Raw genomic sequence first — 48,614 nt, 5'->3', positions numbered from 1 at the left:
CGGAAGGTTATAAGGCCAACTATCAAAACCTGCCGGACAAAGAACCGGAAGTGGTGGGCTATAAGGGCTGGACCCGGATGTACTGCGATATGGATGCAGGGAAATAATATGAAAGGTGTAATCAGGCTAAACGATCCGCTGGAAAATGGCGGATATGTCAATAAAGCTTCTGGTAGCAAGTTTATGGGAATTCCTGTCGCTTTACAGGGGGATACTGTGGTTTGTATTCTGCACAAAGGTACCTTCCCAATACTTGATTTTGAGCCAACCTGGACAATGGACGGCAAAGGCGTCGTTGTGGATGGCTGTAGGGCCGCATGTGGTTGTGCAATTAAAACCACGCTACCAACGGCGGGGACAAGCAAATGAGGAAATGGAAGATACCAAACAAGAATCCCTATGAAGAACCAGAAAAATTCCCGCTTAATATTATGCTGATCATTAGCTGTGCTATCTTTCTGTTTTTTATAACGTACAATATATTCAGCTGGTTGCAGGACAAGAAAGTTCCTGATGATCTGATATGGAATGCAATAGGTATCCCGTCGCTAATAGTGTTAGCAATCTGGTGTGTGGTGGTAATCACTTACGGTGTTATATCTTTTCCATGTTACTATGCGGGTTATCTTGAGCAGTATGGTATGAACCAGTGGAAAAACTGGGCAATACGGGCATTGCCTCTTTTAGACTATTCATCCATTCTCCCGGTGCCTGAACTGGCATTAAAAATTCAGAAATTAGAGGGTGAAGCGCCAGCAGGTTCTGCAACGCCGTTACGCATTGATATTGAAGTTGACTCAATGGATGACACCAGAGTTGATAAAGTACTAAGGCAGTTGATAGAGCCCCTCAAATGTTCTCTTGTCAGGGATTATCGGCCTTTTACTACCTGGCTATACGTTAAGGGAGCGGATGACACTATCGGCAATAGTTTCAAGGCGGTGCTGGCAAGTCTGAGCATCCCCAAAGATAAGGTCGGAAAAATTAATATTCTTCACAAATGTCCTGATTATTTTTTAATAAATGAGTGGGTTGATTTAAATATTTCTGAAAATAACCTGGTTATTACCGTTGAATTGCATGATGAAAATAATGCTGATTTTTTTGAAAGTGCTAATGCCTTTATTTTTACCAATACACAACTGCTTAAAGATAAAGACACACCTTTATATTTATTACGCATGATGGACAGTACCCCTTACTATCTTGATGAAATCGTAAGTACATATCTTTCTGCACAGCAAGTTGATGTTAGTAAAATTAAAAAACTATGGTTCAACTCACTGGATAAGCAGTCAAAATTCGTATTGTTTAGTGGGATAGAAAACGCAAAAACGAGCATTTTGGCCGATAGTCGATATGAACTGGAGGCCGTCACTGGGCAAAGCACAGAGGTTCAGCGCTGGGTTGTATTAGCGTTGGCTGCGGATGCTGCAAAATATGGTCAAGGCCATCAGTTATTCGCCAGTACATCCGCAGATACTATTCAATCCGGCATAATAGCTGCTAAATATCCAGGATGCTGGCCTGCACTTGATAAGCTGGATTTCCATGATTATTGGAGAGTCATAAAATTGTGCGCAATTATTTTATGGTGTATGGGATTTGTAAGTCTCGTACCACTAGAACTGTTCCAAAGTCACCCCTGGTATACGTTTGCACCTTTGGTTATTGGTATTCTGGTTATTTACACGGCGGTTATGATTTTTTCTTTTATACTGAGTCATAATATAGAAGAGGAAATGGATATTTATTACTCTCAGTTTTTATGAGGTAAGCGCCCTGACGGGCGCTCTTGCTTCTTTGACTCTCTTTGTGGCAGGAGCCTTAGTCGGTTCAGGATTTATTTCACCGTCCAACCCTTATAACTGCCGACGTTGTTTTTATCGATCATCGTCACCGGGATCAGCACGGGTTCTTTCGGGGCGGGTTTCCCCTGCAATATGTCATAGCCGATTTCGACCGCTTTGGCAGCCATCACCTGCGGATCTTGTGCCGGAGTCGCCACAAATAGTGAGTTTTCGCGCTTCAGCGCTTCTTCACCGTCTGGGGATCCATCTACGCCGACAATAAAGAATTCGCTACGCTGCGCCTGTTTTGCCGCCAGATCGGCACCGATCGCCGTCGGATCGTTAATGGCGAATACGCCGTCGATCTTCGGATTCGCCGCCAGCAGCGCGGTCATGATCTCCAGCCCGCCTTCGCGACTGCCTTTGGCGTTTTGGTTATGCGACAGCACCTTGATGTCAGGGTGGCGTTTAAACTCAGTCTGGCAGCCTTCCACGCGGTTCTGGACGGCGGAAACCGGCGGCCCGTTGATGATGACGACGTTGCCTTTGCCTTTCAGGCGGTCGGTAATGTATTTACAGGCCATTTCACCTGCCTGGGTGTTATCGGAGGTAATGGTCGCGTCTGCGCCTTCCGCTGCCACGTCAACGGCAACCACCACGATCCCGGCGTCTTTCGCGCGTTTTACCGCCGGGCCGATGCCCTTGGAGTCGGCGGCGTTAAGGATAATCATGTCGACTTTGGCGGCAATAAAGTTGTCGATCTGCGACACCTGTTGCCCCAAATCGTAACCGCTGGAAACCAGCGTTACTTTAACGCTATCACCTGCCAGCTTGCGTGCTTCCAGCTCCGCGCCTTTGGTGATCTGCACGAAGAACGGGTTGGCCAGATCGCCCACCGTAACGCCAATCGATTTCAGTTCTTTTGCCTGCACAAACGGAGCTGCAGCAAGCAGGGCGCCAGCACAGAGCGCGGTCACTAATGGCTTCAAACGCATACTCGTTTCCTCACGTAGGGTATTGTTGTTATACGCCTGATGGCGCTGCGCTTATCAGGCCTACGAATGAGCAGGCCAGTAAGCTTGTCTATGCACTTTGATGGTGTCGGGTACGGTATTTGTCGATTAGCACCGCTATGATGATCACCGCCCCTTTGATCACCAGTTGCCAGAAATAGGAGACGCCCATTAGCGTCATGCCGTTATTGAGCGTGGCGATTATCAACGCCCCCACCAGCGTGCCGGTGATGGTGCCGATCCCGCCAACAAAGCTGGTGCCGCCGAGGATCACCGCCGCGATGGCGTCCAGCTCGTAACCCATACCTAAGTTGCCGTTGGCGCTATACAGCCGCGAGGCGCTCATCACCCCGCCAAGACCTGAGAGCAAACCGCTCATGCCGTAGACGAACAGCAGCACCAGCCACACTTTGATCCCGGTTAAACGTGCGGCCTGCATATTGCCGCCGACCGCGTAGATATGAACGCCGAGCGTGGTGCGGCGCAGAATGAACCAGCACACCACCACCACCGCCAGCGCAATGACCACCAGCCACGGAACCGGGCCGAGATAGTTGTTACCGATCCACTCAAAGCTGATATTGGAGTTAATCACCGTTGTACCGTCGGCCAGCAGATAGGCCGCGCCGCGCAGCGCCGTATAGGTTCCAAGCGTGACGATAAACGGCGGTAGTCCGGCAAAAGCGACCAGCGCGCCGTTAAATAATCCCAGCACCAGGCCGAGCATCAGCGCCGCCGGAATTGACAGCATGGCAAGCTCAGGAATAAGAGAAACGACCATGGCTGCGACGGCGGTGGTGCCGAGAATCGAGCCAACCGAGAGGTCGATCCCGCCGGTCAAAATAATGAAGGTCATGCCAGCCGCCAGCACGATGTTGATCGACGCCTGACGGGTTATATTCAGCAGGTTGCTTTCGGTAAAAAAGTTAGGCGCGATAAAGCCAAATACCGCCACAATCAGGATGAGAATCGGTAAGATGCCGACCGTTTGCATCAGATCGCTCATCAGCATTTTTTTTGCGGAGGCGGATTTCACCACCTGCTGGGGAGGGGTTGGATTATTCATGGGGCACCGCCTGATGGTGGGAGTCGTTCACGCCGGTAGCCAGCGTCATAATATTTTCCTGGGTAATACTTTGTCCGTTCAGCTCGCCGGCAATGCTTCCTTCCCGCATGACGTACACGCGATCGCTCATGCCGACGACTTCCGGCAGTTCGCTGGAGATCATCAGGATCGCTACGCCTTTGCGCGCCATATCGTTCATGATCCGGTAGATCTCGCTTTTGGCGCCAACATCCACGCCGCGCGTGGGTTCATCGAGGATCAAAATACGTGGGCCGATCGCGACCCAGCGTGAAATCAGCAGTTTTTGCTGATTTCCGCCAGACAGCCCGCCCGCGCGTACCTGTGCGTGCGGCACGCGGATGTTGAGCAGCTTGATGGCGTCATCGGAAATAGCCTGCGCCTTTTTGCGATCGAGCATGCCCCAGTTGGCGTCACGCTCCAGCGTTGCCATGGTGATGTTTTCTGCCGCTGCCAGCTCTAAAAATAATCCCTGCTCTTTGCGGTTTTCCGTCAGAAAGCCAATGCCGTGGTCAATCGCCTCGCGCGGGGAGTGGATCACTACCGGTTCACCGTCTACTTCAATCATGCCGCCGATGGCTTTACGAACGCCAAAAATCAACTGAGCCAGCTCAGAACGCCCGGCACCGACTAACCCGGCCAGGCCGACGATCTCCCCGGAGCGTACCAGCAAGCTGCACGGCTGGACTTTATGGCCGTCGGTCAGGTGATGAACATTGAGGCGTGCTTTACCTAAGGGAATGTCGCGCTCTTTGTTGAACAGATCGCTTAACGGACGACCCACCATCATGCGCACCAGCTCCGAGGCGTTGAGCTTGTCGCGGGTCAGGCTGCCAACATATTGTCCGTCGCGCAGGACGCTGACGCGGTCCGAGAGTTCGTACACTTCCGCCATGCGGTGGCTGATGTAGATAATCGCCATCCCCTCATCGCGCAGGCGCATGATCAGTTCAAACAGGCGGTGGGTTTCACGTGAGGAGAGGGCGGCGGTGGGTTCATCCATTACCAGAATGCGGCTTTTACGGTGCAGGGCACGGGCAATTTCCACCTGCTGCTGTTCGGCGATGGTCAACGTCATCACGCGGTCGCTGGCCTTAAACTGGGCGCCGAGTCGGTCGATAACTTTCTGCGACTGCATGACCATCTCTTTACGCTGGACCAGACCGCCGCGCGACAGCTCGCTGCCAAGAAAGATATTTTCTGCCACTGTCAGGTTTGGCGCGAGCTGCATCTCCTGATAAATCAGCGTGATGCCTGCGCTAAGCGCGTCTTTTGGCCCGCGAATGTGGAACGGCTGACCGTCAATCAGGATCTCACCGCTGGTGGCGGTATAGGCCCCTGCGAGGATCTTCATCAGGGTACTCTTCCCCGCGCCATTCTCGCCCATCAGGGCATGAATCTCGCCCGGCCAGACCGTTAAATCGACCCCTTTCAGCGCGTAAAATTTGCCAAACGCTTTAGCAATGTTGCGCATCTCCAGAACCGGTGTCCTGCTCATGGCGGATCTCCTGTGGGGTGGCCGATATCAGCAGTCCATCACAGGAATGTAAATGCAAAATGTCAGAAGCCGTTCATATTTGTCATATTGCGATTTTTCTTCACGGAGCGTGATATGCCGCAACCGGGACGTCACTTTTTCGCCAGTGCGCGCGGACGATTGCTGTTCTTCAATCTGCTGGTGGTGGCGGTCACGCTGATGGTGAGCGGCGTGGCGGTGCTGGGTTTTCAGCACGCAAGCCAGATTCAGGAGCAGGTGCAGCAGCAAACCGTTGACGACATGACCGGCAGCATGAACCTGGCGCGCGATACGGCGAACGTGGCGACGGCGGCAGTGCGGCTGTCGCAGGTGGTCGGGGCGCTGGAATACAAAGGGGAAGCGGAGCGGCTGCAGGAGACGCAAAAGGCGCTGAAGCAGTCGCTGGAACAACTGGCTACCGCGCCGCTGGCGCAGCAAGAGCCGGTGCTGGTCGAGCGTATTATCCAGCGCAGTAATGAACTACAAAGCAGCGTAGAAGGGATGTTGCAGCGCGGGCAGCGGCGACACCTGGAGCGTAACGCGTTGCTCAGTTCGCTGTATCAAAATCAAAGCTATTTACGTCATCTGCAAAAGTTGACCGGCGCGCAGGATGATGCGCTGCTGGGGCAGATGGACCGCTTAATTGTTGCCGCCATCGACACGCCCACGCCGCGTTCGGTGGTGAAACAACTGGATGCGGTGATGCCTGCGCTTCCCTTGCGCCATGCTAGTCCGCTGATTAGCGGTATCCTCAACGACTTCAACCAGGAGCTGCATAAGCTGGAGCCGCTCTCTTCCGCGCTGGAGCAGAGCGATTTGGCCATCAACTGGTATATGTTTCATATCAAAGCGCTGGTGGCGATCCTCAACAGCGATATCAATCAGTATGCCTCGCAGGTGGCGCTGATCTCAGAGCAGCGGGTGGCGCAAAGCCATCAGGAACTGCAATCCGGCGCGTTGTTTATTTTAGTGTTTGCGCTGCTGGCGGTGGTGATCACCGGTTTTGCCGGGTGGTATATCTACCGTAATCTCGGCTCCAACCTGACGGCCATTTCACGGGCGATGACCCGGCTGGCGCACGGTGAATCAGACGTCAGCGTCCCGGCCCTGCAGCGGCGTGATGAGTTAGGCGAGCTGGCCCGCGCCTTTAGCGTCTTTGCCCGGAATACGGCGTCGCTGGAGCACACCACCCGACTGCTAAAAGAAAAAACCAGTCAGATGGAAATCGATCGCACCGAGCGTCAGGGGCTGGAAGAAGCGCTGTTGCACAGCCAAAAGCTGAAGGCGGTGGGGCAACTGACGGGTGGATTAGCACATGATTTCAATAACCTGCTGGCGGTTATTATTGGCAGTCTGGATCTGGTGAATCCGGAGTCGCCCGATGCGCCACGGGTCAATCGGGCGCTAAAAGCCGCCGAGCGCGGGGCGCTGCTTACCCAGCGACTGCTGGCCTTTTCGCGCAAACAGTCGTTGCACCCTCATGCGGTGGAGCTGAAAACGCTGCTGGAAAATCTGGGCGAACTGATGCGCCACTCTCTTCCGGCCACGTTGACGCTGGAGATTGAAGCCCAGTCTCCCGCCTGGCCCGCGTGGATTGACGTCAGCCAACTGGAAAACGCCATTATCAATCTGGTGATGAACGCCCGTGACGCCATGGACGGGCAGGCGGGCACGATTAAAATCCGTACCTGGAATCAGCGGGTCACGCGCAGCGATGGGCGCAAGCAGGATATGGTGATGCTGGAGGTTGCCGACCAGGGAAGCGGGATGTCACAGGAGGTGAAAGCCCAGGTCTTCGAGCCGTTTTTCACCACCAAACAGACCGGTAGCGGCAGCGGACTGGGGCTGTCGATGGTCTACGGTTTTGTGCGCCAGTCCGGTGGCCGGGTGGAGATTGAAAGCGCTCCCGGGCAGGGAACGACGGTCAGGCTGCAACTGCCTCGTGCCGTTGTGCCGGTGCAGGCTCAAGTGGAAGCGGTAGCGGTACATGCGGCGAACAGCGGTGAAAAACTGGTGTTGGTGCTCGAGGATGAGGACGATGTACGCCAGACGTTGTGCGAGCAATTACACCTGCTGGGCTACCTGACGTTAGAGGCCGCAAACGGGGAACAGGCGATGCATATGCTGGCGGCTTCATCCGAGATTGATATTTTTATTAGCGACTTAATGCTGCCAGGTGGTTTAAGCGGCGTGGATGTGGTTAACCATGCCCAGGCACATTATCCGCAGTTGTCCATCCTGCTGATAAGCGGTCAGGATTTACGTCCGGCGCATAACCCGGCGTTGCCGGATGTGGCGCTATTGCGTAAGCCTTTTACTCGGGGAGAGCTGGCGCAGGCGCTGTGGAAAAGTGAACAGTCATACCGCTAAGACATTGTCCTCTTCGCATACTATTTTGCGAGCTTCCTTCGGAAAACTAAACCTGCCAAAGAGATTAGGAATTCATCAAGACCAGGGAGCAAACGGGTGATGCTAATCTGAGCAAACACAGCCCGATTAGGATATAAAAGGAATTATGCCAGTACTAACAAGAGGTGATTCGCAGATGATTGTGATGCCGACAACGTATAGCCCGATGGCCGTCGCCCGCTCGTTTAAGGTGGTGGATACGTTTGAGCTTTCCGGGCGTATTCTGCTGGTTATTTATGACAGGCAAACTCCACGCGCAGCAATCATTGAAGCTGATATTGAGATTTTTAATGGCGTGCCTCGCCATCGGGTTCTTGCTGCACTGGATTTGCAGCGTAAACCCTACCTGGACAACGATATTTTAACGGTGGAACGATGTTGGGAAGAGGCGTCTGTGTTTCAGATAGAAGGGATATGTGTTAATCCGTCCGAACGAGATAAAGGGTTGGCGACGCGCCTGTATGAAGCACTGATTTTGCGCTGTGGTGTAACGCTGATTAGCGATTTTGAGCAATATGATGGCGGGAAAATGCTCTGGCAGAAAATTGCGCGTGAGTCTGAATACATCTCAGTTTTTATCCTGGACACGGAGCAAAACGCATTCTGGCCGTATGATGGTTCGAAAGTTATATATGATGGGGGATGTATCCCAGAAGAGCGGATATGGAGCATGTCACCAGATACAAAATGCCACGGTGTTGTTTTGGTGGCAGAGGAAAAACAACGCGCTTACCAGTTGATGGAGCCAGGGGCGTCCTATCGAGTTTGAGATTCCTCCGCTACACCTTCTTTTCTGCGTTGACTAACGTAAAGCCAGTTCAACTTCGGGTCTGGCTTATGAAATGTTATCCCATGCTTTTATTGTTTAGCTTGCTGTCACTGACCACCATGTCAGCGCAGGCGGATATTATTGATGACGCCATTGGTAATATTCAGCAGGCGATTAACGACGCATACAAACCGGACAACGGGCGGGATTATGATGACTCCCGTGATGAAAGCTGGCAGCGCCAGATGAGTGACGACCGGCGCAGGCAATATGACAATCGCCGCCGCCAGTTTGAAGATCGACGTCGCCAACTGGATGACCGTCAGCGCCAGCTCGATCAGGAACGGCGTCAGTTAGAAGACGACGAACGCAGAATGGAAGAAGATTACGATCGTTAGCTGTTACTCCAGAACAATCTCCATTCCGTCATATCCTGCCTCAAACCCAGCGGGAAGCTGATTTTCCATCATCCACAGGTCGAACTGGTGGCTGATGTGCGTCAGGATCACTCGTGGGCAGCGGATGACGTCGTTCAATGCGATAACGGTGTTTAAATCACAATGATTGCGCGGTGGCTCGGCGCGCGGGGCATGGCTGCAGTCGATGATAATCACCTGAGGCTGATTATTGTGGAGAAACTTCAACGTCTTGTCGGGAAGTCCGGCGGTATCGGAGAGCCACGCCACGCGGCTATGTGCGGTCTCCAGCAGATAACCAAACGTCAGCTTTGAATGGTTGAGCGGTAGCGGTGTTACCTGCAATCCTTGCAGGTCGAACACCACGAACGGTGCCACGGTATGGCTAAAATCGAGGATGCCGGGATGCTTAAACAGATCGTCGCAACCCTGTTCATCCGGCGGACCGTACACCGGGATGGTCGTCCCCACGCCCCAACGTAGCGGAAACAATCCCTGTACATGATCCATATGATAATGGGTCAGCAGAAACTGCTGGAAGCTGCCCGCCGGCCAGTCGTCCATCAGATGCGGGATCCCCGCGTCCAGCAGCGTCACCGCATTATTGAACTTGACCACCCCGCTACATGGGCGTCGACGGTATTGTGCCTGTAAGCGTGCTCGTTGGCAGGCCGCGCAGTCGCAGCCAAATGTCGGCACTAGCTGTGCGCCGCCCGTTCCCGTCAGCGTAATGGTCAGACTCATGGCTCCCCCTACAACGGTTTGGTGAAGCGAAAATGGCTCATGGTATAGCCTTCACGCTGGTAAAAACGGTGTGCGTCAAGGCGTTGGGTGCTGGTGGAAAGTTCGGTGACTTCTGCGCCCGCTTCGCGCGCGGTGGCTTCGGCCCAGGCCAGTAACTGACTGCCGACCCTTAACCCTCGTGCCAGTGGCATCACCACCAGTTCCTGAATCTCGCCAATCCAGTTGGCGTGGTGCAGATGAAACTGCAGGTGCAGACCGATCAAGCCGACGACCTGTCCGTCGAGCAGCGCCAGCTGGTAGTGCATATTGGGATCTTGCAGATTTGCGGCGTAGCCAGCGCTAAAGGCCTGCAGATCGAATTGGCCCTGCTTCAACTCACAGACAAGCGCGTAAACCGCATCGGTATCGTATAGCGTGGCGCGGCGTAATTCACAGACAGACATGTTTCTTCTCCTTGCGTCCCATCAGTGTGAGTAGTGTATCGACAGACTGTAGCAAACTTCCATCGTTGTTCAGGACGTGGCAGTCATACGGGGCGTAGCGGGCTGCGCGTTCAAGGCGGGCGGCGATTTCCGTTTCGCTCTCCCGTCCACGAGCCTGCAAGCGCTGGCGTAAAATTGCCGGAGAAACCTGTAAGCAAATGGGGAGTAAAGATGTGCCGTAACGGGCCTGCGCCTGGGGCAGATGTGCACGCGAGCCGTTGACCACCACATCAAAACCGGCGTGTAGCCAGAGGTCAATCTCCACGCCAACGCCGTAGTAGAAGCCATTGGCGTGCCAGCTCAGCGCCAGCAGGTTCTGCCCGGCGCGGGTAAAAAATTCTTGTTCGCTCAGCGCAATATGATTTTCATTCCCGGCGTTGGCGGCGCGGGTGATGTAACGGTGCGCCACCAGCAGTTGCGCCGGTTCCTGCTGGCGGAGTTCGGCCAGCAGACTGTCCTTACCGGAGCCGGATGGCCCCATCAGCCAGATCAGTTTACCCATAGTCAGAATACCCTTTTGCCCTGACGCCAGACGTGATCGATATGGATGTTGCCGCCTTTGCGGTGCGCCAGCACCAGATCCGCGCGTTTGCCTTCGGCAACAACGCCACGATCGTCGAGATTTAATGCCCGTGCCGGATTGCGGGTCACCAGACGAATGGCCTGTGGCAGCGTAAAGCGGTTGGCGTCGTCGTCCGCTACGCGAAACGCCGCATCGAGCAGGCTGGCGGGATAGTAGTCGGAGGAGAGAATATCCAAAAGCCCCAGCTCAGCCAGCTTATGCGCCGCTACGTTGCCGGAGTGAGAACCGCCGCGCACGATGTTGGGCGCGCCCATCAGCACGTTCATACCATGCTGGCGCGAGGCTTCAGCCGCTTCGAAGGTGGTGGGAAATTCGGCGATCACGCTGCCAAGCTGGTGCGATTCCAGCACATGATCATGGGTGGCATCATCATGGCTCGCCAGCGCAATCTGGCGCTCACGACACATCTGGGCAATCGCCGTGCGATTGGGCTGTGACCAACGCGCCGCCAGCGCTAACTGTTCTTCTTCATAGCGGGCCATCTGCTCGTCGGTGAGCGAATACTTGCCTTGATAATACTCGCGGTACTTCTCGCGATTGGCGAACTGACGCTGGCCTGGCGAGTGATCCATCAGCGACACCAGCGTTACCGGCTCGCGGCTGACTAGTTTTTCAAACAGCGGCAGGGTAGTGTGATGCGGCAGCTCACAGCGCAGGTGCAGGCGATGCTCGGCGCGATTGACCCCGCGCTTTTGCGTCTCTTCGACCGCATTGATCATCTTCTCCAGATTTTCCAGACGGTCGCCGCCGTCGCGCACATCGCCAATTGCCACCGCGTCCAGTACGGTGGTAATGCCGCTGGCGACCATTAGCGCGTCGTGGCTGCTCATCGCCGAGTGGGCAGGCCAGTCTACCTTTGGGCGCGGGGTGAAAAATTTGTCGAGATTATCGGTATGCAGCTCGATAAGCCCTGGTAGCAGCCAGCCGCCTTCGCCGTCCAGCGCCTCAGGTAGGCTGCTCGGACTTTCAGCAAATGCGCGAATGACCCCGCCTTCGATTTCCAGCGATCCTTGCACCACTTCATCTTCCAGCACCAGCTTTACATTATTGATAATCATGCTGTTGTTCCCATCAGATGCAGACGATCCGCGACGTGGTCGCGCACGGTTTGATCGTGAAAAATGCCGACAATTGCTGCGCCGCGGGCTTTCGCCTCTTCAATTAATGCGACGACGGCGGCGCTATTTTTGGCGTCCAGCGAGGCGGTAGGCTCATCAAGTAGCAGAATTGGGTAATCGACGATAAACCCGCGAGCGATGTTGACGCGCTGCTGTTCGCCGCCGGAAAAGGTCGACGGCGCCAGGTGCCACAACCGCTCCGGCACGTTCAGGCGGGTAAGCAGGTTAGCTGCTTTGGCTGCACACTCCTCACGGGAGACCCCCAGATCCAGCAGCGGTTGCATCACCACATCCAGCGCGGAAATCCTTGGGATCACGCGCAGGAACTGGCTCACCCAGCCGATGGTTGAACGGCGAACCTCCAGTACTTTGCGCGCCGGGGCCTGCACCAGATCGACCCATTCATCGCTGTGGCGGATGTGGATGCGTCCTTCATCCGGCAGGTAGTTGGCGTACAGCGAACGTAGCAATGTGGATTTGCCGCTGCCCGAGTGACCGTGCAGCACCACGCATTCGCCGCTTTTAACGTCCAGAGTGGCGTTTTGCAGCACCGGTAGACGCACGCCGTTTTGCTGATGCAGGACAAAGGTTTTACTGACATTTTCAACGCGGATCGCGTTCATTTTTAGCCTCTTTAGACATTTTTGCGTTCGATTGCCTGATGCGCTTCGCTTATCAGGCCTACAACCAATGCCGCTCCGTAGGCCGGATAAGGCGTAGCCGCCATCCGGCACAAGCGATGCCGTTCCGTAGGCCGGATAAGGCGTAGCCCCCATCCGGCACAAGCGATGCCGCTCCGTAGGCCGGATAAGGCATAGCCGCCATCCGGCACAAGCGATGCCGCTCCGTAGGCCGGAAAAGGCGTAGCCGCCATCCGGCACAAGCGATGCCGTTCCGTAGGCCGGATAAGGCATAGCCGCCATCCGGCACAACAAAAAATCAGTTCTGCAACACCGACGACACCAGCAACTGGGTATATGGATGATGCGGATCGTCGAGCACGCGATCGGTTAACCCACTTTCCACCACCTGACCTTGCTTCATCACCAGCAAACGGTCGGCCAGCAGGCGCGCGACGCCCAAATCGTGGGTGACAATAACTACCGCCAGATCCAGTTCCACCACCAGGCCGCGCAGCAGGTCCAGCAGTTTGGCCTGTACGGAAACGTCCAGCCCGCCGGTAGGTTCGTCCATAAACACCAGTTTGGGATGGGTGACGAGGTTGCGGGCAATCTGAAGGCGCTGCTGCATGCCGCCAGAAAAGGTGGTGGGCAGATCGTCGATACGCGAGGCAGGGATCTCTACCTCCTCCAGCCAGCGCTGAGCGGTGGCGCGGATGTCGCCGTAGTGACGCGCGCCGGTGGCCATCAGGCGTTCGCCGATATTGCCGCCTGCGGAGACCTGACGGCGCAGGCCATCCAGCGGATGCTGATGCACCACGCCCCATTCGGTGCGCAGCAGACGGCGTCGGTCGGCCTCGTTCATGCCGTACAGCGAACGGTTCTGATACAAAATCTCACCGCTCTGCGGCGTCAGCCGTGAAGAGATCGATTTCAGCAGCGTGGTTTTGCCGGAACCGGACTCGCCGACGATGCCCAGCACTTCGCCTGGCCACAGGTCAAAAGAGACATCGCTGAAGCCCTTGCCCGGCGCGTAGAGATGGGTCAGGTTGTTGACTGAAAGCAGCGGTTGCGTCATTTGCTGAGGGCCTCGCTCTGTTGGCGGCAGTAGTCGGTGTCGGAGCAGACAAACATGCGTTTGCCGGTGTCATCGAGCACCACTTCATCGAGATAGCTGTGGGTTGAGCCGCAGATGGCACAAGGCTCATCCCAGCTCTGCACGGTAAACGGGTGATCGTCGAAATCGAGGCTTTCCACGCGGGTGTAAGGTGGAACGGCATAGATACGCTTTTCGCGGCCAGCGCCAAACAGTTGCAGGGCCGGCATCATGTCCATCTTTGGATTGTCGAATTTCGGGATGGGCGACGGGTCCATGACGTAGCGGTCATTGACCTTCACCGGATAGGCGTAAGTGGTGGCGATATGGCCGAAGCGGGCGATATCTTCATACAGTTTCACCTGCATGATGCCGTACTCTTCCAGCGCGTGCATGGTGCGAGTTTCCGTTTCACGCGGTTCGATAAAGCGCAGCGGCTCAGGGATCGGTACCTGGAAGATGATTATCTGATCTTCCACCAGCGGTGTTTCCGGGATGCGGTGGCGGGTCTGGATCAGCGTCGCATCTTCCGTACGCTCAGTGGTATTCACTCCGGTCACACGCTTGAAGAAATTACGAATCGACACGGCGTTAGTGGTGTCGTCTGCGCCCTGGTCAATCACCTTCAGCACGTCCGGCTCGCCAATCACGCTGGCGGTAAGCTGAATACCGCCGGTTCCCCAGCCGTAGGGCATCGGCATTTCACGTCCGCCAAACGGGACCTGGTAACCCGGGATTGCCACCGCTTTCAGAATTGCGCGGCGGATCATGCGTTTGGTCTGCTCATCAAGATAGGCAAAGTTGTAGCCGGAGAGGTTAGTGGTCACGGGTGGCCTCCTGTTGCAGGCGTTTGAGCAGTTCCAGTTCGGCCTGGAAATCGACGTAATGGGGAAGTTTGAGGTGCGAAACAAAACCCGCCGCCTCGACGTTATCCGCATGCGCCAGCACGAACTCTTCGTCCTGCGCCGGTCCTGTGACCGTTTCATCGTATTCGGCTGCCTGTAGGGCGCGGTCCACCAGCGCCATCGCCATCGCTTTACGTTCGCTCATACCGAACACCAGCCCGTAGCCGCGGGTAAAATGGGGGGATTCATTTTCTGGCGCGACAAACCCGTTAACCATTTCGCATTCGGTCATCAGCAGTTCGCCGACGTTCACCGCAAATCCCAGCTCTTCTGGTACGGTTTCCAGTGCCACATAGCCACTGCGGATTTCGGCGGCAAACGGGTGGTTGCGCCCGTAACCACGCTGAGTGGAGTAGGCCAGCGCCAGCAGATAGCCTTCGTCGCCGCGCATCAGCTGTTGCAGACGTGAAGCACGTGAGCAGGGGTAAACCGGCGGCGTGCGGGTGATGTCGTCGGGTGTCGCGCCATCATCCTCTTCACGCTTTGCCAGTCCCTGGTTGGCCAGAAGGGAAAAGACGTGTGGGGAGGCATCCTGCGCGCCGTCTGCGCTGCGCAGAGACGGCGTTTCGCCATTGGCCAGCAGGGTAAAATCCAGCAGGCGATGGGTGTAATCATAGGTTGGTCCCAACAGTTGCCCGCCGGGAATATCTTTGTAGACCGCCGAGATTCGGCGCTCAAGGCGCATTTCTGCACTGTTAACCGGTTCACTGACCGCCACTTTTGCCAGCGTAGTGCGGTAGGCGCGGAGCAAGAAGATGGCTTCGACGTTATCACCGCTGGCCTGCTTCAGCGCCAGCGCCGCCAGTTCGCGGTCGGCGATGCCGCCTTCGGTCATCACCCGGTCAACGGCCAGGTTCATCTGCTGTTCGATTTGTGCCACGCTCAGTTCAGCAATGGTCTCATCGCCCCGGCGTCGGTTTTCCTGCAGGGCGTGGGCGTTGGCTATCGCCTTTTCGCCCCCTTTGACGGCGACGTACATCAGCACACCTCCACATGGGTGGTTCGCGGAATAGCCAGCAGGCGTTCGCCGCAGGTGAGGATCAAATCGACCCCCAGTGGGAACGGGTGCGGGCGTTCGGTGAGTTCGTGAATCAGGCATTCCGGCAGCTGTGGCGCGATCATGCGCTCTTCGGCAATGCCCGCACCGGTCAGACGCAGCATACGTCCGCCGCTTAAGCCTGCGACCTGCACAATCAGCGTGGCGCTGGTCTCTGGCGCGACGGCTGAACCGGCGGAGAGGGCGTTAAGCTGTTCGCTGCTGATGCGCTCGTCGGTGACGGCAAAGGCCGCCAGCTGCGGCTGATCCACCAGCGGCGCGTTGGTATGAAAACGCAGGTTCTGGCGGGCAATATCGTTATCCATCGACGGCGCCAGCCAGACCGGCGTGTCGCCATCGACCAGGGTCAGCAGCACGCTGGTGGTCGCCAGACCCAGCGGCTGCCAGCCGTGTTTCAGTTGATGCAGGGCGACGATTACGCCCGGTTCGCTCATGGCTTTCAGCAGGCGACGAAAGCTCTGCTGAGCATCCTGAACGGGTAAATTAAAAGCGGTCTGTAAGGTCATGCGTTATCTCCGCGTACCAGCGTGAAGAAGTCGACCCGGCTGGCGTTGACTTCGGCACGGCGTGCGTTAATCAGCGCATCGCGTTCCGCTTCCAGCGGGGCAATTAAGGTTTCCATTAGGTTCTGGAAATGCGTTTGTTCCTGCAGCAGTGCGTCAATCACCGCGCACTGCTCGGCATGTTGTTTATTGCGTCCCAGCAGGTAGCTGTAACCCAGCGTGCCGCTCTTCAGGCGTACCACTGCGCGGGTAAGGGTGGTGTCACCGGCAAAGAAGCGGTTGCCGGTACCGCCCATACGGGCCTGGATCTGCATCAGTCCGCTTTCCGGAGCGCGGATAAGTTCATAGTCCGGCGTCAGCTTGAGCGCGGTGATGCGGGCGTTCAGGGCATCGGCATTGCTGTATGCCAGCGCGCGCATCCAGCGCTGGCGGGTGGCGGTATCGAAATGCATTCAGTGCTCCATAGTGAATTCGATCATGTCGGCGCGGGTCAGGCTGACGGAGTATTCCGCCGCGTGTTCTTCGCCTTCACGGTGGTTCAGGGTGCGCACGCACAGCAGCGGCGCCATATTGGGGATTTCCAGCACCTTGCTCTCTTTGGCCTGCGCACGGCGGGCGCTGATGCGCGTTTGCGTGCGTAGCAGCCTCAGACCGGACTGTTCGCGCAGGTAGTCATGCAGCGAACCGCTGTTGAAGCCTTGCAGCAGCGGCCACAGCGAGAGGTCGGAAAAATAGTGGTCGATCTGGCACAGTGCGATGCCGTTAACCCGGCGCAGGGTGCGCAGGTGAATCACGTTATCGCCCTCGTTTATGCTGAGCGCATCGGCAATGTGGCTGGAGGCCGGACGCAGCACCGCCAGCAGTTTTTCGCTGGTGGGATGGCTGCCCTGGTCCAGCAGATTCTGACTAAAGCGCGCCTGGGCATTAAGCGGGTAATCGAACGGGCGCATCAGCACCAGCACGCCGACGCCCTGACGACGCTGAACCCAACCGCGTTCAACCAACTGGTCAATGGCGCGGCGCAGGGTGTGGCGGTTTACCTCGTAGCGCGCGGCAAGCTGATGCTCGGCGGGCAGATAGTCACCGCAGCGATAATGTTGACGTAGCTCCTGCTCAAGTCTCGCGGCAATTTCCTGATAACGCGTTGGATAACTGGTCGGATGTGTAGACAAGTGCATAGCAATCAATGCCTCGCTAATCAGATAAAGTGCTTACGCAAACGCTGGGAAAGAAAATCCAGCAGGCTGACGGTGACGATGATTAACACCATCAGGGCGCAGGTTTGCTGGAACTGAAAGCCGCGAATCGCTTCCCATAAGGTCACGCCAATACCGCCTGCACCCACCATTCCGACCACCGTGGCCGAGCGAACGTTGGATTCAAAGCGATACAGCGAGTAGGAGATAAGCAGCGGCATGACCTGTGGCAGAACGCCGTACAGAATCTCTTCAATTTTGTTGGCACCGGTGGCGCGAATGCCTTCTACCGGACCTGGCTCAATAGCTTCTACTGCTTCGGAAAGCAGCTTGGAGAGTACCCCGGTAGTGTGGATAAACAGTGCCATCACCCCGGCGAATGGGCCTAACCCGACGGCGACCACGAACAGCATGGCGAAGACCATTTCATTGATGGCGCGGCAGGCGTCCATCAGGCGACGCATCGGCTGGTAAATCCACCACGGGACCAGGTTATCGGCGCACATCAGGCCGAAGGGGATCGACAGCACAACGGCGAGGGCGGTACCCCAGACGGCAATTTGCAGAGTGACGGCCATTTCACCGAGATAGTCCTGCCACTGGCTGAAGTCCGGCGGGAAGAAGTCGGCGGCGAAGGTCGCCATATTGCCGGAATCCTGGATTAGCGTGAGCGGAGCCATTTCGGCACCTTTCCACGAGACTACCAGTACGGCGAGAAGAATGGCCCAGCTCAGCAACGAGAACCAGCTACGTTTGGGCGGGGCGACGGTGATGGTTTGCATGTTTAGCTCCTGGGTGTCGATGTTTCGGGTCTGTTGTAGGCCGGATAAGGTGCTGGCACCGCCATCCGGCATGTAATCCTTTGCATTGCCTGATGGCGCTGCGCTTATCAGGCCTACAATTTGGGCACCAGGGTTACTGCACCGCTTTGGTGACGCTGGTCATAGCGCCCAGTGCGGCGGTCAGACGGTCAAGGTCATCGAGCTGCGCTTTCAGCACCGAGGTTTTGCTGGTTTTCTCTTCCTCGTTCAGCCCTTTGTTGTCCTTCACACCCTGCATCTCTTTAAACAGCGCCAGCTGGCGAATCGGCACCAGTTGCAGATCGCTGGAGGCGCGGAACGGTGCCCATCCCAGGCGTTCCAGTACGGTTTTCTGTTCCGGTGTTTTTCCGTAATTCATAAAGAAGTCGTACACCTTGTCCTTGGTGGTTTCGGAAAGGTTTTTACGCCAGACGATCGGATCGCCCGGGATCAGTGGCGACTTCCAGATAACCTTCAGCTCTTTCAGTTTTTCCGGCGCGGAAGTTTTCAGCTTGTCGAGGTTTTCGGTGTTGTTGGTGGCGACATCGACCTGCTTGTTGGCGACGGCCAGCGCGTTGGTTTCGTGTCCGGCGTTAACGGTGCGTTTGAAGTCGCTGGCGGAGATGTTGTTTTTGGCGAAGACGTAGTAGCCGGGGACGAGGAAGCCTGACGTTGAGTTAGGATCGCCGTTGCCGAAGGTCAGATCCTTACGTTTAGCGATCAGATCGTTCAGGTTATTGATCGGACTGTCTTTGTTAACGATCAACACGCTCCAGTAACCCGGGGATCCGTCGGCGGCGACGGTCTGGGCAAACACTTGTCCGTTAGCGCGATCCACCGCTTCCATTGCCGAGAGGTTGCCGTACCAGGCGATATCAACTTTGTTAAAGCGCATTCCCTGGATGATCCCGGCGTAGTCCGGGGCGAAGAAGGCGTTCACTTTCACGCCCAGTGATTTTTCCATGTCCTTCAGGAACGGTTCCCACTGCGGCTTCAGGTTTTGCTGTGATTCGGTCGAAATAATGCCAAAGTTCAGCGCTTTTTCCTGCTCTTCGGCATGGGCCGGAGTGAGCAGTGTGCTGAGACTAAACATGCTGGTGAAGGCCAGCGCGGCAATTGTTCTATAACTCATTTCCATTCCTCATTGTGGGGATGTCAGGCAGCCTGCGCGTTCTGTTCGACGCGGTTCATGCTGCGGTAGAGATGGTCAAAACGATCGTTATCAAAATGCTGGCTGCTGCCATCAAAGAAGACGTTGCCCTGGCGCAGCGCGACGATGCGTTCGCAGTAGCGCAGGGCGTAATCCACCTGATGCAGCGTGACGACCACGGTGATGCCGTCGGTCTGGTTTATGTCGCGTAGGGTGTCCATCACGATGCGGGCGGATTCCGGGTCCAGCGAGGCTATCGGCTCGTCGGCGAGGATCACTTTGGCTTGCTGCATCAGTGCGCGGGCGATTGCGACACGCTGCTGCTGACCGCCCGAAAGCGTGGAAACGCGCTGGTATGCAAAGTGCGCCATGCCCACGCGGGTCAGCGCCTGTAATGCACGCTGTTTTTGTTCCTGGCTAAACCAGCTAAAACAGGTACGCCAGAATGGCGTGCTGCCGAGCGCGCCAATCAGGACGTTCTCCAGCACCGTCAGGCGGTTCACCAGATTGAACTGCTGGAAGATGTAGCCGGTGTGGGCGCGGCTTTTGCGGATATCGCGCGCCAGGCGGCCTTCATGTTGAACGGTGCGGCCCAGCAGGTCGACGCGGCTACCGGGGGATTTATCACCGGTGATCAAACCGCTTAAATGACGTAAAAGGGTGGATTTGCCGGAGCCAGACGGCCCAAGCAGAGCCACCATCTCACCGGAACAGATGTTCAGATCAACCGCATTGAGCGCCTGATGTTGATTGAAGGACTTGGAGAGTTTCTCGACGCGAATAATCGTTTGCATGATGCGGCCTCCCTAAAAAAGTGGCCCCATCGTGGCGGATTAATGTGACGTTTTCGTTAAGGGATGGTTACTCGACGATGAAGAGTTGAGCGCTATTTGATGACAGTACGGGAGGGCTGGCCTCCCGTTGGATTACTCTGTAGGGGGTTGCTGTTGTTTGACGACGTTGATCATCCACGGCACGCCATACTGGTCGCTCACTTTACCGAAACCGTGGGCCCAGAAGGTTTCCTGCCAGTCCATTTCGATTTTTCCGTTTGCTGCCAGGTTATCAAACCAGCGTTTGCCTTCATCGACGTTTTGCGTGTCGAGCACCAGCGTAAAGCCAGAGTAGTGAGCATTTCCGCCCGGGGCGCTATCGCTCATCATGATGTCACTACCCGCAACGCGCAGGTTGGCGTGGGCGATGGCGGTATCGGGGAATTTCATGCCTGAAGGGCAACCATCTTCGCTATCCTGCGCCGATTTGGGCATTTCACCGAAGTTGATTTTGTAGAGTAGCTCAGCGCCTAACGTTTTTTGATAGTAGGCGATAGCGTCAGCGCAGTTGCCTGCAAAGGAGATATAGGGACTTAACGGCATAATCTTTACCTCAGGTAAAAGAAGCCAATTAAGTGTAGTTAGCGTCTGCAAAAATAAACCAGGCGGGAAGTATGAGCTTCCCGCCTGGCAGAAGAGCTGGTGTTGACCTGATTAGCGTCGCGCTATCAGGCAAATTGCATCAGTTCTTTTTCACAAACTCAGATTTCAGCTTCATTGGGCCAAAGCCATCGATTTTGCAATCGATGTTGTGGTCGCCTTCAACCAGACGAATGTTTTTCACTTTGGTACCGATCTTCAGCATGGAAGAGCTACCTTTTACTTTCAGATCTTTCACGACGGTAACGCTGTCGCCGTCAGCCAGCAGGTTGCCGTTGGCATCTTTAACGATCAGTTCGTCGCTGTCCTGCGCCGGTTCAGCATCGTTCCATTCGTGAGCGCATTCCGGGCAGATGAACATGCCGTTATCTTCGTAAGTGTATTCGGAGTTGCATTGCGGGCAGTGTGGTAATGACATGTGGATTTCCTCAAAAGTCAGCAGGGGCAAATGCGCCCAAAAAATGGCAGATTGCCGAAAAAGGCCGCAATTATACATAAAATCCCTGCTTTTGTCGGGACTACTGCGTGATTACGCAAAATGATCTGCTGTAAAGACCCTCTGCTTTCACCTCAATGAAAGTATGGCGGAATATTTTTTAAGGGAAATTGCTACGCTTAGATATTTAAGATAAGGTGAGGCGAAATATCTGATATTCATAGGTAACATTGCTTAGAAATGCCTAAGTCATTGTGATTGAATATCATTGAACCCCTTAAATTTAGTAGGGGGATTCCGCTGGCATTTTTTAAAACTGAACTACGCTGTTTATCTTTCTTACTTATTTTCATAAGTGAGAGGCATCAGGCCAGCGGTTATACACCAAATTTATTTTAATAATATCAATTGGTTGTTTTGATTTTAATTATTTCTATACGTAATTATAAAAGCCAAAAAATCTATAAATAAAACGATTGGGCTAAATAAAAGCAATGCCATTTGCGTTAAGGAAAAATTTTCCATGCACACACAGACAATATATGAATTAAGTCAGGAAGCGGAACGCTTGCTGATGCTCTCGCTTGAACATCTCAGGCAATTGCAAAAATTGCCCGTGACCTCGTTGGATGATGTCGCGCTAAAACAAGGAGAGCATAGCAGTCAGGTTGTTCAGCCCCTGCATTTCAGCGCGCGTGGCATGGATGTCCAGCAAGCAACGCTCAATAATGAGCTGCGCAAGATTACGCGTCTGGAAATGGTGCTGGCGATTGTTGGCACGATGAAAGCGGGAAAATCGACGACGATTAACGCGATTGTAGGTACAGAAGTTTTACCTAATCGTAATCGCCCCATGACGGCGTTACCAACGCTAATACGCCATACGCCGGGGCAGAAAGAGCCGGTGCTGCATTTTTCACATGTCGCGCCGATCGATGCCTTAATGAAGGTTTTGCAGCAGCGCGTGCGCGAGTGCGATCGCCTGCGTCTTACGCAGACCCTGGAAATTGACAAGGATATGAATGTTCTGCTGCAACATATTGAAAATGGTGTGGCATTTGAACGGTATTATCTTGGTGCACAGCCTATTTTCCATTGCCTTAAAAGCCTCAACGACCTGGTGCGCCTGTCAAAAGCATTGGACGTTGATTTTCCTTTTGCCGCCTATGCCGCGATTGAGCATATTCCGGTTATTGAGGTTGAATTTGTCCATTTGGCCGGACAGGCAAGCTACCCAGGGCAATTAACGCTGCTGGATACCCCGGGGCCGAACGAGGCGGGACAACCGCACTTACAAAAAATGCTCAATGAACAGCTGGTGCGGGCCTCTGCTGTGCTGGCGGTGTTGGATTACACCCAACTGAAATCGATTTCCGATGAGGAAGTGCGTCAGGCGATTATGGCGGTCGGCAAGTCAGTGCCGTTATATGCGCTGGTCAATAAATTCGATCAGAAAGACCGCAACAGTGATGATGAAGAACAGGTGCGGGCGTTGATTTCCGGCACGTTGATGCAAGGCGGAATCTCCCCTGAAAGAATTTATCCGGTCTCCTCAATGTGGGGCTATCTGGCAAACAGGGCGCGTCATGAGCTGACGACGCGCGGGCGACTGCCGGATCATCAGGAGCAACGTTGGGTGCAGGATTTTGCCGAAGCGGCCCTTGGTAGACGCTGGCGTACCACTGATCTTGACGATACGGAACACATCCGCCATGCCGCCGACCTGTTGTGGGAAGACTCGCTGTTTGAACAGCCGATCCAGAAAGTGATCCATGCCGCTTATGCTAATGCTTCGCTGTATGCGCTTCGCTCAGCGTCACATAAGTTATTGAACTATGCACAAAGCGTGCACGAATATCTGGAATTTCGCGCCCATGGGTTAACGGTCGCCTATGACAAACTGCGGCTGAACATCACGCATATTGAAGAGGATATGCAGCAGTTAGAAGTGAGCCAGGGGCGGGTAAGCGATGAAGTCAGCCATGAAGTAGAACTGGCGCTGGAGGCTGCTGCTGCCTATCTCAGTGAGCAACAAACCGAGATTCTTTGCGGGATCAACACGTTCTTTGTCAAAGAAAACGTCCTGATGATGTCACAACACGGTCTGGGGAATGCTGTGAATACGGCAGAAATGACCGGAGAAATGTTGGTGCTGCATGATGAAGGGCAGGCGAAAATTGTGTTAGATAAAATACGCTCGTCCTGTGAGGGGGTATTGCTGGCGGCGCAGGAAAGCATCAGCCGGGACTTAGCCCTGCGTTTTGAACAGCTTGAGTCGACGCTCTCCCGGGCGCTAAATGACGCGATGCGGCCAATTGAACAAAGGGTGAAAGAGGAGCTAAACCACGCCGGTTTTCGTGCGCGGATCCGTTTTCCAGCGTTCCATACGGCGATGTTTAATTTCAATACCCGCCAATTGTTTAACGAGGCCATTGAGCAGGATATTCCGGCAGAAAATGCGCCGTCTACTGGCGGTGTGGTGCGTGACACTTTCTCTCGTTGGCTAAATCAACCCAACTGGGGATGGAATGATTACGTCGAAACAAAAACGCGTTATCTCATAGATATGGGCGCATTGCATAAGAGCCTTGTGCAGTACGTCTCCCAGTTTTGCCAACAAATTCGTAAAGCTTTAGCTGCCCAGGTCGATATTTCCGTTACGGCTGGCATGGCCACATTTTTTGCTGATTTCTCTCTGTGCCTGGCGCAATTGCAGGCGAGTCTGAGTGAGAGTCTGACGCTACGCCAACAAAATGAATCCGCGGTGAATGCAATGAATGAGCAATTGCAGCAGCGCATTACGATTGCGGCATGGCTTTATGAAGATTCCCGTTTGCTGCGTGACGATATCAATACCCTTTTTGCAACCGAGCACACATGACTAACGTTTTACTGGAAGGCCCCGGGAGGACGCTGGAGTGTGTCTACCCGAAGTTTATGGTCGATCTGGTTCAGGGAGATGAAACCAAACGTTTCGGCGGTTTTCTGCAGCAGCAGCAGCGGCTGCGCGCGCGTCTGACGCAGGAAGTGTTATCCCAGACGCAACTGCGTGCGTGGGTGATGGCAGGAGTGTCCAGCGAACATCTGGTGATGCGCCTTAAGCTGGTGGAGAAGCTGGCAGGCATGATTGACCCGGGTCATCTGGCGCTGGTACGGATCGCCGAAGGGCTAATGTTTTTGCAACAAACAGAACACCCGCGTGGGCTTTCAACCCCCGGTCTTTTACAGCAAATAAATTCACTGACTGATTGGTTTACCCAACGCGCGGCGTATAAAGAGAAGGCGCTGACCCAGCGCGGCCTGACGGTTCAGGCGGGCGAGCATAGCGAACAAATTTTTACCCGCTGGCGGGCTGGCGCGTATGACGGCTGGTCGTTACCAGGACGCTGTTTTGTCGCGCTGGAGGAGCTACGTTGGGGAGCTTTTGGTGATGCCTGCCGGTTAGCGAATGCCGATGTGGTGTTAATGCTAAAAGACAACCTGCGAACCATGGCTGCTCAGGCATTGGCGGACAGCGTGAATGCAGCGCCCGCTACGCGTCATTACTATCATCATTGGCTCAGCACGCCAGCTGTCGGCGGATCGGGCGAGTATAACGATATGCTGAGCTGGCTGGGGAGCTGGTGCGATGCGCAACGTCATCCTGTGAGCTGGTCGGTGACGCAGCGTTGGCAAAATGTGGCGCTGGGAATGCCGCGATTGTGTTCGGCAAAGCGGCTGGTCGATGCGATGGTTGAGGAGATTTTTGCACCGACCCTGCTCGTCAATTGAGCAGGGCTGGTGAGTAGGATAAAGGCAGGTTTAGTGGTGCAGAGAGTCTGCCGGGGTGGCCACTGCTTCGTTGGCGACCAGGTTTTTATTAAAACGTTTGGCGTACAGCGCGGTGATAATCGGCACCAGAATGGCGGTGACAATTACGCTGGCGGCAACCAGCGCCGTAGCGGATGCGGCAACCGGTTCGAACGCCGGGTTAATCTGGGCGATAATCACCGGGTTTGCTACCGCAGCACCTGCTGCAGAGGAGGCTGCGACGCCTGCCGTACCGTTCCCGCCACCAATAACACGGTCAGCAATAATCAGCGGAATACCGGTGATGACGATAACCGCGACACCCAGCAGGATACCCAGCAGACCGGTATCAACGATCACGCTCAGGTTAATAGTGTTACCCAACGCGAAGCCGAAGAACGGGATCAGCACCGGTGTGGCTTTGCTGAAGAAAGAACGCAGGTCGTGATCCAGGTTGCCCAACGTAAAACCAATCAGGAACGGTAATACCGCGCCGATGAAATGGTGTGGCTCGAAGGAGGCCAGACCCGCGGAGCCGAGGATCACCATGGTCATTAACGGACCGGATTCCAGAGACATCAACACAAATGCGCCGGACTCTTCTTTGGTGCCGTACTGGTTCATCAGGCTGGCGTACAAACCACCGTTGGTCATGTCCATTGCGGAGACAATTGCCAAAACTGAGAGGCCTGCAAAGAACCCGGTTTGAATACCGGTATCAGGAATAAATGAAGCAGCAATCATTGCCACTACCCACGCCACGGCTATTTTGGTTATTACCAGCGTACCGGACTTGCGTAATACCGTACCGGTCGCCCGTAAATCAATAGATGCGCCGATACAAAAAAACCACACTGCCAGAATCGGTACCGTTCCGCTGATCATTCCTTTGGTAAACGAACCGAAATACGCACCGGTATCCGGGGCTAACGTATTTAACACTGCGCCTAATAACAGAGGAATCAACATCATTCCGCCGGGGATGCGTTCAATCGTGGCTTTAATTTTCATAAACGTCCTCATGTCTTGTCGCTGCTAAAACTCGCGCAAGAGGGTAAAAATTAATAAATTCAAATGGTTACTGGTGTTTCTTAACAAAGAAAATCGCTATCTCTTTGTTTTATAAAATCTAACGCGGCATACGTTGAGCGTGTTGCTGCTCCCAGGGATATTGCGTCTGGAATTAGTTTGCATTCATGGGAACATTGATTCAATCAAAATAAAACGATGTTTTAGTTATCTTCATCACATATTCCGAGCAAAAGTTCTCGGTCGCTCTGATTATTAAAAAAGCTGTGATCTTTTTGTGAAGGGATTAGGTGGTTTTTTTGCTAGCAGAATAATAGTGACCGCTGTGATTGTTGGTGCAATAAAGCGATTTATTTTTGTATTTAATTGTCATTAAATCGCAAGCATTACATGTAAAAAAGCTGACTAAGAATGACCTAATTTACGCATGTTGACGAAATGAAAAACTATATGTGAAGTTGATCACAAATTTAAACGCTGTTAGGGTAAAGAGGTCATTAACCGCCCAATCAGGCGTCAACAGGTTCGGTTGTACTGTGCGTTTCTCGTCAGTGTAAGTAAACCTGCTACGCTTGTTACAGGGAATGCGCCTGTGCGTTCCCCGCTCGATGATGACCCTGACGCATGGGCGTTGGGGGACTCGAACTGGAGCGTGACAGGGCTAAGTCTATGAGGACGAGTATGCTAAAAAGGAAAAAAATAAAACCAATAACGCTGCGCGACGTTACCATCATTGATGACGGTAAATTGCGAAAAGCCATTACCGCAGCGTCGTTAGGTAATGCGATGGAGTGGTTCGATTTTGGTGTTTATGGATTTGTTGCTTACGCATTAGGTAAAGTGTTCTTCCCGGGGGCTGACCCCAGCGTGCAGATGGTTGCCGCACTCGCCACCTTCTCTGTTCCCTTTCTGATTCGACCGCTTGGCGGATTGTTCTTCGGTATGCTTGGCGATAAATATGGTCGCCAGAAGATACTCGCTATCACCATTGTGATTATGTCGATCAGTACCTTCTGTATCGGTCTTATTCCCTCGTATGCCTCAATTGGTATCTGGGCACCGATTCTGCTGTTGCTGTGTAAGATGGCGCAGGGGTTCTCGGTCGGCGGAGAGTATACCGGGGCATCGATTTTTGTCGCAGAGTACTCGCCAGACCGTAAGCGCGGATTTATGGGCAGTTGGCTGGACTTCGGCTCGATTGCCGGGTTTGTGCTGGGCGCGGGCGTGGTGGTCCTGATCTCAACTATCGTCGGCGAGGATAACTTCCTTGAGTGGGGCTGGCGTATTCCGTTCTTCCTGGCGCTACCGTTAGGGCTGATTGGTCTGTACCTGCGCCATGCGCTGGAAGAGACGCCGGCGTTCCAGCAGCACGTGGATAAACTGGAGCAGGGCGATCGTCAGGGTCTGCAGGAAGGTCCTAAGGTCTCGTTTAAAGAGATTGCAACTAAGCACTGGCGCAGCCTGTTGGCATGTGTTGGTCTGGTGATTGCCACCAACGTCACCTACTACATGCTGCTCACCTATATGCCGAGCTATCTGTCGCATAACCTGCATTACTCTGAAGACCACGGCGTGTTGATTATTATCGCCATCATGATTGGTATGCTGTTTGTGCAGCCGATTATGGGGTTGCTCAGCGACCGTTTCGGGCGTCGTCCGTTTGTGATCATGGGCAGTATTGCGCTGTTTGTGCTGGCGATTCCGGCATTTATTCTGATTAACAGTAACGTCATCGGCCTGATTTTCGCCGGATTGTTGATGTTGGCGGTGATCCTCAACTGCTTTACCGGGGTGATGGCGTCAACGTTACCAGCGATGTTCCCGACGCATATTCGCTACAGTGCGCTGGCCGCCGCGTTTAATATCTCGGTATTAATCGCCGGTCTGACTCCGACATTGGCCGCATGGCTGGTGGAAAGCTCGCAGAATCTGATGATGCCTGCTTATTATCTGATGGTGATTGCGGTAGTAGGTTTGATTACCGGCGTGACCATGAAAGAGACGGCTAATCAGCCGCTGAAAGGCGCGACACCTGCTGCTTCGGATATTCAGGAAGCGAAAGAGATCCTCGGCGAACACTACGATAACATTGAACAGAAAATCGAAGATATCGATCAGGAAATTGCTGAGTTACAGGTTAAGCGCACGCGTCTGGTGCAGCAGCATCCGCGTATTGAAGAGTAACGGTGTTATTGCCTGATGGCACTACGTTTATCAGGCCTACGGGCAGCGTTGTACTTTCGTAGGCCGGATAAGGCGCTAGCCGCCATCCGGCGCATGGCCTGGACATTCGTGTTAATGCCTGATGGCATTACGCTTATCGGGCCTACGGGCAGCGTTGTACTCAGTAGGCCGGATTAGGTGTCTTATGATATCAACTTAAGGTTGGCTTAATCTGTGTCAGGCAAACTCTCCTCCATAGTTTCGGAGGAGAGTGTCATGAAAACCCGTATTTATGAAAGTTTGACCACCGTATGCAGTGTGCTGATTGTTAGCAGCTTTTTGTATGTGTGGGTGAGCTCTTACTGATTTTTCGCCAATTCCACCCATGCGCGAGTGCCGCTGGCTCCCTGGCGATTTTGCAGATAGAAATGCCCTTGATGTAACTGGGTGATACGACTGACAATGCTCAGCCCCAGCCCAATCCCACCAAAACGGCTGTCCATTCGGACGAATGCTTTACTTAACTCCCCGCATTTACTTTCATCAATGCCCGGCCCTTCATCTTCGACGGCCAGGACGGCATCATGCTCGGTGTTCAGGATAATCGTAATATGGGTGCCTTCCGGGCTGTAACGATGCGCGTTTTCCACCAGATTTCGTAGCAGCATCCGCAACAGCGTAGCATCGCCACGCACAACAACGTCCGCCGCGCTTTGTGGCAGGAGCAGCGTCTGTTTACGTTGGTCCAGCATGGTGTTGAGTTCATCGTAGGAGGGCAGAATAACGTCCTCCAGCAGTTTGACATTCTGGTAACTCCCGGCTGAAAACGACTGTCCGACGCGGGCGAGTTGCAGCAGTTGCGATACGCTGTCCATCATCTGGTCAAGGCGGGCAATTAACGGCGTAACGTCGACCTTATGGGTTTTGGATAATAATTCCAGATGCAGGCGAACGCCTGACAGCGGTGTACGCAGTTCGTGGGCGACATCGGCGGTAAATAAGCGTTCGTTTTCAATAGTGCTGGTCAGCCGTGTCACTAGCTCGTTGAGCGCTGAGACAACGGCCTGAATCTCAACGGTTGAGCTGTGAATTTCAATTGGGGCCAGGTTATCGGCTGCTCGCGCTTCTAACTCTTTTTGCAGATCTGCCAACGGGCGGGTTATTCGTCGTACCGCCTGATAGCAAATCAGCAACGTCAGGCTGACCATAAAGATGCCGGGGACGATCAGGCTGGCGATAGCCTCGCGGATCTCATGCATGATGTGGCGATCGTTATTACGATTTTCGCGTAGCGCCTGTTCGAATAACTGTATTTGTTCGGTACTTTCGTGCCACAACCAGAAGGTACTAATCAACTGAAAGACCAGCAGAATAAGACCAATCGTCAACATCAGGCGATGACGAAGCGGGAGCGGTTGTTTTAGATATTGCAGCGGTTTCACTTAGCTTTCCTCAGTGGCGACCAGCATATAGCCAAATCCCCTGACCGTGCGGATGCGTGATTTACCGACTTTATCGCGCAGATTGTGAATATGCACTTCCAGCGTATTGGTCGACGGTTCGTTATCCCAGCTGTAGATGTCGTTATACAAAATTTCCCGGTGTACCGGGCTGCCCGCTTTGAGCATCAGGCGTGACAGGAGTGCGTATTCTTTCGGCGTCAAGATAACCTCTTGTCCGTCCATCCACACCTGGCGACGACCGATATTCAGCGTCAGATTGCTGACAATTAATTCACTTTCACCCTGATTGTTGTGGCGACGCAGAAGTGCCCGGATGCGGGCGTGCAGTTCTTCCAGTGCGAACGGTTTGACCAGATAGTCATCGGCGCCCACGTCCAACCCGCTGACCCGATCTTTGAGCGTGTCACGGGCGGTGAGAATAAGCACCGGCACGGTGTATTTTTTCTGCCTGATCCGGTTCAGGAAATGCAGGCCGTCTTCATCCGGTAAACCCAGGTCCAGAACAACCAGACTGTAATGTCCGGTTTCCAGACATTGCTCCGCTGCACGGGCCGTTGATACGCCGTCGCAGGCATAGCCTTCTGTTTGCGCGGCGAGTATCAGTCCCTGTAATAACAACGTATCGTCTTCAACAATCAGAATTTTCATTCGTTTAGCCTCCCCGGCAGGGTTGCAGAATATCATCTGCCGCCTGATATTTCTGTGTTTGCACGCCCGTTAATCCCAGCAGAGTTGAGAAGAGATTATCCTGCGAGAAGTCTTCTGAGCTTGCCCGTTTTTGCAAACATGTCTGAGAGACCTGATAGCGTTGCTGATAATCCTCGGAGAGCCACAGCAGCATCGGCACATGTTTTTGCGTATCTGGTGCAATCGAATACGGCAGGCCGTGCAAATAGACGCCATTTTCCCCTAAGGATTCGCCGTGATCGGAAAGATAGACCAGGCTGGTGGTGAAATTATCCTGGTGTTCTTTCAGTATATTGATTGCTTTATCAACAATATAGTCAACGTAAAGAATGGTGTTGTCGTAAGTATTGACCAACTGTTGCTGCGAACAGGTCTGGATTTCGTTGGTATCGCAGGTTGGCGTAAATTTCTTAAACTGCGCAGGATAGCGGTTGTAATAGGTCGGACCGTGGCTGCCGATGGTATGCAGCACAATCACGCCGTCGCCTTGCAGGTTATTAATGTACTCTTCCAGCCCGTGGAACAGGACTTCATCGTAGCATTCACCGTCAATACACTGCCCTGGCAGGTTCAGCTTAGTCATATTCTGGTGTGGAACCCGGTCGCAAGCCCCTTTGCAGCCGCCGTCGTTATCGTTCCACAGAACGTTAATTCCCGCCCGCTGAATGATGTCGAGTACGCCTTCCTGATGCTGTGCCAGTTCTTCGTCGTAGTGCGCGCGTGGCATGTCCGAGAACATGCAGGGTACTGATACTGCCGTTGCCGTTCCGCAGGATGTGGTGCGGGGGAAATAGACCACATCATCTTTTTCCAGCAGCGGGTTGGTCTGGCGCGAGTAGCCTGACAGCGAGAAGTTATCGCCGCGCGAGGTCTCGCCGAGAACCACAATCGTCAGGTTTTTACGCTTTTCTTTTACCATCAATGGATTGCGATGTGCATCCTCGCCAATGCGCACCAGCGGCAGGTGGGCCAGTCGCTGGTGTGAATACCAGGATGACGTCGCCACAATGCTGTTGGATGGACTGAGGGATTTCACCAGTTCTTTGTTGTTGCGAAACAGTGAGGCGTAATCTTTATAGAAGAACGCAGCGACCAGCACGATCAGCAGCGCGGAGATCAGAATGTTCGCGCCACGAAACAGTATGCTGCGCATGACTGGCGTGATCGGTTTGATTTTTACCCAGCAGGCAATGAGCGCGGCCAGAATACCGCTGATCCCAAGTGTAAGCACCATTCGTGGCGTCATGAGGGCGAAGGTTTCAGCGGGCGTAGTATCCATCATATTGGCGATCATCGAGCGGTCGATGATGATGCCGTAGGTCATGATGAAATATTGGGCCGATGCACCAACCAGAATGAAAATGCACGCCACAAGGCGATTAAGCCACAGGAATGAGGCCAGCGTCAGCACGATGTTCATGACGCTGAACGCGACCACCGGCATTGATAAAAACACCAGCACGTTACGCACAGAGTCCAGAGGCAGGTCTTGCAGCACTTGTTTATAGAACGCAATGTTCAGGAAGGTCGCAAGATAAAATGAGATCAGCAGGAGCCAGCTGATTAGCCCGAGAGTGGGCCTTTTAAACAAGAGCTTTAACATTAAGGGGGTTCCATCGACTATGTGGCGCAAATCCTCTCAAAGTAAAATTAAGCCAACCTTAAGTTCTTAATGTTGATTTTTCGAATATCAGCGAGGCAGCGTAGGCCCGATGAACTGACGCCATCGGGCAATGACGATTGCTTAAGTTAGTTATTGTTTACCGGGGCATCCAGTGGATACGGGTTTTTATGGATCCGGTTGTAGTTCAGTGCGTACAGCGCGGTGATGATCATCAGCGTGACGAACGACCACATCACTTCTTTGGCGCCGGAACCGACAACCGCCCAGATGCAGTAGACAAAGGCGATAAAGGTCACCAGTAAGTACATCGGGCGTGCTTTACCAAAGTGGCCATGGCCGAGCAGCAGTAGCGCGGCGCAGGTGTACAGATACGGCACCAGGGTGAAAATAACGGAAACCGAAGAGACCAGACCAAACTCTTTCGCTGCGTTCGGCGACATACTGCTGAACTGGAAGATGGTCATCAGGATGCCGACAATAATTAACCCGGCCACTGGCGTACCGGCTTTGTTCACGCGGGCAAAAATCGGTGGGAACAGGCCGTCATCGGCTGCGGCTTTGGCGGTTTGCCCGGCAAGCAGCGTCCAGCCGCCCAGAGAACCAAGACACCCGGCAGCAGCACAGAAGGAAACAATCGCCCCAGCGGTGTCACCCAGCGCCATACGTGCGGCATCACCGAACGGAGAGGCTGATACACGCAGCGCCGCATTAGGGATCATACCCATGATTGCGGTGGTGGAGAGCACGTAGCAAACAGCGGCAATCAGCACGCCGCCCATGGTGGCGATAGGTACGTTACGTTTGGGATTTTTAACCACGCCAGCCGCAACGGAGGCGCTTTCCACCCCGATAAATGACCACAAGGTGACGTTCAGAGTGCTTTGAATCGCGCCGAAGGTGTTCATGCCGCTGACGTTCCAGGCCGCCATATAGGTTTCACCGCGGAACCAGAACCAACCGAAGACGGCAATCCCGACAATTGGCACCAGTGCCAGTACCGTTGCGACGGCCTGCACGCGGGTGATCATTTTCGGTCCGACAATGTTCAGTAATACGAAGATCCATAGCACTACGACGCAGGTCAGCGTCAGGACCAGCGGATCTTTTAAGATGGGGAAGAAGTAGCTCAGGTAACCGACGCCAATGACCACCATGGCGATGTTACCAATCCAGCAGGCCAGCCAGTACAGCACGTTGGTCTGGTAGCCCAAAAAAGGACCGAAGCAACGGCGGGCGTAAGCATAAGAACCGCCGGGACTGGAGTCTAAGGACGACATTTTGGCGTACACCATCGACAGTGCCAGAGCACCGATAATCGTGACCAACCATCCGTAGATTGCAATCCCGCCAGTTGACGCAAGGTTTGCGGGTAGCAGGAATACACCGGAACCCATAATATTCCCCGACACCATAAGGGTGACGGGGATTAAGCCCACTTTGTGAGCATCAGCATCCGTCGACATATTTTTTAACTCCTGATAAGGATAAATGACGCCTTATCATACCTCGTCAAAAGTCTGTTTAATGATGACGGAGCTGGGGTATCGCTAATGCTGATATTATTATGGCTTATCGCTAACTGATTAAAAATCAGGCGGCGGATGGCTCCCTGTGTTGGCTAACATAATGCAGAGGCGTCATCCCATAGAACTCTTTGAATACGGAGATAAAGTATGAGGTACTGTTATATCCACACAGTTGAGATACCTGAGAAATGTTTTTGCCGTCCATCAGTAATTGATTGACGGCATATCGCATGCGACATGTGGTAATTATTTGGCTGTAACTTGTATTTTCACTTTTGAGCTTTTTCTTTAACAAACTGGGACTCAGGCATAAGCAACTGGCAACCATGCTTAAATTCCAGTCTTTATGTATATCGCTCTCAATAATGTGATAAACGCTATCGCTGATACAGTTGCGTAGCATATACATGAGCAAAGAAATAAACTTTTTGCTGTCGAGAAAGCGTGATAACACCGTGAACAGTAGCGAGCGTGTACGCTCTCTTTCAGCTTCGTTCACTGTGTCCATTACGCTATGTTGGGCAGCCACCCTGAAGACATCCGGCGTCAGACACGCGGCGGTCATCACTGGGCTGGCACTGCGTTGCCAGAGTGGGATCTGTGAAAGGTCTTTATTTAAAAAGCGCAGATAATCTTTAATGATATCGCGGCTGATATGTACGACCAATGCGTTATTAAGTGATGAGAAATCGATAATATTATTATCGCATGCCACCAGTGCCATATGATTAGCTTTTAAACTGATGGCTTCTTTACCGTTAATCCTTAACCAAACATCCTTCTCCGTTAATACAACAACACAAGCTTCTTTGCTGCAAAGCCTCATACCCAACTCCAGGAATATGAACATAAAACACCGTAGCTCAACATCAGATGAGCCAAATCGGCTAAATTGAAATTGTATGATGAAACCAGGACTGCAATAAAATAACGTGTCTGAAATTAATTACAATGTTTGGCGGGATTTTTCTTATGTACACATTTTTGTACGCAAGTGGAAAGGCGCTATTTGCGTATAAAAAAAGCGCGGGGTGGTCCCGCGCAAAAAGGTATGACAATGTTATTGTTTTGCAGCAATACTCAGGAATTACTCAAGCATGACATGTCTACCTTAAACATCGGACTATCTATAAAACGACATTATGCTTTCACGCACATAACGTGGTACACACCGTCAATAATTTCCGTTCCTTCGGTTTCATGTTCAAATCCAGGGAAGTGGTGGTCCCAGGACTGCAACGAACGTAGATAACTAATCTGCGGGCTATTGGCGTCGCCAAAGTTTTCCCCGGACAGCAGCATCGGAATTCCTGGTGGGTAAGGAATAACGGAATTCGCGGCTATACGACCCGGCAGATTTTCAATGGCCACCATCTCAACGTTATCGCTGACTATCGCGTTATAGGCTTCACGCGGGGTGATTTCAGCAACAGGCAGGCCGGAGTAGGCCGCGTTAAGACGTGCGCCTGGGTTGTTCTCTTTCAGCCAGGCGAACATGGTGTCGCCCAGATCGTGAATGCCCATGTTGGCGTAAGTGTCTGGATGTTCCTCAACCAGTTCTGGCATCACCTGTGCCAGCGGGGTATTGGCATCGTAATGGTGTTTGAAAGAGCACAACGTGTTGATCAGTGTGCCCCATTTCCCGCGGGTAATACCCATGGAGAACAGGAACATAATCTGGAAATCGGTGGTACGGGTCGGCACGATGCCGTGACGGCCAAGCCAGGCGGTGACCAGTGCGGCCGGTACGCCGTTCTCTTCCAGTTCGCCATCGTCGCCCATCCCCGGTGCCAGAATGCTGACTTTGATCGGGTCCAGCATGCTCCAGTTATCCGGCAGGTCTTTAAATCCGTGCCAGGATTCACCCGGGCGCATAACCCAGCAGTTCTGGTCGGTGGTCAGGAGTTGGGTTGGCGCATCGGCAAAGTCATAGGTTTTGCCGGTCTGCGGATCGGTCACAATCTCTTTGTTCCACGGTTTGAAGAACCAGTCGCCTTCGGCGGTGAATTCTTTGTACAACCGTGCCATGGCCTGACGGAAATCGACCGCTTCGTCGATCACTTCCTGGGTGAGTGACAGGCCGCTGTTACCATCCATCATGGAGACCGCCACGTCGTTTGAGGCGCAGATGGCATACAGCGGAGAGGTAGTGGCGTGCATCATGTACGCCTGGTTAAAGCGGGAGAAGTTCACGGCCCCACGACCTTCACGAACGTGAATGTAAGATGCCTGAGAAAGCGCATTCAGCAGTTTGTGGGTTGAGTGGGTGGCAAAAACGGTAGGACCGTTATGATCGCCCGGCGCGCCACGCATGGCGTAGTGATCGGCATAAATTGGGTTGAAGCGAGCATAGCCGTACCAGGCCTCATCGAAGTGGATGCGATCGCTGGTTTGCGCGAGCAGGTCCTGGGCCTCTTTGGCGTTGTAGCAAACACCGTCGTAGGTACAGTTGGTCACAACGCTGTAAGACGGTTTTTGCCCGGCTTTACCTTTGGTCAGCGGGCTTTCGCTGATCTTTTTCTGCAATGTTTCAGGCTGCATTTCCTGCGGGTAGATAGGCCCGATAATGCCGTACCGGTTGCGGCTTGGCACCATATACACCGGTTTTGCCCCGGTGAGGATAAGCCCCTGCTCGATGGATTTATGGCAGTTACGATCCAGCACCACGACGTCGTTGTCGGTCATACAAGCTTGCATGATGGTGCGGTTAGAGCCGGAAGTCCCGACCACTACAGACCAGGAGCGATCAGCGCCAAACACGCGGGCGGCATATTTTTCGCTCTCGCCAAACGCGCCGGTATGATCCAGCAGCGAGCCGAGCGATGCACGTTCAATACCCATGTCGCTACGGAATAAGTTTTCACCATAGTAATCATGGTAGAAACGACCGGCCGGCGTTTTGGTGAATCCGACGCCGCCCTGGTGACCCGGTGCTGCCCAGGAGTATTCATGGATGTCGCCGTACTTCATCAGCGCGCTGAACAGCGGTGGCAGAAGCTGTTGGCGGTAGCGGGTCATTGCCGCAACGGCGCGCCCGGCGATAAAGTCTGCGGTGTCTTCCAGAATCCAGGCAAATTCATCGACAAGCTCCAGCAGGTCGCGATCCAGCGATGCGGTGGCTTTTTCGCGATCGCCCAGCAGGAAAACGGGAACGTTTTGCTGGCGCTCGTGGAGCTTGCCGATCAATTGCCTGACGTTCAGGTGCTCGTCTTGTTGTTCCATTTGATAGCTGAACATCAGACAATCAATGGCTTCATTGGCGGCGAGGATTGCATAACCATCGTCGAATGAGGTGGACTTAATGACGGTAACATTTTGGCGGCTTAATGCATCAGCCAGACGTTCGACAGCGCTACCGACCCAGGTGTCCTGATGCAGAAACTCACTTTCAACAATTAATACTTTCATCATCTTTTACCCGGTTGTGGAAAGGTTGCAATCTATGAATTGCAGACACACCGTATGAATGTGACGCAGGCAAGTATTATCCTGTCAAAATGGGCTGTAAAGCGGGTAAAAAGTAGCCTGATTTGTGTTTAATTTGTTTTTAAACAGTGTGTTATGTTTGCTTGTTGGCGGTTTTTCACCGCCGTTTATCGACAGGGGGAATATTTTTTTGGCTGATACTGATATTGCCGAATGATATCAACCTGCGATTGTTTGCCGATGCTGCTGGCTTAGTTTGCGGTACTGCTGCGGCGACATGCCGACAAACTTGCTAAAGGTGTCATAAAAACGGCTGCTGGATCGGAATCCGGCGGTCAACGCAACGTCGAGAATGGTTTTATCGGTATCGCTGAGCAATGCGCGGACGTGATTGATCCGCATTGCCGTAATGTACTGCTTCAGGGTGAGTTGCATTACGCGTTGGAAAATCCCCATCGCGTAGTTGGCGTTGAGCTTCACGTGTTCCGCGACGTCGTTGATGGTGAGCGCCTGATCGTAGTTGTCGGCAATAAAGCTCAGCATTTGGCTGACGTAAAACTGGGCGTGCCGCGACACGCTGTTTTTGTGGGTCCGCGAGGTTTTATTGACCAGGATAGGCTGCCAACCGGAAAGGCTAAACCGTTTGAGCATCAGACCAATTTCATCAATGGCGAGCTGGCGAATTTGTTCGTTCGGGTTGCTCAGTTCCTGTTGCCAGCGCTGAACCTCAAAGGTGCTCAACTGCTGCGACGCCAGCGATTTGATGACCATTCCATGGGTAACATGGTTGATCAGCTCGCGATCCAGCGGCCAGGAGAGGAAAAGGTGCATCGGTAAATTGAAGATAGCCATACTTTGGCAGCTGCCCGGACGCGTGAGTTGATGCGGTGTACAGGCCCAGAATAGCGTGATGTGTCCCTGTTTTATCTGCACGACTTCATTGTTGATAAGGTACTCGACGTCACCATCAAACGGAACATTGATCTCCACCTGCCCATGCCAGTGGCTGGCAGGCATAGCATGCGGTGAGCGCAACTCGATATCCATCCGTTGATATTCTGAGTACAGCGATAGCGGGCTGCGGGTTTGTTCTTCATCGCTACTGCACATGTGCGGATCGGGAGGGAGAGGCGATGTCGGTAATGTACTCATGGTTGCTCCATTTCCTGAATTATCAGAATCATGTCATTTAACACGTATTAAGGCTGAGAATCAGGACACAAATTGGACCGTTACCATTGAGCATAGCGACATTTTGCGGCCGCATACTCTGCTTTTTGGGTAATTTTGTCCCATAAACTCAGATCCAATAGGGCGCAGAGTGATGATCTGAGTTTATGGGAATGCTCGGCAGGGAAGTCGGAGGTTTTCATCTATGCGCTGTGCCACCATGACTGTGTTCACTAATGTTCTGGAGAGTCATGATGTCTGCACCCAAAATTACCTTTATCGGCGCCGGTTCCACGATTTTCGTCAAAAATATTCTTGGGGATGTCTTTCACCGCGATGCGCTTAAATCTGCGCATATCGCCTTGATGGATCTCGATCCTACGCGTCTGGAAGAATCACACGTTGTTGTGCGCAAGTTGATGGATTCTGCGGGCGCGTCTGGACGAATCACCTGCTATACCGATCAAAAAGCAGCATTACAGGATGCTGATTTTGTAGTGGTCGCTTTCCAGATTGGCGGCTATGAACCTTGTACCGTCACCGATTTTACGGTGTGTAAACGCCATGGTCTGGAGCAGACGATTGCCGACACGCTGGGGCCGGGCGGCATCATGCGCGCGCTGCGTACCATCCCGCATTTATGGCAGATTTGTGAGGATATGACCGAAGTCTGTCCGCAGGCCACGATGCTTAACTACGTTAACCCGATGGCAATGAACACCTGGGCAATGTATGCACGTTATCCGCATATTAAGCAGGTTGGGTTGTGTCATTCGGTGCAGGGGACGGCGGAGGAGTTGGCCCGCGATCTGAACATCGACCCTGCTTCTTTGCGCTATCGCAGTGCCGGGATCAACCATATGGCGTTTTATCTGGAGCTGGAGCGCAAAACGGCGGACGGTGCCTATGTGAATCTCTACCCGGAGCTGCTGACGGCCTATGAATCCGGTCAGGCGCCGAAACCAAATATTCACGGAAATACCCGTTGCCAGAACATTGTGCGCTATGAAATGTTCAAAAAACTGGGGTATTTCGTCACCGAATCGTCGGAGCACTTCGCTGAATATACGCCGTGGTTTATCAAACCGGGGCGTGAAGATCTGATTGAGCGCTATAAGGTGCCATTGGATGAATATCCGAAACGTTGTGTGGAACAGTTGGCGAACTGGAAAAAAGAGCTGGAAGAGTACAAAACGGCTGAGCGGATCGACATTAAACCGTCGCGCGAATATGCCAGCACTATCATGAACGCTATCTGGACCGGTGAACCGAGCGTCGTGTATGGCAACGTTCGCAATGACAATCTGATCGATAACCTGCCGCAAGGCTGCTGCGTTGAAGTCGCTTGTCTGGTCGATGCGAATGGTATTCAGCCAACGAAAGTCGGGACTCTCCCGTCACATTTGGCGGCCATGATGCAAACCAATATCAATGTTCAGACCCTGCTAACGGAAGCCATCCTGATGGAGAATCGCGATCGCGTTTATCACGCGGCGATGATGGATCCGCATACCGCCGCTGTACTGGGGATTGAAGAGATTTATGCGCTGGTGGACGACCTGATCGCGTCTCACGGCGACTGGCTGCCGGCCTGGCTGCACCGTTAATACACAATCACGCCGGGCATTGTATCCGGCGTTTAACCTCTGACGTTTCCTCTTACAGAAGGCGGGCGCTGGTAACAGCGACCCGATACCCTATGAGCATATCTCTGACAACAAAACTCAGTTATGGATTTGGAGCGTTTGGTAAGGATTTCGCCATCGGAATTGTGTACATGTACCTGATGTATTACTACACCGACGTGGTGGGATTATCGGTGGGGCTGGTCGGAACGTTGTTCCTGGCGGCAAGGATCTGGGATGCGGTAAACGATCCCATCATGGGCTGGATTGTGAACGCCACCCGATCTCGCTGGGGAAAATTTAAACCCTGGATCTTGCTCGGTACGCTGGCGAACTCATTGGTGCTGTTTTTGCTTTTTAGCGCACATCTTTTTGAGGGTACTGCGCAGGTCGTATTTGTTTGCGTGACGTATATATTATGGGGAATGACCTACACCATTATGGATATTCCATTCTGGTCACTGGTGCCAACCATTACACTGGATAAACGCGAGCGTGAACAACTGGTGCCGTATCCGCGTTTCTTCGCCAGCCTTGCCGGGTTTGTTACCGCAGGCGTGACGCTACCCTTTGTGAGCTATGTTGGCGGAGCCGATCGTGGTTTTGGTTTTCAGATGTTTACGCTCATTCTCATCGCGTTCTTTATCGTTTCCACCGTTGTGACGCTACGGAATGTGCATGAGGTTTTTTCGTCAGACAGTGAGGCCACGGCAGACAGCAGTCGTCTTGGGTTGAAAGCGATCGTTGGGCTCATTTATAAAAATGACCAGCTAACCTGCCTGTTAGGTATGGCACTGGCTTACAATATTGCATCCAATATCATTGCTGGCTTTGCCATTTACTATTTTACCTACGTGATTGGCGATGCAAGTCTCTTCCCGTACTACATGTCTTACGCAGGTGCGGCAAACCTGCTGACGCTGATTTTCTTTCCTCGGTTGGTAAGCGCGTTGTCACGACGGATCTTGTGGGCTGGGGCATCGGTGCTGCCGGTGCTTAGCTGTAGCGTACTACTGGTGATGGCGCTGGCAGATTTCCATAATATCTTACTGATTGTTATTGCTGGTGTTTTACTAAATATTGGATCTGCGCTTTTCTGGGTGTTGCAGGTCATTATGGTGGCGGATACCGTTGATTACGGTGAATACAAACTTAATGTTCGTTGTGAAAGTATCGCTTATTCGGTGCAGACAATGGTGGTAAAAGGTGGGTCAGCATTTGCCGCTTTCTTTATCGCGTTGATACTCGGGGTGATTAATTACGCGCCAAATGTCGCGCAGTCTGCCGAAACCATCGTTGGCATGCAGTTTATTATGATAGCGCTACCCGCACTCTTTTTTGTGGTGACCTTAGTCCTGTATTTCCGCTTTTATCGACTGAATGGCGACACCCTGCGCAGGATCCAGATCCATTTACTGGATAAGTATCGCAAGGTGCCGCAGCACCATGAGCAACCGGTTATCCCGGCTATTGCGGTAGTGGCTCCAGGCGATGTGAAGGCATAGCGATGGAATGGCAATCGTTGATTGGATATTTGGCGGCCAGCCTGACGACGCTCTCTTTCTTGCCGCAAGCCATTAAGGTTATTACCACCCGCAATACGCAAGGTATCTCCGGTTTGATGTATGTGATGTTTGTGTGCGGGCTGGTTTTGTGGCTGATTTACGGATTATTGATTGAAGATACTGCCGTCAGCATGGCGAACTTTCTGACACTGTTGTTCGCCTTGCCGATTCTGGTTATCAAGTATCGTAGTAGGTAGCGTAGATTGCCGGAGAAGCGTTAGCGCTCTCCGGCCGTTTTCAACTGCCGATTGTGCCAGCCCGCCAACGCGAGGACCGTTGTTAACGCACCGAGCAGGGCGCAGAACATGTCCGACTGGGTATCCCACGGGTCACCCTGCGTGCCAAGGAAGTCATCCGCACCTTGTCCCATTGCCAGCGCCGCCCACCATTCGATCAGTTCATACATTGCGCTAATCGCCAGCGCTACGCAGCAGACCAGAAATGACAGCATCTTACGACCACGGACAATATTGCCGCGCACTAAAATCTCTCTTGCCGTCAGGGCTGGTACCAGCCCCTGGAAGAAATGGCCCAGCTTGTCATAGGGGTTACGGCTGAGATCCAGCCATTCCTGAACCTGAAAACCAATGGGAACTTTGGCGTAGGTATACATCCCACCTACCATCAGAATGATGGCGTGCAAGAAAATCAACGTATAAAGCAGCGGCGTCAATGGGTACTGCTTCATGGTAGCCAGCAACAGCGGGACGACAATAATGACTGGCGTGACTTCCATCAGCCAGGTGATTTTCTCAGAGGCAGAGATACCGGTGTAGATAAGAATCAGCGCCAGGATCAATGCGCCAGTGCGCAAGATTGTGGGGTTCAGAGTGCGGAGCATTGCGAATTCACACGTAATGGAAAAGGTCACTATTCCCTGTGAACGGCAAAAATTCAATACCAGTAAATGGGGGGATAAAGTTGGCCCGGGGGGATCGCTGGACTGACGCCAAAAATTTAGTGCCAGTCCAGTGCCGGGCCGAATGGGTTACTTCGCGCAGTTAGCGCATTGTTTGCTGACGATTTGCTGGAAGAAATCGTTGCCTTTGTCATCGACCAGGATGAAAGCCGGGAAATCTTCTACTTCGATTTTCCAGATAGCTTCCATTCCCAGCTCCGGGTATTCCACGCATTCCAGATGCTTAATGCTCTGCTGCGCCAGTACCGCTGCCGGTCCACCGATGCTGCCCAAGTAGAAGCCTCCGTGTTTGTGGCAGGCGTCAGTCACCTGCTGGCTACGGTTACCTTTTGCCAGCATGATCATGCTGCCGCCGTGAGACTGCAACAGGTCAACGTAGGAGTCCATACGACCCGCGGTGGTTGGACCTAAAGAACCGGACGGGTAGCCTGCAGGCGTTTTGGCCGGACCCGCGTAGTAGATCGGATGATCTTTCACGTACTGCGGCAGACCTTCGCCGGACTCAATACGTTCTTTTAACTTCGCGTGGGCAATGTCACGACCAACAATGATAGTACCGCTCAGTGACAGACGAGTAGAAACCGGGTACTGAGAGAGCTGGGCGAGGATCTCTTTCATTGGGCGGTTAAGGTCAACTTTAACCACTTCGCCTTCGCCCGCCTGGCGCAGAGATTCTGGAATGTACTGACCTGGGTTATGTTCCAGTTTTTCAATCCAGATCCCTTCGCGGTTGATCTTGGCCTTGATGTTACGGTCTGCGGAGCAAGAAACGCCCATACCAACCGGGCAGGACGCGCCGTGGCGAGGCAGGCGGATCACGCGGATATCGTGTGCGAAGTATTTTCCGCCAAACTGAGCGCCAAGGCCGAGTTTTTGCGCTTCTTCCAGTAGTTCCTGTTCCAGTTGCAGATCGCGGAACGCCTGGCCGTGAGCATTGCCTTCAGTCGGCAGCGCGTCATAGTAGTGTGTGCTGGCCAGCTTCACCGTTTTAAGGGTGCTTTCCGCTGACGTGCCGCCAATGACGAATGCGATGTGGTACGGCGGGCAAGCTGCGGTACCCAGCGTACGCATTTTCTCAACCAGGAAGTTTTTCAGTTTGCCGGGAGTCAGCAGCGCTTTGGTTTCCTGATATAGATAGGTTTTGTTGGCTGAGCCGCCGCCTTTGGCCACGCACAGGAATTTGTATTCGTCACCGTCCACGCTGTACAGATCGATCTGTGCGGGCAGGTTGGTGCCGGTATTCACTTCTTTGTACATATCCAGCGCCGCGTTTTGCGAGTAGCGCAGGTTATCTTCGATATAGGTATTAAATACGCCTTTGGAGAGCGCCGCTTCATCGCCGCCGCCGGTCCAAACACGCTGACCTTTTTTACCCATGATGATTGCCGTACCGGTGTCCTGGCAGGTTGGCAACACGCCTTTGGCGGCGATTTCGGAGTTTCTCAGGAACTGCAGTGCCACGTACTTATCGTTTTCGCTGGCTTCGGGATCATGGAGAATTGAGGCGACTTGCTGTTGGTGTTCTGGGCGGAGCATGAAGGAGGCATCGTGGAAGGCTTGCTGGGCCAGTAGCGTAAGTGCTTCAGGGGCTACTTTCAGGATTGTTTCGCCTTCAAACTCGCCGACGCTGACGTGTTCGGATGTCAGCAGGTAGTACTCAGTTTTGTCTTCCCCCAGTGGGAAAGCCGCCTGGTAAGTGAATTCAACTTTTGACATTTGCTTCCAGCCTTTTCATTTTTCTCAGGAATTTTAAAATTCTCTGTGTCTTCATGGTGGCGTGCCGTACCAACGTGGACGGCACGCGAACTGTGATTACAGGAAACCGTACATTGCGGCGAAGATCCAACCAAAGACACAGGATACGCTTACGCCGATCAAGCCAGGCAGAATGAAGCTGTGGTTGATAACGAAGCGGCCGATGTGGGTGGTGCCGGAACGGTCAAACTGGATAGCAGCCAGATCGCTCGGGTAGGTCGGCAGAATGTAGTAACCGTAACATGCCGGAGCAGAAGCCACGATGTACGCGGGATCAACTCCGATTGCCAGCGCGACCGGAACAATCGCTGCCAGCGCCGCTGCCTGGGAGTTTACAAATTTGGATACCAGCAGCAGAACAATTGCATAGGCCCACGGATACTCTTTCACCATATTGCCCAGCACACCTTCGATTTCTGTCATGTGCGCGCCGAACATTGTTTCGGCCATCCAGGCAATACCGTACACCGCCACAATCGCGATCATACCGGAACGGAAGACTTCGTTTTTAGATATTGAAGCGGGATTGGTCTTCGTCAGGATAATAATCAGCGCACCGGTCAGCAGCATGAACATCTGGATAACCAGCACCATTGACAGCGGTTTGCCGCTAAAGGTAGGACGCAGCTCAGAGAACGCGCCAAGCACGGCAACAACGGCGATAGCGGCCAGGAAGATCCACATGGCCAGCCAGTTGCTTTTCGGCAGCTTTTTGTCTAACAGCGTGGCGGTATCGCCATACACATAGTTGTGGTTTTCAGGTACGGAAATGAACTTCTGGAACTCTTCATCTTTATCCAGATCCTTACCACGGAACCAGCTGAAGATACCGATCGCCAGGATACCCAACAGGGTAGACGGGATGGTGATGCTGAGCAGGTCGAGGAATTCGAGATGCTTGCCTTCAAACGTTACGTTACCCAGCATTGCCACCAGTGACACAACGGCTACAGAAACCGGGCTGGCGATAATCCCCATCTGCGCGCCGATAGAACTCGCCGCCATCGGACGTTCCGGGCGAATATTGTTCTTAATGGCAACGTCATAAATGATTGGCAGGATGGTGTATACCACGTGCCCTGTACCGCAGAGAATCGTCAGGGTGCAGGTAACGAAAGGTGCGACGATGGAAACGTATTTTGGGTTACGGCGCAGCAGCTTTTCAGCGATTTGCAGCATAACGTCAAGGCCGCCGGAGGCTTGCAAGGTTGCCGATGCGGCCACCACGGCAATAATAACCAGCATTACATCTACAGGTGGTTTACCCGGCTGGAGATGGAAAACGAAAACCAGAATGACCAGGCCGATACCGCCTAATAAACCCAGTGCGATACCGCCCTTTCTGGCACCATAAAACAAACATATTAATATTATGAGAAGTTGTATACTAAATAACATTTTATTTACCCTCGCGAAAAACCCAGTCAATTTTTGAAAAATGGATCTGTGCCACATTCTTTTTTGCCAGAATAAGCATCAAAAAATGGTCAGTATTCGATATATCCGTATTTGCGATTAATGTTCAAATGTCTTGCTAGAATGTTTTTTTAAAGTTATGGCGATATTTGGTTTTTTCTGTGGCTTTGATCAGAGGAGAGAATCCTCAGGCGATGGGAAGCAGAGCTGAACATGGAAAGCTGCGGTTGACGCTGTAATTTATCTGTTTTGCGTTTTCCGCTATTACGTGAACCACCGACAGAATGGGTGAGTAGATTATTTATGTGATCACGGTCACGCCATCTCATAATGTGATGAGGTCGGCGTGCGGATACTTTTATTTGCTCACAAAAATGTACGGTGTCCATGGTACGTAGCATGGTCTCCATTGCTACCAGTCTAGATTTTGTATGTCTGGTTAATTTCAGACTAATCCTTTATGGGTAAAAATACACACTCTGCGAGTTAGATAATACTTAATTAACTTTTGTTAGCGATTTTGAAATTAAAAACAGTGTGATGGTTGTCAATATTAAAATAATACATTTAACATGCCGGATACAAATATATTTGATCTAACGCAAATTTATAATTTTACAGTGCCAGCTGGTGAAATTGGGATTTTTCATTATTTTAATAATTGTTACTTTCAAATAACAAATAATCCCAAGTGTATTTATTGGCAATATTGTTTAAGCAATGAGTAGTGTTCAGCCTGCACGCGATAACGATAAACAGGTCTGCCGGTCACGCCATAATGGATGCTGGTAAATAAGATGTGACAATTGACGAGCCAGATAAGGTATTTACGGCAAGAGACGCGCGAGATATTGACCTCGTTGGCCAACTCATCTGTGGAGAACTCTTGATCCTGGTGCTCATCAATCCACTGGCATAACGTGCGTAACGTTTGCGGCGTTAACCCTTTAGGTAAGCGCCGTGCTTCCTGTTCATTGGAAGAGCTGCCGTGAATCAGCTGGTCAAGCTCAGACTGTTCATAATACTGATGCTTGTCCATTTCATTTTTCTTGTGCAGCCAGCCGGTGAGCGCCTCTTCAAACCGGGAAGCCTGGAAAGGTTTGATCAGGTAGTCAACAACACCGTAGTGAAGTGAATCTTTGATGGTGGTGGCATCAGCGGCGGAAGAGATGACGATGACATCACACTTGCAACCTTCGCTGTGCAGAACCGGTAGCAGGTCCAGACCGTTTTCTTTTTGCATATAAATATCTAGCAAAATCAGATCAATATGATGACCGCTATGAAAGATTATCTCTTTTGCTTTCTCCAGCGTGGAGGCTGTGCCGCAGCAGTGAAAACCGGAGAGTTGCGCGACATAACGGCGGTTTAATTCCGCTACCATTGCATCGTCATCGACAATTAAGACATTGATCATCTGCTGGCCCTCTCACCATTCCACGGTAACTGTACAAAAAATTGGGTGAAGATCCCAGGTTCAGACTCGACGGATATATTGCCGCCAACGTTTTCAACCTGTTGTTTAACAAGCGCTAAACCTACGCCCCGTTCGGTTCCTTTTGACGAAACGCCCTTCTCAAAGATGTGCTCAATGTTTTCGGGGGCAATCCCCGGACCATCGTCATTCACTTCGCAATGCAACCAGCCGTGTCGATAATGCAAGGATACGCTGATCTCACCACCAGGTTCTTGACCTAGCGCTTCCAGGGCGTTTTCAATCAGATTCCCCAGAACGGTAATCAGCACCGCCACCTGATCTTCGTTGCTATTTTCCGGTAACTGGCTTTCATTGCTAATGACCAGACTATGGCCTAAATCAGATGTGCGATTAATCTTACTGAGTAAAAATCCTGCGATCACCGGTGATTTTATTTTTCCTAACAGCGAGCCAATTTCTTCCTGATAATTGTTTGCTGTCTTCAGGATGTAATTTTCAAGCTGCTTATAACTTTTCAGATGCAATAATCCCAGAATCACGTGCAATTTATTCATGAATTCGTGGGATCGTTCACGAAGTGCGTCGGCATAGTTGACCATACCATCCAGACGTTGCATTAGTTTTCGGACTTCAGTCTTATCTCTGAAGGTTGAAATGGCACCGATGATTTTACCGTTGCTGAGTACCGGGACCGTGTTAATTAAGAGTAGCCGATCCTTCACCATGATCTCTTCATCGCGGCGCGGCGTTCCGTCATGTAGTACCTGTGAAAAATCGACCACCTGTGACCACGCATGGCTGAGTGTGGAGAGCTGGGCATCATCTTGTGATTTGTGATAATCCAGCAGCTCCTGCGCCGCTTGGTTAATCAGCGTCACCTCACCGCATTCGTCAACGGCAATGACACCTTCCTTTATAGAGTGCAGCATCGCCTGGCGTTGTTCGAACAGATTGGAGATTTCATAAGGCTCCAGACCAAACAGAATGCGCTTGAGAACTTTGACAAATACCCATGTACCGAGCAGTCCAACCAGCACGCCAAATAAGATGGACCAGATGATGCTGCCGCGGCTGTTATTGATCTGCTCAGTCACCCGGCTTAGCTCAAGGCCGATCGACACGACGCCAATCTGCCGGTGATGTTCGTCATAGATAGGAGTAAATACACGTAGAGCTTTAGCCAGGAATCCGCGATTAATGGCGACATTCTCTTGACCCTGCAGGGCCAGCAATATGTCATCGCCTTTAAATGGCTGACCGATTCTCTGCGCTTCGGGATGGGAGTAACGAATGCTTTGCATATCAGTGACGACGATGAACAAAAAGTCGTTGCTCTTATTCACCGCCTGGGCAATCGCCTGAATGCCGCTTTCCTCGGGCTTTTTCATTAGTCCCTGGCGGATCTCCGGAGAGTTGGCTAGCGTTCGCGCGACCGCAAGCGCTTTACTCGCTAATGCATCGCGCGTCATGTTGCTGATCTGCGAGAAATAAATCAGATGAACGACAAGCAGCACGGAGAAGAGTACTGCACTAACCATGAGGATCACGGTGGTGCCAAGCTTCATCGGGCGTTTACGTATAGCAGTACGTTGCAGGGAGTATCTCATCACGGTCCTGAAATCACGGTTTGTACGGGTATTATTGCCTGATGGGGTGCGTAATTCAAAGGTGGTAGGGATTATGGCGCTTAAGTTGTCAGTCCTTCTTCTTTATATAGCGTAGAGTGAATTTCTTTCTATATAGAGGTTTTCATACCGATTCTCTCCCTTTTTAGGGACGCTGACAGATAATTTCCTTACGATTGTGGATAACTCTGTGCGTAAATGGGTATAAGGCGGGGTTTTGCTGTGGAATGCAGCAGTCAGTCATTTTTCTGTCATTTAAGGGTTGCGGGCCGCA

45 protein-coding genes and 1 pseudogene are annotated in these 48,614 nt (G+C 52.8%); 13 read left to right on the top strand and 33 right to left on the bottom strand.

All coding sequences use genetic code 11. The features are described 5' to 3' along the window. The 3 genes and pseudogenes from OGY71_RS23210 to OGY71_RS00525 all read left to right on the top strand — a co-directional run. A pseudogene (locus tag OGY71_RS23210) lies at window positions 1-107 on the top strand (T6SS immunity protein Tli3 family protein); the annotation flags it as partial. Between the two features lies 1 nt (window position 108). After that, window positions 109-369 (top strand): PAAR domain-containing protein, encoded by a 261-nt coding sequence (locus OGY71_RS00530; RefSeq protein WP_003826683.1) that lies wholly within the window; start codon window positions 109-111, stop codon window positions 367-369. Continuing rightward, window positions 366-1,772 carry a KPHS_23130 family T6SS system protein gene (locus OGY71_RS00525; protein WP_267440985.1) on the top strand — a complete coding sequence of 469 codons (1,407 nt, stop codon included), beginning with the start codon at window positions 366-368 and terminating at the stop codon, window positions 1,770-1,772. Before OGY71_RS00530 ends, OGY71_RS00525 begins: the two co-directional genes overlap by 4 nt. 71 nt (window positions 1,773-1,843) lie before the next feature. On the opposite strand, the gene OGY71_RS00520 is transcribed toward OGY71_RS00525, so the two are convergent. From OGY71_RS00520 to OGY71_RS00510, 3 genes are all read right to left on the bottom strand, one after another. Beyond that, complete coding sequence (locus tag OGY71_RS00520) at window positions 1,844-2,785, bottom strand: ABC transporter substrate-binding protein (protein ID WP_003826688.1); 942 nt, start codon at window positions 2,783-2,785, stop codon at window positions 1,844-1,846. An 88-nt stretch (window positions 2,786-2,873) separates the two neighbouring features. After that, window positions 2,874-3,869, bottom strand: coding sequence for an ABC transporter permease subunit (locus OGY71_RS00515; protein ID WP_286586894.1), 996 nt, complete (start codon window positions 3,867-3,869; stop codon window positions 2,874-2,876). Further along, a complete protein-coding gene (locus OGY71_RS00510; protein WP_181509715.1) occupies window positions 3,862-5,385 on the bottom strand; it encodes a sugar ABC transporter ATP-binding protein in 1,524 nt (507 codons plus the stop codon). Before OGY71_RS00510 ends, OGY71_RS00515 begins: the two co-directional genes overlap by 8 nt. A 114-nt stretch (window positions 5,386-5,499) precedes the next feature. On the opposite strand from OGY71_RS00510, the gene OGY71_RS00505 reads away from it, so the two are divergent. From OGY71_RS00505 to yjdP, 3 genes are all read left to right on the top strand, one after another. Continuing rightward, on the top strand, window positions 5,500-7,773 hold the full coding sequence (locus tag OGY71_RS00505) for a hybrid sensor histidine kinase/response regulator (RefSeq protein ID WP_286612626.1): 2,274 nt from the start codon (window positions 5,500-5,502) through the stop codon (window positions 7,771-7,773). A gap of 175 nt (window positions 7,774-7,948) precedes the next feature. Next, window positions 7,949-8,581 (top strand): GNAT family protein, encoded by a 633-nt coding sequence (locus OGY71_RS00500; protein WP_063941245.1) that lies wholly within the window; start codon window positions 7,949-7,951, stop codon window positions 8,579-8,581. A 68-nt stretch (window positions 8,582-8,649) separates the two neighbouring features. Beyond that, window positions 8,650-8,979 carry a DDRRRQL repeat protein YjdP gene (yjdP, locus tag OGY71_RS00495; RefSeq protein ID WP_003826698.1) on the top strand — a complete coding sequence of 110 codons (330 nt, stop codon included), beginning with the start codon at window positions 8,650-8,652 and terminating at the stop codon, window positions 8,977-8,979. A 3-nt stretch (window positions 8,980-8,982) separates the two neighbouring features. Here yjdP and phnP read toward each other — a convergent pair whose 3' ends face one another. From phnP to OGY71_RS00410, 17 genes are all read right to left on the bottom strand, one after another. Then, entirely contained in the window at window positions 8,983-9,741 is a 759-nt protein-coding gene (gene phnP, locus OGY71_RS00490) for a phosphonate metabolism protein PhnP (protein WP_257662322.1), read from the bottom strand. Between the two features lie 8 nt (window positions 9,742-9,749). Further along, complete coding sequence (phnO, locus tag OGY71_RS00485) at window positions 9,750-10,184, bottom strand: aminoalkylphosphonate N-acetyltransferase (protein ID WP_286612623.1); 435 nt, start codon at window positions 10,182-10,184, stop codon at window positions 9,750-9,752. Beyond that, on the bottom strand, window positions 10,171-10,725 hold the full coding sequence (phnN, locus tag OGY71_RS00480; RefSeq protein ID WP_008786953.1) for a ribose 1,5-bisphosphokinase: 555 nt from the start codon (window positions 10,723-10,725) through the stop codon (window positions 10,171-10,173). The genes phnO and phnN overlap by 14 nt, the downstream gene beginning before the upstream one ends. Window positions 10,726-10,727: 2 nt before the next feature. Continuing rightward, complete coding sequence (gene phnM / locus OGY71_RS00475; protein WP_126957331.1) at window positions 10,728-11,864, bottom strand: alpha-D-ribose 1-methylphosphonate 5-triphosphate diphosphatase; 1,137 nt, start codon at window positions 11,862-11,864, stop codon at window positions 10,728-10,730. After that, window positions 11,861-12,547: a phosphonate C-P lyase system protein PhnL gene (phnL, locus tag OGY71_RS00470; RefSeq protein ID WP_286612622.1), complete on the bottom strand. Its 687-nt coding sequence runs from the start codon at window positions 12,545-12,547 to the stop codon at window positions 11,861-11,863. Before phnL ends, phnM begins: the two co-directional genes overlap by 4 nt. A gap of 11 nt (window positions 12,548-12,558) precedes the next feature. Then, window positions 12,559-12,798 (bottom strand): hypothetical protein, encoded by a 240-nt coding sequence (locus tag OGY71_RS00465; protein ID WP_286586891.1) that lies wholly within the window; start codon window positions 12,796-12,798, stop codon window positions 12,559-12,561. Between the two features lie 65 nt (window positions 12,799-12,863). Then, the gene (gene phnK / locus OGY71_RS00460) at window positions 12,864-13,622 is read right to left on the bottom strand and encodes a phosphonate C-P lyase system protein PhnK (protein WP_003844769.1); all 759 of its coding nucleotides are present in this window, start codon (window positions 13,620-13,622) and stop codon (window positions 12,864-12,866) included. Continuing rightward, on the bottom strand, window positions 13,619-14,410 hold the full coding sequence (gene phnJ, locus OGY71_RS00455) for an alpha-D-ribose 1-methylphosphonate 5-phosphate C-P-lyase PhnJ (RefSeq protein WP_049259807.1): 792 nt from the start codon (window positions 14,408-14,410) through the stop codon (window positions 13,619-13,621). The genes phnK and phnJ overlap by 4 nt, the downstream gene beginning before the upstream one ends. A 46-nt stretch (window positions 14,411-14,456) precedes the next feature. Continuing rightward, the gene (locus OGY71_RS00450; protein ID WP_003826713.1) at window positions 14,457-15,524 is read right to left on the bottom strand and encodes a carbon-phosphorus lyase complex subunit; all 1,068 of its coding nucleotides are present in this window, start codon (window positions 15,522-15,524) and stop codon (window positions 14,457-14,459) included. Beyond that, the gene (gene phnH / locus OGY71_RS00445; protein ID WP_193134925.1) at window positions 15,524-16,108 is read right to left on the bottom strand and encodes a phosphonate C-P lyase system protein PhnH; all 585 of its coding nucleotides are present in this window, start codon (window positions 16,106-16,108) and stop codon (window positions 15,524-15,526) included. Before phnH ends, OGY71_RS00450 begins: the two co-directional genes overlap by 1 nt. Next, on the bottom strand, window positions 16,105-16,557 hold the full coding sequence (gene phnG, locus OGY71_RS00440) for a phosphonate C-P lyase system protein PhnG (protein WP_008786958.1): 453 nt from the start codon (window positions 16,555-16,557) through the stop codon (window positions 16,105-16,107). The genes phnH and phnG overlap by 4 nt, the downstream gene beginning before the upstream one ends. Further along, the gene (phnF, locus tag OGY71_RS00435) at window positions 16,558-17,283 is read right to left on the bottom strand and encodes a phosphonate metabolism transcriptional regulator PhnF (protein ID WP_063941252.1); all 726 of its coding nucleotides are present in this window, start codon (window positions 17,281-17,283) and stop codon (window positions 16,558-16,560) included. A 20-nt stretch (window positions 17,284-17,303) separates the two neighbouring features. After that, a complete protein-coding gene (gene phnE, locus OGY71_RS00430) occupies window positions 17,304-18,083 on the bottom strand; it encodes a phosphonate ABC transporter, permease protein PhnE (RefSeq protein WP_016155398.1) in 780 nt (259 codons plus the stop codon). A 133-nt stretch (window positions 18,084-18,216) separates the two neighbouring features. Next, window positions 18,217-19,233, bottom strand: coding sequence for a phosphonate ABC transporter substrate-binding protein (gene phnD / locus OGY71_RS00425; RefSeq protein ID WP_003826724.1), 1,017 nt, complete (start codon window positions 19,231-19,233; stop codon window positions 18,217-18,219). A 23-nt stretch (window positions 19,234-19,256) separates the two neighbouring features. Continuing rightward, window positions 19,257-20,045: a phosphonate ABC transporter ATP-binding protein gene (gene phnC / locus OGY71_RS00420; RefSeq protein ID WP_149335879.1), complete on the bottom strand. Its 789-nt coding sequence runs from the start codon at window positions 20,043-20,045 to the stop codon at window positions 19,257-19,259. 132 nt (window positions 20,046-20,177) lie between these two features. Continuing rightward, window positions 20,178-20,627, bottom strand: a complete 450-nt coding sequence (yjdN, locus tag OGY71_RS00415) for a VOC family metalloprotein YjdN (protein ID WP_218667680.1) — start codon at window positions 20,625-20,627, stop codon at window positions 20,178-20,180. 139 nt (window positions 20,628-20,766) lie between these two features. After that, on the bottom strand, window positions 20,767-21,102 hold the full coding sequence (locus OGY71_RS00410) for a zinc ribbon domain-containing protein YjdM (protein ID WP_003031835.1): 336 nt from the start codon (window positions 21,100-21,102) through the stop codon (window positions 20,767-20,769). Between the two features lie 541 nt (window positions 21,103-21,643). Between OGY71_RS00410 and crfC the strand changes: the two genes are divergently transcribed. Both crfC and OGY71_RS00400 read left to right on the top strand, forming a co-directional pair. Further along, entirely contained in the window at window positions 21,644-24,001 is a 2,358-nt protein-coding gene (crfC, locus tag OGY71_RS00405) for a clamp-binding protein CrfC (RefSeq protein ID WP_149335880.1), read from the top strand. Next, window positions 23,998-24,891 (top strand): diguanylate cyclase regulator RdcB family protein, encoded by an 894-nt coding sequence (locus tag OGY71_RS00400; RefSeq protein WP_149335881.1) that lies wholly within the window; start codon window positions 23,998-24,000, stop codon window positions 24,889-24,891. Before crfC ends, OGY71_RS00400 begins: the two co-directional genes overlap by 4 nt. Window positions 24,892-24,921: 30 nt before the next feature. Here OGY71_RS00400 and kdgT read toward each other — a convergent pair whose 3' ends face one another. Further along, on the bottom strand, window positions 24,922-25,920 hold the full coding sequence (gene kdgT, locus OGY71_RS00395) for a 2-keto-3-deoxygluconate transporter (protein WP_003826735.1): 999 nt from the start codon (window positions 25,918-25,920) through the stop codon (window positions 24,922-24,924). A gap of 699 nt (window positions 25,921-26,619) precedes the next feature. Here kdgT and proP point away from each other — a divergent pair. Next, complete coding sequence (gene proP, locus OGY71_RS00390) at window positions 26,620-28,122, top strand: glycine betaine/L-proline transporter ProP (RefSeq protein ID WP_003826737.1); 1,503 nt, start codon at window positions 26,620-26,622, stop codon at window positions 28,120-28,122. Between the two features lie 255 nt (window positions 28,123-28,377). Further along, on the top strand, window positions 28,378-28,467 hold the full coding sequence (gene pmrR, locus OGY71_RS23120; protein WP_003826741.1) for an LpxT activity modulator PmrR: 90 nt from the start codon (window positions 28,378-28,380) through the stop codon (window positions 28,465-28,467). On the opposite strand, the gene pmrB is transcribed toward pmrR, so the two are convergent. The 7 genes from pmrB to melR form a co-directional block, all read right to left on the bottom strand. After that, complete coding sequence (pmrB, locus tag OGY71_RS00385; RefSeq protein WP_126957405.1) at window positions 28,461-29,534, bottom strand: two-component system sensor histidine kinase PmrB; 1,074 nt, start codon at window positions 29,532-29,534, stop codon at window positions 28,461-28,463. The two genes, pmrR and pmrB, sit on opposite strands and share 7 nt — an antisense overlap. A gap of 9 nt (window positions 29,535-29,543) precedes the next feature. After that, window positions 29,544-30,212, bottom strand: coding sequence for a two-component system response regulator PmrA (pmrA, locus tag OGY71_RS00380; protein ID WP_003826748.1), 669 nt, complete (start codon window positions 30,210-30,212; stop codon window positions 29,544-29,546). A gap of 4 nt (window positions 30,213-30,216) precedes the next feature. Beyond that, complete coding sequence (gene eptA, locus OGY71_RS00375; RefSeq protein WP_003826749.1) at window positions 30,217-31,854, bottom strand: phosphoethanolamine transferase EptA; 1,638 nt, start codon at window positions 31,852-31,854, stop codon at window positions 30,217-30,219. Between the two features lie 146 nt (window positions 31,855-32,000). Continuing rightward, entirely contained in the window at window positions 32,001-33,338 is a 1,338-nt protein-coding gene (adiC, locus tag OGY71_RS00370; protein WP_003031853.1) for an arginine/agmatine antiporter, read from the bottom strand. Window positions 33,339-33,465: 127 nt separating this feature from the next. Next, on the bottom strand, window positions 33,466-34,227 hold the full coding sequence (locus tag OGY71_RS00365; RefSeq protein WP_008786968.1) for an AraC family transcriptional regulator: 762 nt from the start codon (window positions 34,225-34,227) through the stop codon (window positions 33,466-33,468). Window positions 34,228-34,541: 314 nt separating this feature from the next. Continuing rightward, window positions 34,542-36,809, bottom strand: coding sequence for an arginine decarboxylase (gene adiA / locus OGY71_RS00360; RefSeq protein ID WP_003826754.1), 2,268 nt, complete (start codon window positions 36,807-36,809; stop codon window positions 34,542-34,544). 237 nt (window positions 36,810-37,046) lie between these two features. After that, window positions 37,047-37,979, bottom strand: coding sequence for a transcriptional regulator MelR (melR, locus tag OGY71_RS00355; RefSeq protein ID WP_003826756.1), 933 nt, complete (start codon window positions 37,977-37,979; stop codon window positions 37,047-37,049). Window positions 37,980-38,248: 269 nt separating this feature from the next. Between melR and melA the strand changes: the two genes are divergently transcribed. The 3 genes from melA to OGY71_RS00340 all read left to right on the top strand — a co-directional run bounded on the left by melA (window position 38,249) and on the right by OGY71_RS00340 (window position 41,384). After that, window positions 38,249-39,604: an alpha-galactosidase gene (melA, locus tag OGY71_RS00350; RefSeq protein ID WP_154816719.1), complete on the top strand. Its 1,356-nt coding sequence runs from the start codon at window positions 38,249-38,251 to the stop codon at window positions 39,602-39,604. 92 nt (window positions 39,605-39,696) lie between these two features. Next, a complete protein-coding gene (gene melB, locus OGY71_RS00345) occupies window positions 39,697-41,127 on the top strand; it encodes a melibiose:sodium transporter MelB (protein ID WP_206160252.1) in 1,431 nt (476 codons plus the stop codon). A 2-nt stretch (window positions 41,128-41,129) separates the two neighbouring features. Next, a complete protein-coding gene (locus OGY71_RS00340) occupies window positions 41,130-41,384 on the top strand; it encodes a SemiSWEET transporter (RefSeq protein WP_003826761.1) in 255 nt (84 codons plus the stop codon). A 20-nt stretch (window positions 41,385-41,404) separates the two neighbouring features. On the opposite strand, the gene OGY71_RS00335 is transcribed toward OGY71_RS00340, so the two are convergent. The 5 genes from OGY71_RS00335 to OGY71_RS00315 form a co-directional block, all read right to left on the bottom strand. Then, entirely contained in the window at window positions 41,405-42,028 is a 624-nt protein-coding gene (locus OGY71_RS00335; protein ID WP_032934135.1) for a DUF2238 domain-containing protein, read from the bottom strand. A 147-nt stretch (window positions 42,029-42,175) separates the two neighbouring features. Then, complete coding sequence (gene fumA, locus OGY71_RS00330) at window positions 42,176-43,822, bottom strand: class I fumarate hydratase FumA (RefSeq protein ID WP_057068411.1); 1,647 nt, start codon at window positions 43,820-43,822, stop codon at window positions 42,176-42,178. A 96-nt stretch (window positions 43,823-43,918) separates the two neighbouring features. After that, window positions 43,919-45,259, bottom strand: a complete 1,341-nt coding sequence (dcuB, locus tag OGY71_RS00325) for an anaerobic C4-dicarboxylate transporter DcuB (protein ID WP_003031873.1) — start codon at window positions 45,257-45,259, stop codon at window positions 43,919-43,921. A 715-nt stretch (window positions 45,260-45,974) separates the two neighbouring features. Then, window positions 45,975-46,694, bottom strand: coding sequence for a two-component system response regulator DcuR (gene dcuR, locus OGY71_RS00320; protein ID WP_008786975.1), 720 nt, complete (start codon window positions 46,692-46,694; stop codon window positions 45,975-45,977). Beyond that, a complete protein-coding gene (locus OGY71_RS00315) occupies window positions 46,691-48,322 on the bottom strand; it encodes a sensor histidine kinase (RefSeq protein ID WP_206160253.1) in 1,632 nt (543 codons plus the stop codon). The genes dcuR and OGY71_RS00315 overlap by 4 nt, the downstream gene beginning before the upstream one ends. Between the last annotated feature and the right edge of the window lie 292 nt (window positions 48,323-48,614).

This window comes from Citrobacter sp. Cpo109 (assembly GCF_030332565.1).
GTDB classification, from domain to species: Bacteria; Pseudomonadota; Gammaproteobacteria; order Enterobacterales; family Enterobacteriaceae; genus Citrobacter; species Citrobacter portucalensis.
The sequence above is the reverse complement of the archived record's forward strand: the minus strand, read 5'-3'. Positions and strand labels throughout refer to the sequence as shown.

Excerpts from the sequence above, each read along its gene's own strand:
- OGY71_RS00530 (WP_003826683.1), top strand. The coding sequence starts at position 109 with ATGAAAGGTGTAATCAGGCTAAACGATCCGCTGGAAAATGGCGGATAT.
- OGY71_RS00525 (WP_267440985.1), top strand. The coding sequence starts at position 366 with ATGAGGAAATGGAAGATACCAAACAAGAATCCCTATGAAGAACCAGAA.
- OGY71_RS00520 (WP_003826688.1), bottom strand. The coding sequence starts at position 2,785 with ATGCGTTTGAAGCCATTAGTGACCGCGCTCTGTGCTGGCGCCCTGCTT.
- OGY71_RS00515 (WP_286586894.1), bottom strand. The coding sequence starts at position 3,869 with ATGAATAATCCAACCCCTCCCCAGCAGGTGGTGAAATCCGCCTCCGCA.
- OGY71_RS00510 (WP_181509715.1), bottom strand. The coding sequence starts at position 5,385 with ATGAGCAGGACACCGGTTCTGGAGATGCGCAACATTGCTAAAGCGTTT.
- OGY71_RS00505 (WP_286612626.1), top strand. The coding sequence starts at position 5,500 with ATGCCGCAACCGGGACGTCACTTTTTCGCCAGTGCGCGCGGACGATTG.
- OGY71_RS00500 (WP_063941245.1), top strand. The coding sequence starts at position 7,949 with ATGATTGTGATGCCGACAACGTATAGCCCGATGGCCGTCGCCCGCTCG.
- yjdP (WP_003826698.1), top strand. The coding sequence starts at position 8,650 with ATGAAATGTTATCCCATGCTTTTATTGTTTAGCTTGCTGTCACTGACC.
- phnP (WP_257662322.1), bottom strand. The coding sequence starts at position 9,741 with ATGAGTCTGACCATTACGCTGACGGGAACGGGCGGCGCACAGCTAGTG.
- phnO (WP_286612623.1), bottom strand. The coding sequence starts at position 10,184 with ATGTCTGTCTGTGAATTACGCCGCGCCACGCTATACGATACCGATGCG.
- phnN (WP_008786953.1), bottom strand. The coding sequence starts at position 10,725 with ATGGGTAAACTGATCTGGCTGATGGGGCCATCCGGCTCCGGTAAGGAC.
- phnM (WP_126957331.1), bottom strand. The coding sequence starts at position 11,864 with ATGATTATCAATAATGTAAAGCTGGTGCTGGAAGATGAAGTGGTGCAA.
- phnL (WP_286612622.1), bottom strand. The coding sequence starts at position 12,547 with ATGAACGCGATCCGCGTTGAAAATGTCAGTAAAACCTTTGTCCTGCAT.
- OGY71_RS00465 (WP_286586891.1), bottom strand. The coding sequence starts at position 12,798 with ATGGCGGCTACGCCTTTTCCGGCCTACGGAGCGGCATCGCTTGTGCCG.
- phnK (WP_003844769.1), bottom strand. The coding sequence starts at position 13,622 with ATGACGCAACCGCTGCTTTCAGTCAACAACCTGACCCATCTCTACGCG.
- phnJ (WP_049259807.1), bottom strand. The coding sequence starts at position 14,410 with ATGATCCGCCGCGCAATTCTGAAAGCGGTGGCAATCCCGGGTTACCAG.
- OGY71_RS00450 (WP_003826713.1), bottom strand. The coding sequence starts at position 15,524 with ATGTACGTCGCCGTCAAAGGGGGCGAAAAGGCGATAGCCAACGCCCAC.
- phnH (WP_193134925.1), bottom strand. The coding sequence starts at position 16,108 with ATGACCTTACAGACCGCTTTTAATTTACCCGTTCAGGATGCTCAGCAG.
- phnG (WP_008786958.1), bottom strand. The coding sequence starts at position 16,557 with ATGCATTTCGATACCGCCACCCGCCAGCGCTGGATGCGCGCGCTGGCA.
- phnF (WP_063941252.1), bottom strand. The coding sequence starts at position 17,283 with ATGCACTTGTCTACACATCCGACCAGTTATCCAACGCGTTATCAGGAA.
- phnE (WP_016155398.1), bottom strand. The coding sequence starts at position 18,083 with ATGCAAACCATCACCGTCGCCCCGCCCAAACGTAGCTGGTTCTCGTTG.
- phnD (WP_003826724.1), bottom strand. The coding sequence starts at position 19,233 with ATGAGTTATAGAACAATTGCCGCGCTGGCCTTCACCAGCATGTTTAGT.
- phnC (WP_149335879.1), bottom strand. The coding sequence starts at position 20,045 with ATGCAAACGATTATTCGCGTCGAGAAACTCTCCAAGTCCTTCAATCAA.
- yjdN (WP_218667680.1), bottom strand. The coding sequence starts at position 20,627 with ATGCCGTTAAGTCCCTATATCTCCTTTGCAGGCAACTGCGCTGACGCT.
- OGY71_RS00410 (WP_003031835.1), bottom strand. The coding sequence starts at position 21,102 with ATGTCATTACCACACTGCCCGCAATGCAACTCCGAATACACTTACGAA.
- crfC (WP_149335880.1), top strand. The coding sequence starts at position 21,644 with ATGCACACACAGACAATATATGAATTAAGTCAGGAAGCGGAACGCTTG.
- OGY71_RS00400 (WP_149335881.1), top strand. The coding sequence starts at position 23,998 with ATGACTAACGTTTTACTGGAAGGCCCCGGGAGGACGCTGGAGTGTGTC.
- kdgT (WP_003826735.1), bottom strand. The coding sequence starts at position 25,920 with ATGAAAATTAAAGCCACGATTGAACGCATCCCCGGCGGAATGATGTTG.
- proP (WP_003826737.1), top strand. The coding sequence starts at position 26,620 with ATGCTAAAAAGGAAAAAAATAAAACCAATAACGCTGCGCGACGTTACC.
- pmrR (WP_003826741.1), top strand. The coding sequence starts at position 28,378 with ATGAAAACCCGTATTTATGAAAGTTTGACCACCGTATGCAGTGTGCTG.
- pmrA (WP_003826748.1), bottom strand. The coding sequence starts at position 30,212 with ATGAAAATTCTGATTGTTGAAGACGATACGTTGTTATTACAGGGACTG.
- eptA (WP_003826749.1), bottom strand. The coding sequence starts at position 31,854 with ATGTTAAAGCTCTTGTTTAAAAGGCCCACTCTCGGGCTAATCAGCTGG.
- adiC (WP_003031853.1), bottom strand. The coding sequence starts at position 33,338 with ATGTCGACGGATGCTGATGCTCACAAAGTGGGCTTAATCCCCGTCACC.
- OGY71_RS00365 (WP_008786968.1), bottom strand. The coding sequence starts at position 34,227 with ATGAGGCTTTGCAGCAAAGAAGCTTGTGTTGTTGTATTAACGGAGAAG.
- adiA (WP_003826754.1), bottom strand. The coding sequence starts at position 36,809 with ATGAAAGTATTAATTGTTGAAAGTGAGTTTCTGCATCAGGACACCTGG.
- melR (WP_003826756.1), bottom strand. The coding sequence starts at position 37,979 with ATGAGTACATTACCGACATCGCCTCTCCCTCCCGATCCGCACATGTGC.
- melA (WP_154816719.1), top strand. The coding sequence starts at position 38,249 with ATGATGTCTGCACCCAAAATTACCTTTATCGGCGCCGGTTCCACGATT.
- melB (WP_206160252.1), top strand. The coding sequence starts at position 39,697 with ATGAGCATATCTCTGACAACAAAACTCAGTTATGGATTTGGAGCGTTT.
- OGY71_RS00340 (WP_003826761.1), top strand. The coding sequence starts at position 41,130 with ATGGAATGGCAATCGTTGATTGGATATTTGGCGGCCAGCCTGACGACG.
- OGY71_RS00335 (WP_032934135.1), bottom strand. The coding sequence starts at position 42,028 with ATGCTCCGCACTCTGAACCCCACAATCTTGCGCACTGGCGCATTGATC.
- fumA (WP_057068411.1), bottom strand. The coding sequence starts at position 43,822 with ATGTCAAAAGTTGAATTCACTTACCAGGCGGCTTTCCCACTGGGGGAA.
- dcuB (WP_003031873.1), bottom strand. The coding sequence starts at position 45,259 with ATGTTATTTAGTATACAACTTCTCATAATATTAATATGTTTGTTTTAT.
- dcuR (WP_008786975.1), bottom strand. The coding sequence starts at position 46,694 with ATGATCAATGTCTTAATTGTCGATGACGATGCAATGGTAGCGGAATTA.
- OGY71_RS00315 (WP_206160253.1), bottom strand. The coding sequence starts at position 48,322 with ATGAGATACTCCCTGCAACGTACTGCTATACGTAAACGCCCGATGAAG.